General features: G+C 55.8%; 38 protein-coding genes and 3 pseudogenes (1 of these 41 only partly in view). 26 read left to right on the top strand and 15 right to left on the bottom strand.

Going from position 1 to position 43,005, the window contains the following annotated elements:
• The 3 genes in view from GGD46_RS26940 to tnpA are tightly spaced (at most 41 nt apart) and all read right to left on the bottom strand, a layout consistent with a single transcriptional unit that may run on beyond the window.
• Window positions 1-900 carry the 5' portion of an IS66-like element ISRtr5 family transposase gene (locus GGD46_RS26940; protein WP_028755357.1) on the bottom strand. It extends 708 nt beyond the left edge of the window, so the window shows 900 of its 1,608 coding nt (coding positions 1-900); its start codon is at window positions 898-900; the stop codon falls past the left edge of the window.
• A gap of 41 nt (window positions 901-941) precedes the next feature.
• Entirely contained in the window at window positions 942-1,295 is a 354-nt protein-coding gene (gene tnpB / locus GGD46_RS26945) for an IS66 family insertion sequence element accessory protein TnpB (RefSeq protein ID WP_028755356.1), read from the bottom strand.
• Window positions 1,279-1,719 carry an IS66-like element accessory protein TnpA gene (gene tnpA, locus GGD46_RS26950; protein WP_028755355.1) on the bottom strand — a complete coding sequence of 147 codons (441 nt, stop codon included), beginning with the start codon at window positions 1,717-1,719 and terminating at the stop codon, window positions 1,279-1,281. Before tnpA ends, tnpB begins: the two co-directional genes overlap by 17 nt.
• A gap of 759 nt (window positions 1,720-2,478) precedes the next feature.
• On the opposite strand from tnpA, the gene GGD46_RS26955 reads away from it, so the two are divergent.
• Entirely contained in the window at window positions 2,479-3,417 is a 939-nt protein-coding gene (locus tag GGD46_RS26955) for a LysR family transcriptional regulator (RefSeq protein ID WP_004112925.1), read from the top strand.
• Window positions 3,418-3,622: 205 nt separating this feature from the next.
• Window positions 3,623-4,672: an AraC family transcriptional regulator gene (locus GGD46_RS26960; RefSeq protein WP_004112928.1), complete on the top strand. Its 1,050-nt coding sequence runs from the start codon at window positions 3,623-3,625 to the stop codon at window positions 4,670-4,672.
• A 603-nt stretch (window positions 4,673-5,275) separates the two neighbouring features.
• On the opposite strand, the pseudogene GGD46_RS26965 reads toward GGD46_RS26960, so the two are convergent.
• A pseudogene (locus GGD46_RS26965) lies at window positions 5,276-5,495 on the bottom strand (hypothetical protein).
• A gap of 491 nt (window positions 5,496-5,986) precedes the next feature.
• Between GGD46_RS26965 and GGD46_RS26970 the strand changes: the two are divergent.
• From GGD46_RS26970 to GGD46_RS26990, 5 genes are all read left to right on the top strand, one after another.
• Window positions 5,987-6,577, top strand: a complete 591-nt coding sequence (locus GGD46_RS26970; RefSeq protein ID WP_004125869.1) for a NodA family N-acyltransferase — start codon at window positions 5,987-5,989, stop codon at window positions 6,575-6,577.
• 172 nt (window positions 6,578-6,749) lie between these two features.
• On the top strand, window positions 6,750-8,675 hold the full coding sequence (locus tag GGD46_RS26975) for an acyltransferase family protein (protein WP_004125873.1): 1,926 nt from the start codon (window positions 6,750-6,752) through the stop codon (window positions 8,673-8,675).
• 95 nt (window positions 8,676-8,770) lie between these two features.
• Window positions 8,771-9,052 (top strand): acyl carrier protein, encoded by a 282-nt coding sequence (locus GGD46_RS26980; protein WP_004125878.1) that lies wholly within the window; start codon window positions 8,771-8,773, stop codon window positions 9,050-9,052.
• Window positions 9,053-10,261: a beta-ketoacyl-[acyl-carrier-protein] synthase family protein gene (locus GGD46_RS26985; RefSeq protein ID WP_004125883.1), complete on the top strand. Its 1,209-nt coding sequence runs from the start codon at window positions 9,053-9,055 to the stop codon at window positions 10,259-10,261. It abuts the gene before it with no gap.
• 174 nt (window positions 10,262-10,435) lie between these two features.
• Window positions 10,436-11,875, top strand: coding sequence for an amino acid permease (locus tag GGD46_RS26990; protein WP_004125885.1), 1,440 nt, complete (start codon window positions 10,436-10,438; stop codon window positions 11,873-11,875).
• A 465-nt stretch (window positions 11,876-12,340) separates the two neighbouring features.
• Here GGD46_RS26990 and GGD46_RS26995 read toward each other — a convergent pair whose 3' ends face one another.
• From GGD46_RS26995 to GGD46_RS27020, 7 genes and pseudogenes are all read right to left on the bottom strand, one after another.
• Window positions 12,341-13,882 carry a SulP family inorganic anion transporter gene (locus GGD46_RS26995; protein WP_004125887.1) on the bottom strand — a complete coding sequence of 514 codons (1,542 nt, stop codon included), beginning with the start codon at window positions 13,880-13,882 and terminating at the stop codon, window positions 12,341-12,343.
• A 4-nt stretch (window positions 13,883-13,886) separates the two neighbouring features.
• Window positions 13,887-14,579, bottom strand: a complete 693-nt coding sequence (locus GGD46_RS27000; RefSeq protein WP_004125890.1) for a carbonic anhydrase — start codon at window positions 14,577-14,579, stop codon at window positions 13,887-13,889.
• Between the two features lie 549 nt (window positions 14,580-15,128).
• Complete coding sequence (locus GGD46_RS34040) at window positions 15,129-15,497, bottom strand: hypothetical protein (RefSeq protein ID WP_240535516.1); 369 nt, start codon at window positions 15,495-15,497, stop codon at window positions 15,129-15,131.
• A gap of 151 nt (window positions 15,498-15,648) precedes the next feature.
• Window positions 15,649-16,107 (bottom strand): annotated as a pseudogene (locus GGD46_RS34560) (MFS transporter); the annotation flags it as partial.
• 92 nt (window positions 16,108-16,199) lie between these two features.
• Window positions 16,200-17,168, bottom strand: a complete 969-nt coding sequence (locus GGD46_RS27010) for a class I SAM-dependent methyltransferase (protein ID WP_004125894.1) — start codon at window positions 17,166-17,168, stop codon at window positions 16,200-16,202.
• Window positions 17,165-18,517 (bottom strand): STM4012 family radical SAM protein, encoded by a 1,353-nt coding sequence (locus GGD46_RS27015; protein ID WP_004125896.1) that lies wholly within the window; start codon window positions 18,515-18,517, stop codon window positions 17,165-17,167. The genes GGD46_RS27010 and GGD46_RS27015 overlap by 4 nt, the downstream gene beginning before the upstream one ends.
• A 23-nt stretch (window positions 18,518-18,540) precedes the next feature.
• A complete protein-coding gene (locus tag GGD46_RS27020) occupies window positions 18,541-18,984 on the bottom strand; it encodes a pseudoazurin (RefSeq protein ID WP_004125898.1) in 444 nt (147 codons plus the stop codon).
• A gap of 344 nt (window positions 18,985-19,328) precedes the next feature.
• Here GGD46_RS27020 and ccoN point away from each other — a divergent pair, with 344 nt between their 5' ends.
• The 12 genes and pseudogenes from ccoN to GGD46_RS27080 all read left to right on the top strand — a co-directional run bounded on the left by ccoN (window position 19,329) and on the right by GGD46_RS27080 (window position 30,877).
• Entirely contained in the window at window positions 19,329-20,945 is a 1,617-nt protein-coding gene (gene ccoN, locus GGD46_RS27025; RefSeq protein WP_004125900.1) for a cytochrome-c oxidase, cbb3-type subunit I, read from the top strand.
• Between the two features lie 7 nt (window positions 20,946-20,952).
• Window positions 20,953-21,684, top strand: a complete 732-nt coding sequence (ccoO, locus tag GGD46_RS27030) for a cytochrome-c oxidase, cbb3-type subunit II (protein WP_004125901.1) — start codon at window positions 20,953-20,955, stop codon at window positions 21,682-21,684.
• A 9-nt stretch (window positions 21,685-21,693) separates the two neighbouring features.
• Window positions 21,694-21,846, top strand: coding sequence for a CcoQ/FixQ family Cbb3-type cytochrome c oxidase assembly chaperone (locus tag GGD46_RS27035; RefSeq protein WP_028755102.1), 153 nt, complete (start codon window positions 21,694-21,696; stop codon window positions 21,844-21,846).
• A gap of 1 nt (window position 21,847) precedes the next feature.
• On the top strand, window positions 21,848-22,711 hold the full coding sequence (gene ccoP, locus GGD46_RS27040) for a cytochrome-c oxidase, cbb3-type subunit III (RefSeq protein WP_004125903.1): 864 nt from the start codon (window positions 21,848-21,850) through the stop codon (window positions 22,709-22,711).
• Between the two features lie 376 nt (window positions 22,712-23,087).
• Window positions 23,088-24,662, top strand: coding sequence for a cytochrome c oxidase accessory protein CcoG (ccoG, locus tag GGD46_RS27045; protein WP_004125904.1), 1,575 nt, complete (start codon window positions 23,088-23,090; stop codon window positions 24,660-24,662).
• Complete coding sequence (locus GGD46_RS27050; RefSeq protein ID WP_004125905.1) at window positions 24,659-25,153, top strand: FixH family protein; 495 nt, start codon at window positions 24,659-24,661, stop codon at window positions 25,151-25,153. Before ccoG ends, GGD46_RS27050 begins: the two co-directional genes overlap by 4 nt.
• Window positions 25,150-27,435 carry a cation-translocating P-type ATPase gene (locus tag GGD46_RS27055; protein ID WP_004125906.1) on the top strand — a complete coding sequence of 762 codons (2,286 nt, stop codon included), beginning with the start codon at window positions 25,150-25,152 and terminating at the stop codon, window positions 27,433-27,435. Before GGD46_RS27050 ends, GGD46_RS27055 begins: the two co-directional genes overlap by 4 nt.
• Window positions 27,432-27,572 (top strand): annotated as a pseudogene (gene ccoS / locus GGD46_RS34045) (cbb3-type cytochrome oxidase assembly protein CcoS); the annotation flags it as partial. The gene GGD46_RS27055 and the pseudogene ccoS, both read left to right, overlap by 4 nt.
• Before the next feature lie 347 nt (window positions 27,573-27,919).
• Entirely contained in the window at window positions 27,920-28,600 is a 681-nt protein-coding gene (locus GGD46_RS27065; protein WP_004125911.1) for an OmpW/AlkL family protein, read from the top strand.
• A gap of 359 nt (window positions 28,601-28,959) precedes the next feature.
• Window positions 28,960-29,940, top strand: a complete 981-nt coding sequence (gene thiO, locus GGD46_RS27070; protein ID WP_004125914.1) for a glycine oxidase ThiO — start codon at window positions 28,960-28,962, stop codon at window positions 29,938-29,940.
• Window positions 29,931-30,128, top strand: a complete 198-nt coding sequence (gene thiS, locus GGD46_RS27075; protein ID WP_004125916.1) for a sulfur carrier protein ThiS — start codon at window positions 29,931-29,933, stop codon at window positions 30,126-30,128. The genes thiO and thiS overlap by 10 nt, the downstream gene beginning before the upstream one ends.
• A gap of 524 nt (window positions 30,129-30,652) precedes the next feature.
• On the top strand, window positions 30,653-30,877 hold the full coding sequence (locus GGD46_RS27080; RefSeq protein WP_004125917.1) for a hypothetical protein: 225 nt from the start codon (window positions 30,653-30,655) through the stop codon (window positions 30,875-30,877).
• Window positions 30,878-31,030: 153 nt separating this feature from the next.
• Here GGD46_RS27080 and hemN read toward each other — a convergent pair whose 3' ends face one another.
• Window positions 31,031-32,383 (bottom strand): oxygen-independent coproporphyrinogen III oxidase, encoded by a 1,353-nt coding sequence (gene hemN / locus GGD46_RS27085; protein WP_004125924.1) that lies wholly within the window; start codon window positions 32,381-32,383, stop codon window positions 31,031-31,033.
• 234 nt (window positions 32,384-32,617) lie between these two features.
• On the opposite strand from hemN, the gene GGD46_RS27090 reads away from it, so the two are divergent.
• From GGD46_RS27090 to GGD46_RS27100, 3 genes are all read left to right on the top strand, one after another.
• The gene (locus GGD46_RS27090; RefSeq protein ID WP_184462165.1) at window positions 32,618-34,114 is read left to right on the top strand and encodes a PAS domain-containing sensor histidine kinase; all 1,497 of its coding nucleotides are present in this window, start codon (window positions 32,618-32,620) and stop codon (window positions 34,112-34,114) included.
• Window positions 34,101-34,721, top strand: coding sequence for a response regulator FixJ (fixJ, locus tag GGD46_RS27095; protein WP_004125927.1), 621 nt, complete (start codon window positions 34,101-34,103; stop codon window positions 34,719-34,721). The genes GGD46_RS27090 and fixJ overlap by 14 nt, the downstream gene beginning before the upstream one ends.
• 418 nt (window positions 34,722-35,139) lie before the next feature.
• Entirely contained in the window at window positions 35,140-35,799 is a 660-nt protein-coding gene (locus tag GGD46_RS27100; RefSeq protein ID WP_004125929.1) for a helix-turn-helix domain-containing protein, read from the top strand.
• 284 nt (window positions 35,800-36,083) lie between these two features.
• Here the strand turns inward: GGD46_RS27100 and GGD46_RS27105 are convergent, their stop codons facing one another.
• On the bottom strand, window positions 36,084-36,392 hold the full coding sequence (locus GGD46_RS27105) for a hypothetical protein (protein ID WP_135488301.1): 309 nt from the start codon (window positions 36,390-36,392) through the stop codon (window positions 36,084-36,086).
• A gap of 905 nt (window positions 36,393-37,297) precedes the next feature.
• On the opposite strand from GGD46_RS27105, the gene GGD46_RS27110 reads away from it, so the two are divergent.
• Window positions 37,298-37,765, top strand: a complete 468-nt coding sequence (locus tag GGD46_RS27110; protein WP_004125932.1) for a helix-turn-helix transcriptional regulator — start codon at window positions 37,298-37,300, stop codon at window positions 37,763-37,765.
• Between the two features lie 265 nt (window positions 37,766-38,030).
• Here GGD46_RS27110 and repC read toward each other — a convergent pair whose 3' ends face one another.
• Window positions 38,031-39,329, bottom strand: a complete 1,299-nt coding sequence (gene repC / locus GGD46_RS27115) for a plasmid replication protein RepC (RefSeq protein WP_004125935.1) — start codon at window positions 39,327-39,329, stop codon at window positions 38,031-38,033.
• A gap of 869 nt (window positions 39,330-40,198) precedes the next feature.
• The gene (locus GGD46_RS27120) at window positions 40,199-40,660 is read right to left on the bottom strand and encodes a hypothetical protein (protein WP_004125939.1); all 462 of its coding nucleotides are present in this window, start codon (window positions 40,658-40,660) and stop codon (window positions 40,199-40,201) included.
• An 885-nt stretch (window positions 40,661-41,545) separates the two neighbouring features.
• On the opposite strand from GGD46_RS27120, the gene GGD46_RS27125 reads away from it, so the two are divergent.
• The 3 genes from GGD46_RS27125 to GGD46_RS27135 all read left to right on the top strand — a co-directional run.
• Window positions 41,546-42,091 (top strand): helix-turn-helix domain-containing protein, encoded by a 546-nt coding sequence (locus GGD46_RS27125; protein WP_004125942.1) that lies wholly within the window; start codon window positions 41,546-41,548, stop codon window positions 42,089-42,091.
• Window positions 42,092-42,357: 266 nt separating this feature from the next.
• Entirely contained in the window at window positions 42,358-42,570 is a 213-nt protein-coding gene (locus GGD46_RS27130) for a hypothetical protein (RefSeq protein WP_004125950.1), read from the top strand.
• Between the two features lie 239 nt (window positions 42,571-42,809).
• Window positions 42,810-43,005: transposase (locus tag GGD46_RS27135; RefSeq protein WP_184709709.1), on the top strand; the 196-nt coding region annotated here is incomplete at its 3' end.

The raw sequence follows: 43,005 nt of genomic DNA on the forward strand, positions 1-43,005 counted from the left end.
TAGCACAACCGGCTCGACGCTGTCCTGCCCGCTGCGATAGGCCCAGATGTAGGACTCGTCGGTTGCTTTCCTGTCCTTTTCCTTCAGCACCTGCACCGTGGTTTCGTCACCGTGAATGACGTCCTGCGATAGGAGCCGCTGTTTCAGGGCATCGTAGATGCGAACGAGGTGCTTCTCGCTGGAACCGATCACCCAATGGCCAAGAGCGCCACGGCTGACAGGAACGCCGGCGCGCTCGAAGGCCTGTGCCAGGCGATAGAGCGGTGTGCCGTCGACATATTTATGAACAAGAGCAAAAGCCAGCGTCGAGGCCGTGGCAATACTGCCCGGCAAGGGCTGTGCGGGCATCGGCGCGATGATAACGGGCGTGCTGATATCGGTGCGCTCGCAGTTGCGGCAAGCGTACTTGGCCCGGGCATTTTGCAGCACCGTGGCCTTCACTTCGATATGCAGCTGCTCGGTGACGAGTTCACCCATGCGATGCAACGGATGGCGGCAGCACGGACAGGTCTTCTGATCGTCGGCAAGGTCATATTCAACGCGTTGGCGTGGCAAGTTTGCCGGAAGAGGTTTGCGTCCGCGTTTCCTGCCTTCGGGCTTTTCTACCTCTGGCAATCCCGTGTCGGGAAGCTCTGCGACGTCCGGCTCGCCACAATCGGCCAAGCCCTCATCAGCATCGGCCTCAAGGGCGGCGTTCTCGGCTTCGTTGAAGACGCGATCCATATGCTTTTCGCTGCGCGGCGCAAAACGATGCAGTTGTGCAAGCGCCAGCTCTTCCTCGAGCTTGAAGACACGCTGCTCAAGGGCGTCTCTTTCAGCCCGCAGCGCAGCGTTCTCGGCAGCATTCGCCGCCAGAAGCGCCATCAGTTCCGCAACGGTCGGGGTGCCGGCTGGAGTCATCACAGCTTTGAATCTGAGCCGCCCCCCGCCGTCAACTGCCTTCAGCCGACAAATTCATACTGCCGGACAGGATGGCGCACCATCGCGTCGAGATCGATGCCGTCAAGCAGCCAGCGCAACTGTTCGGTATCGAGCATCACGACCGGCGCCTCGCGGCGGGGCCAGCGAAACCGGTCTTCGGACAAGGCTTTCAAGACGAGCACAAACCCTGACCGCTCGAAGAACAGGAGCTTCATCCGGGTTCGCCGGCGATTGCAAAAAACGAACACAGCACGCTCGAACGGGCTCAGACCCATCGACTGCTCGACCAGGATCGCCAGGCTGTTGATCCCCGCACGAAAGTCGATCGGATCCCGGTGAAGATAGACGCGAAGATCGTCAGCCAGCCGGAACATTGCACCGCCCCAGAACTTCGATCATCGCGCAAAGGGCACGCTCATCCACATTCTCAAGTTCAAGCCGCACACCATTCGGCAAAGACGCCATCAGCCGCATTCCTGCCGATGATGACCGCGCCGGCATGTCGGGCTGCCGCGCAGTCGGCGACGCTGCAACCACCGGAACAAAGGCCGACGTTTCCTGCCCTGCAACGACCGTCAAAGTGTCTTGGGCCTGCCGATTTCGGCGAAGCTTCACCCAATTGCGTAACTGATTGGCGTTGACGCCGCGCGCCAGGGCCAGGCGGGCGACTGATACGCCGGGCTTCATTGCAGCCTCGATCAGACGGTCTTTCTCGTTGGGATCGAAACGTCGCTTCCCGTTGGAAAGAACCTTCACAGCCCGAAGGGGCTCCGATCCAGTCAAGATATCCAATGCCATTATGTCCACAGTCTCCGTTGTGGACACAGACTCCTTCATTCGATTTTCAATGAACAGGTGCCGCGAATTGTGCGCTTACAGTTCTGGAGGCCGCCGCGGGCTTCTTCCCACATGTTCGCGGAGTGCAATTTGGCTTTGCAAAATTGTGACCGCCTGGAGGGAAGAGCAAGCCAATTGAGCTTTTCTTTAAACAACTGACAATTTAGCGACGATGAGCGATCGGGCTCTCGGCGCTTCCGGGTGTTGCTGCGCGATTTTGCTGGAACGCAAGCTGAACCCGACCGGGCAGACACGTCGCAGTCAGGAGGCACGGCGTGCCCGAATCCCTTTTGAAGCACGGTGTCGACATGTCTTCCAGTAGCTCGTTCGAAGCCGCGTTCCAGGCAAGTTCGCCCACTGAAATTAACGATGTGCCAGTTCGGTCCCGTCCTGTCCAGCATCTGACACGCAAGAAGTTGGGCGTTGAAACCATGCGGCACCATCAAAGTGCCGTCAGAAAAAACTGGACGAAGCCAAACTCAACACCCTGGAGACTGTGAAAAATGCAACGGCAGGCAGTAGGCCATAATGTCCAGAATGTGAGGTTGCCTACAATCAAAACTGGTCAATTCAATCCTAAGATATCCGTATTACGCACTCAATAGTCTTTGCGATAATGATTGATCTTGCTTTGAAAGGTCACGACGTCAGATCTGCCCGCAAACATCGGAACACTACTGTTCTTTTCAACCCTCACGATAATTCTGGGGCTAAATCGGTATGCGTTTCAAGGGTCTTGATCTTAATCTTCTCGTCGCATTTGACGCTTTGATGACGGAACGCAACGTTTCGGCAGCGGCGCGCAGCATCAATCTCAGTCAGCCTGCAATGAGTGCCGCCGTCCGCCGGCTGCGCGACTATTTCGGCGATGACCTGTTTACGATGCAGAACCGGAAACTTATCCTGACGCCACGTGCGGAAAGCCTCGCCTCCGCGGTCCGAGAGACACTACAGCACATTCAACTCAACATTATTTCTGCAGATAGCTTCGCATTAGACGAACCGGAGCGACACTTTACGATCGCGCTTTGTGATTTCATGACGACAGTATTCTTCCGGAAAATCATAAAGCGTCTGGCAAGGGAAGCTCCCGCTGTCAGTTTCGAGTTAATTCCGCTCCCAGATAATCCGGACCAGCTTCTGCGGCGGGGCAAAGCCGATTTTCTAATTCTTCCGGAATTGTTTATGTCAAGCGCACATCCCAGAGCGAAGCTGTTCGACGAAAAGTTCGTGTCCGTTGGCTGTACGACGAATACGAAACTATCTGGTCAACTTACGGTCAGAGAGTATATGGCGATGGGCCACGTCACAGCTAAGTCTGGGGTTGGTCAACAGCAGTCGCTTGAGGACTTTTATTTATCGGAACGAGGTGTCAAAAGGCGTGTCGAAGTTGCCGTTCAGAGCTTCGGGATGGTGCCCGCAGCGCTATTGGGCACCGACAGGCTCGCAATTCTGCCTCTGCGACTGGTGAAGCATCTCGCACCATCTATGCCCTTGCGAATTGTGGAAAGTCCAATACCTCTTCCGGCGTTCACCGAGGGCATCCAGTGGCCAGCCTCGCATGAAAACGATCCGGCGAGCACCTGGATGCGTGAGATAATTCTGCAGGAGGCGGGCCGCGTAGCAAGTCCTTCGATGTGTCGCGAAAGTGACATTTAGGAGACCGAAATGAAACTGAACGTCTTTGAGTGGGTGCCGCCCACAAGATTACTGGGCGGATTTGGGCCTATTACGACGACGAGGTGCGGATGGACTTCCAGGGCTTCATGGGACTATGAGCTGAATTCGTTACCGCGGCGACTAACCGCAAATAGGCTCGCCAAGAGTGTAGTATCCCAATTGCAACCACGAACAGGCGTATCGGATGTTTCAAAGCAGCAGCCCCCATTTGACATTTAAGCGTGGTGGATCGTCATTTGATGGCATGATCGAAACACTCGGTACTGCCTTTGGTGAGTATAAAGCCGCGCTGGTCAGCCCTGTCGATGACTTCCAGTGGAGTCTGGATTTTTCGACCTGTGACTATGCCACCGTGATCAAGGGTTTTCATCAACACGAGTTTGAGTTTCAAATCCAGCCTACCATCAACGCTGTGCAGCATTTGTCGATTGTGCTACCGCGTAGCGGAGGCATGGGAGTGACCTACGCCTCGCGCGAAGCCACCGCTCGACCCGGTAAGTTGCTCCTATACAACAATCTTGAGCCAGAGAGCGTTGTGATGTATGGCCGATCGAACGTCATTGACGAGCTTTTGCTCGACTGGAATGTGATTCTGCAGACGCTTGATCAAACGTTCGAGACGCCATTCAGTGGATCATTGGACCTTCTGCCGGAATTGGAAACGTCGACGTCGGCCGGTCAAATGATCGGCTCTCTCGCGGAGACCGTCATTCGTGGGTTGCGCGATCCCTCAGTTCGATCCCCAATCGCAATGGCGCACGTCACTCAAGCTTTGGCCGACCTGATAGTACGCTTTGTCCCGCACAAGCTTTCGCACCTGCTCGACAGGAAGCCCTACATGATAGCCCCCAGGCATGTCCGGCGCGCGATTGAATATATGGAAGCCAATATCAGCCAGCCGATCAGAATGCCGATGGTCGCGAAAGCCGCGGGGGTGTCGACACGCGCATTGCAACTCGGGTTCCGTGCCTTCCGGGAGACCACGCCGGCCGCGTATTTGGCCATGCTTCGTTTGCGGGCGGCGCGGGTGGAGTTACTTGATCCGGCGAACGGGCATACAACGAGGGAAATTTGCTTGAAATGGGGATTTCTTCACTTCGGACGGTTCTCGGCGATGTACAAGGCAAGTTACGGGGAAAGCCCTTCTCACACGAGAAAGCGCGTCAGGGGTATGCAGCCCCGCTCTCGCCGGCAACCACAAACTGTGGTGGGCCATTCAATCTTGCGCAGATGATCTCTCGCGCGACAGATGATTGGATGCGTGTGGCGGCTTGCCGTGCGCGCCTCAGGCAGTCTCCTTAACTGCCCCGCTCTCCCGTGTCATTGAGCGATATCGATGTCTTTTCGGATCATTGCATGCCTCCTCTATGACCATCTTCATTTTTCGCGAACAGGATTCCTCCCGGACCGATTGTCTGGTATAGACCGGGCGCCCTGTCGCTGGCGCACCACTGCCACCCGCGTCAGCGCACCCGCCCCGTCATTGCTTGCCACGTGGAATGACAGGGCGCCTGTCGATCGAGCGCAATGATTGGCAAGAATGCAGGGGGGCAATTCCCTCGGCCGACCCATCAGCAATCGGTGTCATGGTATCAACCACGCCGCAGCCGGCGAACACCAGAGTGGATCACAGCCTGCATCGCGAGCCGTATGCCGCTTTCGATCCCATTGTTCGCCCGTCCTGTGCTGCCGACCGAAGCTCATCCCGGGACAAGAGAACCAAGCCGACGACGTTCTTAATTTCTTAATCAGCGTTGCTGAAGATGATTCGTGAAGGCAGCTGTGCTCGGACGGGGCATTCCGGAGCGAATTGCTACACCGTCAATGTTGCGAGGGCTTAGTCTCGCGCGCCTTCAAGGAGGCCGTCGTAGACGTCCATGAGCGCAGTGGTGATAGCCTGCCCGAGAGCATTGCCTGCTTGCCGGACTGCGTCTTCAGTTCCATCACGCGCAGCCTTTGGCGAGATCAAAACCCTGTTCGCCGACAATCTGCTTGGCAACTTCAATAGCCCAGATACCAAAGTCACCCCGGTTGTCGATCCCAATGCTTTCTTCCATTTTTCGTCCTATCCATTTATGCAGAGCGCTTTACACCTCCATTCCCGAAATGGCCGGCACTGCTGGCCATCGCCATCCAGCACTATGATGATTCGAATAAGTGTGAGCAGTCTTTCTCACAGTGCAAGCGGACGCTCCGTTGTTGGCCCATTGAGTTCAATAAGGACTTTAGTCGCACTTATCGGATGCAATCCATTCATCGCATGGATGCGCCACATCCAAATAATCGATTTTACGAATTAAGCGTTATGATCCATTAAAAAGGAACATCGTTTGATTACTATCAAATACATTGATGGCTATCGCAAGCGGTTCGCGAATGGACAAGTATTTGGTTGCAAAGCCGAACAGTAAGGAACCCAGCGCCACGAGCGATCCTATGGGCATGAGGGCTACAGCCGGCGGCAGACGAATGCCTTTTAGGCGCCCTCAACCCGGTGCCTTTCATCGCACAGCTGCTTCAAAAAACACTCGGAAGAGGAGATCTTTGCATGTGCTCTCAAATGCGGTGGAGACTATGCTGGGAAAACGAGCTGGAACTCGCCGATCATGTCGAACTCGCCAAGTTCTTTCGAGCGACCTATGGACCAACCGGGGCCTTTAATGCAAAACCATTCGAGGGAAGTCGAAGCTGGGCCGGAGCGAGACCCGAACTTCGCCTCATCGGCTATGACGTTGACGGGATCGCCGCTCATCTGGGACTGCTACGCCGCTTCATTAAAGTTGACGGAATAGACCTGCCGGTGGCTGAGTTGGGATTGTACGGGATACGCACCGATCTTGAAAGACTCGGAATAAGCCATTCAATCCGAGCCATGCTTCCAACACTCCAGGATCTCGCCGTTCCGTTTGCATTCGGCACGGTTCGGCCGGAGTTGCAAAGACATATCCGGAGGTTCGGCCGTTACGGTCCTGTGACGGTTTTTCCGCACGTTCGCGTGCGGTCCACCTTACAAGAGCCGCGCCTCGATAAGCCGCCCACACGCATCGATGACGCACTTGTCGTCGTTCTACCGATTGGACGATCAATGTCCGATTGGCCTTCTGGTTCGATGATCGATCGCAATGGACCGGAGCTATGACGCTTCTGGGTTGCCAATGCGCCGCATACGTCGAGTGCACCTAGGCAGCAGCGCGTTCATGGTCAACATCAGAGTTGATCCAAGCGCGGGCTTGCTTGGGGAAACCTAAAAGCCACCCTGCGGCCAAACGATCGCGAATCTAATTAGTAGAGAATTACATCAGGTCCCTCCAATGCCGCGTGAAATTCGAACCGATATCCAAGCGTTGCGTGGCTTGGCTGTTTTGCTGGTCGTCCTCTATCATGCACGTATTGGGCCGTTTACAGCTGGCTATCTTGGCGTTGACGTATTTTTCGTAATTTCCGGCTTTCTGATCACCAAGCTGGTCCGGACGCAGCTTGAGCAATCGCGCTTCAGCTTTTCGGAGTTCTATTACCGACGTGCGAAGCGTCTATTGCCGGCGGCCTACATCGTCATTGCGCTTACGACGGTCGCCTCGCCGTTTTTGCTTTCGGACGTGGGGCTGCAGGAGTTCCGCAATCAGGTCATAGGGGCCCTCACATTTTCCAGTAACATCGTTCCTTGGTACCAAGTGGACTATTTCGGCCCCGCCGCCGAAACGATGCCCCTCCTGCATTTTTGGTCGCTCTCCGTCGAAGAACAGTACTACCTGCTGCTGCCTCTCTTCTTGGCTTTGGCGCCGAGGAGATGGTGGCTCATCGGAATAGCGGCGTTCCTTGTCGCTAGCCTTGCGCTATGTTTTTATCTGGTCGCCCAGAACCCATCTGCTGTGTTTTATCTTCTGCCGACCCGATCTTGGGAAATGTCCATTGGTTCACTTGGCGCATTGCTTCCAACGATGCCAGTGGTGTCTGCCGTGCTTGTGAAGTTACGTTTCCCAGCACTCGCGCTTCTCCTCCTTGCCCCGATGGGTTTCGCTCATCCAGTCGTGGATGCCGCTTTGATTTGCTTGGCAACTCTGACCTTCCTGCTTGCGCGCACCCGGGACAACATTGTCGTGCGAGGCATGGCGAGGATTGGCGACATCTCTTACTCGCTCTATTTGATCCACTGGCCCGTGCTTGTCTATATGAGAGCTGTTTGGCTGGCGGAGCCTCCGGCGCTTGCGATCTATGCGGCCGTTGCTTTCTCATTTGTTGGAAGCTGGGCGCTTTACTCGTTCGTGGAGGAGCCATTCCGACGGGGGTACGTCATGTCTCGTCTCCGGCTGGTCTCAGGATTGGCGGCCGCATCGGTCCTTCTCGCCTTCTCGCCCTCCGTTGCCATAGCCACAACCGAGAACAAGTTTGATTTTGCCACCATCCGGCGGATCAACTACGGTCTCGCGAGAGCGTGTGATTTCAAACCCGGTCCGCCTCCTCAGGACGTCCCCAAGAGCTGCCAGACCACAAACAGACCAGAATTGCTGGTCTGGGGCGATTCATTTGCCATGGCGCTGGTTCCCGGCTTAGCCAAAACAATCGGCGAAGGCGGACTAGCTCAGCTCACAATGAGCGGATGCTTCCCGGCCATCGGCGTTGCTGCGGTTTCAAAGGAGTTAGCGTCACCCTTTTCTCGTGCCTTCGGCGAGGATTGCATTGACTTCAATGACCGTGTTTTGGCCGTTTTGAAAAATCGGCCGGAGATCAGTACGGTGGCTATTTCAAGCCCTTTCGATACGCCTGTATCGAATGAATATATGGTGCTTAAGAGGAACGGTGAGACTTTCACCGATGCCAAGGTCTCGCAATATATAACCATTGAGGGGATTAAGGCCCTCGTCGAAGGTGTTCGCGCGTTAGGCAAGCGCGTGGTTGTGGTTGCTCCTCCGCCAGTCGGAAACTTCGACATTGGCGATTGCCTGGAGAGGAAGGCGAGGGGAAGCATTATGCTTGGGCGCTACAGCGACTGCAAAATAGATGTCAGTGAATACCGTCGCAGACGCGCCCGTACCCTCGAGCTGTTAAACGAAGTGGCGCTCAAGGCCGACGTAGAAGTCGTTTCCTACCACGACTTTCTCTGCGACGGCACAACATGCAAAACCGAGATTGACGGCAAATTCCTTTACCGAGATAGCGGTCACCTTTCCTATGAAGGATCTGAGATCATCGCTCGCCAGACAAATCTTGCTGAGAGGCTGATCAGGGCCGCTCGTTAGAGCGTGTTTGGCCAATGCACTCCTTCCATTTCGAGGGAAGAGGCAGGCGCCCTGGTGCCACCTATGCGTCGTAACAAAAATCGATAGGAGACAATATGCCAGATCAAATCGCAGATAACGTCATCGCCATGATCAAGAAAAACGCTGCTGCGCACGGCACCGACAAAGATCCCTCCTTGAGCGACGACGAAATAACGACTGAGACCGAACTGAGCTCGCTCGATATCGATTCGATAACACTGGCGGATATCCTCTGGGATCTAGAGCAAGCCTATGACATCGGCATCGAGTTTAACACCGCCGAAGCTTGGGCAAATCTTAAAAGTGTTGGCGATCTCATTGAAGCCGTCCGCGCTTTGATAGCAAGGGAGGCTTGAATGGACAGGCGCGTCGTTATCACTGGAATAGGCGGCCTATGCGGGCTCGGAACCAACCACGCCTCCATCTGGGACGCAATGCGCGAAGGGCGTTCAGCTATCGGCCCAATTGCCAATTCAGAACTTCACGAGTTGAAGGGCATGATCGGCGCCGAGATCAAGACGCTACCGGAGCATGGCCTAAATTCGAAGCAATCCAATTCAATGGACCGCTTCAGCTTGCTTGCCGTGATTGCCGCACGCGAAGCCGCAAGACATGCCGAACTCTCCATCGACGAAGGAAATACCTATCGCATCGGTGCGACAGTAGGTGTCGGCGTCTGCGGCTGGGAAGCGGTCGAAGCAAACTATCGTGCTCTTCTTTTAGATGGCGCTCGCCGGGCTGCCATCCTTACTGCACCCAAGGTTATGCCGAGTGCTGCCGCCGCTCACGTCAGCATGAGCCTTGGCTTGAGGGGGCCGGTTTTCGGCGTCACGTCAGCCTGTGCCTCGGCCAACCATGCCATCGCCTCGGCGGTGGATCAGATTAGACCTGGCCGCGCCGACGTCATGCTTGCTGGCGGCAGCGATGCCCCGCTTGTGTGGGGCGTGCTGAAGTCTTGGGAAGCACTGCGTATACTTGCACCCGATACCTGCCGCCCCTTCTCGGCCGACAGAAGAGGCGTGGTATTAGGCGAGGGTGCGGCCATCGCGGTATTGGAAAGCTATCAACATGCCGCACGGCGCGGTGCCCCAATTCTTGCTGAAATCGCCGGCGCTGGTCATTCCGCCGATGCGTTCGACATCGTTGCGCCTTCCGTCGAAGGGCCAGTGGCAGCGATGCGAGCCTGCCTTTTAGATGCTGAGCTGAATGCTGAGGACGTGGATTATGTAAATGCGCATGGCACTGGTACCAGAGCCAACGATCAGATCGAAACTGAAGCGATCAAACGTGTCTTCCGGCATCATGCCCACTCAATGTCCGTCTCTTCAACCAAATCCGTGCATGGGCATTGCCTCGGCGCGTCGAGCGCGCTCGAGATGATCGCCTGTGTGATGGCTCTGCGCGAGGGCGTCGTGCCGCCGACCGCCAATCACCGCGAGCCGGATCCCGCTTGCGATCTCGACTTTACTCCCAATGTGCCGCGCGAGCGGAAGGTACACGTAGCGCTGAGCAACGCCTTCGCCATGGGTGGCACGAATGCCGTCGTGGCATTCAAGCGGGTATAGAACCGGGCGTTTTCCTCGCCTTGCCTGTTAATGATTCCGTGCTGAACGTCGGATCTTAGTCGTCTTGGCGCGAGCTGTGCCAGTGGCTCTCTGACTTGGATGATGTTGTCTGCTGGCGCCCGTGAGGTTTGGCCGATCATCGGCGCGTCGATCATGAAGGACGAGAGGTAGTCAATGAATGTAGCACCACGGAACTCCGTAGATTCTCATCGAAAAGAGGATGATCATCTTGCACGTCATCTGTCCAACCGGCACCTCCAGCTTATAGCCATCGGAGGCGCAATTGGAACCGGTCTTTTCATGGGATCAGGAAAGACCATTTCGCTCGCCGGGCCCTCGATTTTGCTCGTCTATGCGATCATCGGCTTCATGCTGTTCTTCGTCATGCGTGCGCTTGGAGAAATCCTGCTATCCAATCCGGACTATCGTTCGTTTGCGGATTTCGCCGGGGATTATCTCGGCCCCTGGGCGCAATTTTTCACCGGCTGGACCTACTGGCTCTCCTGGATTGTGACCGGGGTGGCCGACGTCGTGGCCGTCTCCAGCTACGTGTCATTTTGGATCCCAGATATGGCGCTCTGGATACCGGCGCTTGGTCTTATATTCACGCTTCTCGCCCTCAACCTGCCGACCGTACGCAATTTCGGTGAAATCGAATTCTGGTTTGCGCTCATCAAGATCGTCACCATCGTGTCGCTTATCGTTACCGGTGCTTACATGCTTTCCACAGGCCTCACACTGCCCGATGGAAGCAGGGCATCGGTCTCGCATCTATGGCTGCATGGCGGCTTCTTTCCGAACGGCTTCCACGGCTTCGTTGCCGGTTTCCAAATTGCTGTGTTTGCCTTTGCGGGTATCGAACTCGTTGGAATGACCGCGGCAGAGACCAAAGACTCGACCCGCAACCTGCCGAAGGCAATCAACTCGATTCCGGTCCGTGTGGCACTCTTCTATCTCGGTGCCCTGTTCGTCATCCTCACGGTCATTCCATGGAATCAAGTCGATCCGAATTCGAGCCCCTTTGTCGCTATGTTTTCGCTTGCCGGCCTCGGTATTGCCGCCCATGTGGTGAATTTCGTCGTACTGACCTCGGCGGCATCAAGTGCCAACTCAGGCATATATTCAACATCGCGCATGGTCTACGGACTTGCGACCCTCCGGCTGGCGCCGGGCTTATTCGGCAAGTTGAACCGAAGGAAGGTCCCGGTAAATGCCTTGTTCTTCTCGTGCGTCTTTCTGCTGGCGGGGATCGGCCTGCTTTATTCCGGAGACAATGTCATCGAGGCTTTCACGATCGTCACGACGGTTTCTGCAGTGCTTATCATCTTTATTTGGTCGATCATCCTTGCATCTTACCTGCAATATCGCCGCAAGCGGCCTGACTTACACGAAAAATCGACCTTCAAAATGCCCGGCGGACGTGCCGCTGTCGCGATGGTCTTCGGCTTCTTCACCTTTATCTTGTGGGCTTTGGCGCAGAAGCCGGACACGGCTATCGCCTTGAAGGTTACGCCGCTGTGGTTCGTATTGCTCGCAATCGCCTATGTAGTAGTCAAAAAGGCACGGCGCTCGCGATTGCCCGGCGAGGGCGTAAATGGTCTTGATCAAATATGATGAAGAGTTTCCGCCGGATAAGAAGCTGCGAGACGCCAGTGCGCCATGCTGCCGATGCGTCGTCCCCTGATCGCCTTTTCCGAAGACCTGCTCGTGTAACTCAAGAAAGTGGCAGATGCGCCACCGGGTTCCTGGTTCGTATTGGCGAGTTTGTAGGAAGAACCACGAATTGTCAGAAACACCACACGGCCGGCTGCCAATCAAGCACCGGAGCTGTTCCTTCGCTATCTTGCAAAGGCTCAAAAACGAACCGCGGGCCGGCCTAACAATGCGACGTTCAGCACGCCATTTCGAAGCCAGACACGACGGTCGCTCCTTTTAAGCTGGCCAGCGGACGGACCTCAAAATCTAAGGAGAAACATGCAAGGTTCTCTAAATTATAATTTGCGAGGCGGTTGATCACGGCAGAAGGTCCGGATGGCTGAGAATGTCTTCGCCCATCCGCTGTTCAGCAGTCCCTGCCACTTATCCTGTCGGGTCGGCGGTCTCGGCGGTCAATCGCTTGAAGATTGGCACCAGCCGCGGATGGCGGCCGGCGGGTGGATGCTGAATATCGACCGTGCGACCTAATTTTTTCTGCCGCTTAAGCCAGTCGCGTAAGGTCTCTGCGCAGATATGGTCCACATAGTGCAAATCGCTGCTGGCGATCCGGACTGTGCAACCAGCTGGAAGCGATTCCAAAGTATTAAGGAGCGCGGGAACATCCCTGCAAGTCGCAACGCCACCAAGCGTCAGATGAACCGTCTCAGCATCTTCCATTCGATCGATAGCAAGCTTGCGCCGCAGATAAGGAAGGATCTCGAAAATCGAGAGCGTCAAACCTAGAGCAACACCCACGAGCAGGTCTTGCAGTACGACCATCGCAACAGTCGCAATCCAGATGCCCACGGGAAGCCAACCATGATGATCGAAGAGATCGCGCACGTGATGAAGGCTGATCAGCCGCCAACCCGTCACGAGCAGTATTGCGGCCAGGGCCGTCAGCGGCACCATGGAAAGCAATTGCGGCAGCAACACCGTAAGGCCAAGAATCCAGACGCCATGCAGGACAGCCGATGCCCGTGTACGCGCCCCGGCTTGGATATTTGCCGAGGAGCGTACGATAACACCAGTGATCGGCAGACCACCGAGCAGTCCGCAGAGCCCGTTGCCAATACCTTGTGCAAAAAGCTCCTTGTTGAAGCGTGTGCTGGCGCCGTCATGCATCCGGTCGACAGCCGCAGACGACAGCAATGATTCCGCACTGGCGATGACCGCAATCACCAGCGATGTGACGACGATTCCAGGCTGAGCCATATTCGCGAAACTTTCCACTGTCGGCAATGAAATGCTGTTTGCTAGAGATGCAGGAACCTCGACCCTGGCAATCGGTAGCCGCAATGCAGCCGTTAATGTAGTTCCGATGGCAACGCCTACCAGCGCACTCGGGACCAGCCTCAGCCGGTTGGGCCTGAATTTTTCCCAGCCGATCATCGCGAGCAAGGAAATCAGCCCTATAAGCAAGTCGACGGATTCGCTCGTCATGCCGCCTCCCCAAAGATGTCCGAATGTTCGTTCCATCGCCACGACGTTTTCAATGCCCCCCGCAGCCGGTTTGGCCCCCATCAAAACGTGTATTTGTCCGAGGATGATCAGAATGCCGATACCGGCGAGCATACCGTGAACGACAGCGGGCGAGATTGCCCGAAACCATGATCCGATCTTCAGGAACGCGGCAAGGATCTGCAAAAGCCCAGCAACGATCAGGACCGGCCCGAGCATGGCCACTCCATATTGTTCGACAAAGCCGAAGACGATGACCGCCAGACCAGCGGCAGGGCCCGATACTTGCAGGGGCGAACCCGCCAGCAAGCCCACGACAATGCCGCCGACGATGCCTGATATCAGGCCCATGGCAACAGGCACGCCAGAGGCAACTGCAATTCCAAGGCAAAGCGGGATAGCAACGAAAAAGACGACAAGCGACGAGGCGAAATCGCGCGAAAAAGCGAAGCTGTTATTGGTCATGGCACTACTCCGCTGCAACTGCGGCTAGGACTTGCGGCCGATCGCGACCGGTAACGGCGACCGGTAACGGCCCGTCCTCGCGTATCTTTGTGAAGCGGGCGGCCGACCCGTCGTAAACCTCCACCTCTCCCGTTTCGATATCGAAAAACCACCCGTGCAGCGTCATGTCATTGGTCGCAAGCCTTGCTGCAACGGAAGGATGTGTGCGCAGGTGGTCAAGCTGAACAATGACGTTCTCCATAGCGATAGCGCGGACCTTTTGACGTTCGGAAAGGTCGGCCGGATAGGCTTGGCAAACGATCGAATGCGCAGCGTAACCATGCTTTAGCCAAGCGGCGACGTTGGGCATGGACTTTAGCAATTCGGGACGGCAGAGCCCTTTCATCGCGCCACAATCGGAATGGCCACAAACGATGATGTCTCGAACCGCGAGAGCTACGACGGCATATTCTATTGCTGACGAAACGCCACCGTTTGCGGTTGAAAATGGTGGAACGATATTTCCGGCATTGCGGCATACGAACAGCTCACCTGGTCCTGACTGGGTAATGGTTTCGGGCAAGACTCGACTGTCGGCGCACGAAATCATCAAGGCGTGCGGCTGCTGTCCCTCTTGCGCAAGCTTGCGGTAAAGTGCCTGGTAGTTCGGGAACACGGCACCGCGGAAGTTCGAGATTCCTTTTAGTAGATCACCCATAGCAAGTCCTCATTGTCGGGGTGGATGGAAGCAGGGCGCGCGCGATCGTCGGAATCCGCAATCATTTCGCAACTGCGAGATGGAAGTGTGATACGCAAAGAGGATGCCAAGACGTCGATCGCCTCGTTTATTTCGCACTAATACGAGCATGCTCAGTCATTGACGACAGCTTGTCGCTGTAGTCATTCCAGACATCCAGTGAGCGCGAGCGCTTGATCGTAGGTCCCCAGATCAATGTGATGCTGCAATGCAAAATTTTAGAACTTCATAGTTCCTTGCTTGCTCGGATTGAGGCGCAATGCCGAGTCTGGGAGCCATGGTTCTACGCCCGCTCGTAAGAATAACGACGAGTAGGGGCGCGCGACTACGGACCAGCACCGCAGTATCAATGCGAGGTTCTGACCGACAAGATCGCCGCGGCCAAAGCCATCGCAGCTAGGCCTGCCGCCCCGATCGGCAGCACCGACAAGTCATAATTTGCAATAAGCCTGCCGCCGACTACGGTACCGCCGGCAACGCCCACGTGCATTGCGGTGACATTCGCACCGATTATAATGTCGCTCGGGCTTCGGCCGAGATCCGCAATATCGCTCTGGACGATCGGCGAAATCGACCAGCTCGCGCATCCCCAAATTGAAAGGCTGGCGAAAAAAAGATGCTGCTTTCTGACACGCATAGCAGCAACGTTGTGACGAGATAGATTGCAGGGCTCGCGACCAGCGCGAGCCGACGACCTGCGAGGTCAGAAAGAATACCGGCCAGCACGCCCCCCGCCATGCCCGACGACCCGAAAACGGCGTAAAGAAAGGCCTCCCAGTGTGGCCCGAAGAACCCCTTGCTCGCGGCGTAAGAGGTCAAATAACTGAAGAGGGTGAAATGACCTGCAATGAACAAAATAGAAACACGCTGCGCCATCATCTGATTGCGATCCCGGAAATGAGCTAGATACAGTTTGCCAAAAGGCGAGCGCTTGCTCGGCGACCCGACATTCGGTAGCACGACGATTACAAGCCATATAGCGACGACAGATAGGCCAATCATTGCAAGGCCTACGGCGGCGCCAACCAATCAAATGTGTAATCCACACGCCCAGAGGTACCCCCAAAAAAAGCGAGCCGCTTATTCCAAGGTACACGGAGGCTATGGCACGAGCTCGATATCTTTCCGAGACGATCTGAACTGCACAACCGACGGCGCATACCGATATCTGCGCGCAAGCCATAGCCGTGATGATCCTCGAGGCGCTTATTGGGAGCAGCCCCGATCCACCGATCACAACCGGCACATTGCTCCCTGCAAAGATTGACATGGCCGCGAGGAGCGTCGGTTTTACATCGAAGCGATAGGAAATCAGTGTAGCTATCGGCGCGAAGAACGCGTAGGTGACCGAGAACACTGAAATGAGGATACTTGCTTCGGACTCGCCTACTCCAAGGCTGCCGGCTACATTCGGCAGCACCCCGATGAAAACGTTCTCGGCCAATCCGGTGATAAACACAGCAGTAGTGAGTACGAGAATTCGATTCATACCGCCAACTGCGCTGGATTGGCCGGCGCTTGCGCGGTCTCTTTTCCACCAGCTCTGCCCGATGCTCTCATCAGTCCTCGTATGCCCTGACTTCAATCAGTTTTTTGCGGGCCGAGATGGGCTCCTGCCTCATACCGATTGGACGCCCTGGGAACAGTTTGCAACGAGATCGGCTGCGTAAAGTACTCGTACTTGCCCGTCAGCACGCCTTGCGTGAATTGAAGCGCATGCTTGCCAAAGAACCACTCTTCAACAGCATAGCCGCGGGTCAGTTCGATTGGCGAGGTAAGGTTCAGTCCGGGCATTTCGATCCGATTGACCGTCGTCGGCCGGTTGCATAACAGTCTGAGGTCCTCAACGTGGATCCCGAGCGGGATCTTTTCGAACAAATCGCCAGGCAGAGCGTCGCTGTTCGACAGGTCGACTTTGGTGAATGGCAAAGGGCCGTCGGGTCCTGCCTTTCTAGAGAGGAACTTTTCTACGGCGTGGACATGCGTCGCAATCCCGGGATGGGAATCCCATTTCGCGTAAAAATCAGAGCGTAGTACCTGCCAGTCTGCATAGAGTGAGTCGAGATCGCCCCGATCAAATGAATTCGCGTGCCGGCACTCGTACGGGACCGGATACCGGGAAGTCCCGATGATCGATGTAAAATTGTGAAATCCACCCTCGTTGGTCCGTTGTCTCAACTCGTTGATCAACGGAACCCACACATCCTTGGTCACAAAGTGCAACGACGAGTGTGCCAAAGCCAGGTCGTATCTCTCATCAGGGACGAAATCCTCGATTCTCCCTTCGATCACATCGATATTCAACGAATGTTCGTCTGCAACCGATCGCAGTTTTCTGACCGCGCTCGATGACGGTTCCAATGCAGTTACCGCATGCCCCCTGAATGCAAGAAAGAGAGCGTTCCTGCCTTCGCCGCATCCTAGGTCGACGACCATTGCGTTTCTTGGCAGTTGCTGTTCTATCTCATAGACTTCGACGCTTGGCCCGCCCATCGTCCAGACGTTGGGATCCGAATAGCCTCGTTCCCAAAACCGCTCGCTGTTTTTCATTTAGGAACGTACCTTTCTTCACGGATTTTCACGTGGTCCGAGAAGAGATGATGCGCTATCAGGTTGCTGTACTTGTAACCTTTCCGGGTCAGAGCAATGGCGCCATCGCCCCGCAAATCGATGCAGCCTTCGACTTCCAGAGCATCTATCACCTCCAAAAAATCGGCGCGGAGGTCCCGTCCGAATCGTCGTGAATAATCTGCTTCTGAAAGCTGGTTGAGCGTAAGGTTAAGTATAAAATATCTCAACCGTTCTTCGGATTCGTCTAATATAACTCCGTATTTCAGCAAATTCCGACTAGTCATCTCGAGATGTATATAATCGTCGATGGCTTTGCCGACATTCTTCAGCGCGACGGCATAGTCGAGGCTGTAGTGATATTTCCCGTTATAACTTCGCGCGCCTGCTCCGATGCCTATCATCGGAACACCGAGGAAGTCAGAGGTTTCCTGGCCGTAGGCGCTGGTGCCTTCTGGAAGGCAGGTAAAACGGGTGAAAGATTCCTGTCGATACTCATTGTCCTGCATAAAATCGACATTGCTGTCGTAGATCTCATATTTGAGGCGGTCTTCCACATATTCTTGCGGTCGAGATCGCTGCTGCTTTTGCATAGCAGTGAGCGGCCGGCTGATCGCCGGATAAAGCGAAACGGTTGTTGGCCGAAAGGACAAAATCTGCTCCAGCGAGCGCTTCCAACTTTCCGGCGTTTGACGGAAGAGGCCGTAGATCAAGTCGAGATTGAAGTTATCGAAACGCTTGCGAACTGCTTCAATGGACGAAATCGACACAGAAACCTGATATGGGCGGCCGGACGCTCTCAGTTCGACGGAATCCATCGTTTGGATTCCCATGCTGATCCGGTTCACGCCTTGGTTCTTCAAAAAATCCAGCAGTTCCCCCGACACAGTGTCGGGAGATCCTTCGACGCACACCTCGGTCGAACGGTCGATATTTGGAAAGCCATCTCGAACGGAAGAGAAAATCTGGGCCAGCCGATCGATGGGCAGGAGAGTTGGGGTTCCGCCGCCGATATAGACCGATGCGACAGATCTGTGACCGGCAAATGTTGCATAAAGGCTTATCTGCCAGCAGATCTTTTCGACATAACGTCGAATAAGATCCTCCGTGTGCCGCGTGGTCAGAAAGAGCGTGCAATAGGTGCACCTATATCGGCAAAATGGCACATGTATGTATAACGCTACCGGCGCCTGGTCGTTTGAATCCCACACATCGCTCAATCGAATGTTTTCAAGCTCTTTATATGTCCGTTTTGGGGGGTAGCTGTATACATACGCCTTGAGGTCGCCTTTGCCGATGGCTTCCCTCAAGGAATTTGCAAATGATTGCATGCTCCTTTCTCCTGCGGCCGGCACTATTCGGCAATCTGCGCGAGGTCGGCGTCAAGGCGCTTGCGCACGAGATTTGGAACGGTTGCAGTCTTGATGGCATCGAGATTGGTGGGGCTGTCGCCAACTTGAATGAGGGCCACCATGCCCAAGCTCATATGCGGCGTGCATTTCACCACATAGGCCCCGGGCATATCGAGTTTTGCGCGATATTCCTCGTTCGCTTTAGATTTGAACTCCGGTGCGCCTTTTGGGATCAAACCTTTGAACGTTTCGACATTGTGTCCCTTATCAACCGGAATAAACGTCACCGTGTCGCCTGGTGCGATCTTCGTGAAACCTGGCTCAAAAACCATTGCGCCGTCCGTGCCCCTGTTCAACATCCGGATTTGGTGGTCCGCCGCCATCAGTGGCATCGCTGATGCGGTCAGCATCGCCGTTGCGACGATCGGACAGATTTTCAAACCCATTTCTGATCTCCTTTCGCGATAGCCCGATTAATTGTCCGCCCGAAGCTTTAGGCGCGAACGGGCTGACATTCCTTGAGATCGAGCAATCTTTGATCAATTTCTACGTCAAGCCCGCGCGCCGGTGTCCATCCGCGCGCGGACGAAGTCGCTGCGGCACTCGAGGGGCGCCTCATCCGCGGGTGATCAAAGCGCAGTTGGATGCAATCAGGTGATCATCAAACAAAATCGCGGCGTTCGTTGAGAGAGATCAAGGACTGAGTGCCCGTCACGTGCGAATAGTTCCCAAAAGTGGCGAGAAAGGCGGCCGCCTTTGGCGTGGTCGTCTGTACATCGGGAAGCATGACATGAATTACACCGCTGAAACCATGCTGGTTGCGGTCGGGGCTTTTTTGGCACTGGTCGGCGCGGGGGTCGCTCATGACCAGCTTTTTGCAACCCACATGGGGATACTGTTCTTCTGTTTGCTAGCGGGCACGGTACTGCTTCTGCGGCGAATTGATTTTTCCCCCGTGACAGTGAGCGCCAAACCCAAAAACGGAGCCTATTTTGACGAGGTCATCCGCTATGGATTGATTGCCACCGTCTTTTGGGGGGTGATCGGCTTCCTGATCGGTGTCGTGATCGCCCTGCAACTTGCCTATCCGGATCTGAACGTCGCGCCGTATTTCAATTTTGGTCGCTTGCGCCCACTTCATACCTCTGCCGTCATCTTCGCCTTCGGCGGCAACGGGTTGATAATGACCTCCTTTTACGTCGTCCAGCGCACCTGCCGAGCCCGGCTCTTCGGCGGCAATCTCGGTTGGTTCGTGTTCTGGGGATATCAACTTTTCATCGTCATGGCCGCGACCGGCTATGTTCTCGGGATCACGCAGGCTCGCGAATATGCCGAGCCCGAATGGTATGTCGACATCTGGCTCACCATTGTCTGGGTCGCCTATCTTGTCACCTTTTTGGGAACGATCCTGAAGCGCAAGGAGCCGCACATCTATGTCGCGAACTGGTTCTATCTGAGTTTCATCGTCACCATCGCCGTGCTGCATGTCGTCAACAATCTCGCGATGCCGGTGTCTTTCCTTGGCTCAAAGAGCTATTCGCTATTTTCGGGCGTGCAGGGTGCCCTGACACAATGGTGGTACGGCCACAACGCCGTCGGCTTTTTCCTGACCGCCGGCTTCCTTGGCATGATGTACTATTTCGTACCGAAGCAGGCGAACCGCCCAATCTATTCCTATCGCCTGTCGATCATCCATTTCTGGGCCCTGATCTTCATGTACATCTGGGCTGGTCCGCATCATCTGCATTACACGGCATTGCCCGATTGGGCGCAGACTTTGGGCATGGTCTTCTCGGTGATGCTGTGGATGCCTTCCTGGGGCGGCATGATCAACGGTCTGATGACTCTTTCGGGCGCCTGGGACAAGATCCGTACCGACCCGATCATCCGCATGATGATCGTCGCGATCGCCTTTTATGGCATGTCGACCTTCGAAGGCCCGATGATGTCGGTCAAGACGGTCAACTCGCTCAGTCACTATACCGAATGGACCATCGGTCACGTTCATTCCGGCGCGCTCGGCTGGGTCGGCATGATCACGTTCGGCGCCATCTACTACCTGACGCCAAAGCTCTGGGGGCGCGAGCGGCTTTACAGCCTCCGTATGGTCAACTGGCATTTCTGGCTCGCCACGCTGGGCATCGTTATCTACGCCGCGGTGCTGTGGGTCGCCGGCATCCAGCAAGGCCTGATGTGGCGCGAATACAATAGTCAGGGTTTCCTCGTCTATTCCTTCGCAGAGACCGTGGCTGCGATGTTCCCCTATTATCTTCTGCGCGCCGTCGGTGGTGCTCTCTATCTGGCAGGGGGAGTGATCATGGCCTGGAACGTCGCAATGACCATCCGGGGCCGCCAGCGCGACGAAGCCGCGATCCCCAGCGCTTTCATCGCCAAGGCCGCCGAGTGAGAGAAACATGTCAATACTCGCCAAACACCAGATCATCGAGAAAAATGCTACCCTTCTGCTTGTCGGGTCGCTGTTGGTGGTCAGCATTGGCGGCATCGTCGAGATCGCGCCGCTGTTCTATCTCCAGAACACGATCGAGAAGGTGGAAGGCATGCGCCCGTACACGCCTCTCGAGCTGGCCGGGCGCAATATCTACATCCGCGAAGGCTGCTATCTCTGCCATAGCCAGATGATCCGACCGTTCCGCGACGAAGTGGAGCGTTACGGCCATTATTCGCTCGCCGCCGAGTCCATGTATGACCATCCGTTCCAGTGGGGCTCGAAGCGCACGGGACCGGATCTGGCGCGTGTCGGCGGTCGTTATTCCAATGAGTGGCACGTCCAGCATCTGTCCAACCCGCGCGAGGTGGTGCCGGAGTCGATCATGCCTACTTACGCCTTTCTCAAGGAGAGGGAGGTCACGGTTAAGGATATCGGCATGGATCTCAAGGCGAACGAGGATGTCGGCGTACCCTATAGCCAAGACATGCTGGCGAATGCGGAAGCCGACATGCGGGCGCAAGCCGATCCAAACGCAAATACGACGGATCTGCTGGCGCGATATCCGAAAGCGAAGGTCGGCGATTTCGATGGCGATGCCGCCAGGCTGACCGAGGTGGACGCGCTCGTCGCATATCTGCAAATGCTCGGAACGCTGGTTGATTTCTCGACTTACGACGATGCCACCGGCTATCGCTGAGGTGCCTCCGTGGAAACATACACTGCAATGCGTCACTTCGCCGACAGTTGGGGGCTCCTCGCACTGGCCTTGTTTTTCGTGGGGGCTATAGCCTTCACGCTCCGGCCAGGCAGCAAAAAAGGCGCCAACGAAGCCGCTGACATACCTTTAAAGGACGATTGAGATGTCGGACAAACCTATAGACGAACTCAGCGGCGTCGAAACAACGGGCCATGAGTGGGACGGCATCCGCGAACTCAACAATCCCATGCCCCGATGGTGGGTGTGGACATTCTATGCCACGATCCTCTGGGCCGTCGGCTATGCCATCGCCTATCCCTCCATACCCCTGATCAGGGATACCACCAAAGGACTGATCGGGTTCTCAAGCCGGGCTGAACTGCAGCACGAAATGAACAACGCCAAGATTGAGCAGGCTCGCCTCGATGTTCTGATCGCCGCGAAATCCGTTGAAGAAATCGATGCCGACCCAACGCTGCGTGAGTTTGCAATTGCAGGCGGCGCCTCGGCCTTCAAGGTCAATTGCGCGCCGTGTCATGGCTCCGGTGCCACCGGCGCTCCGGGGTTTCCCAATCTAAACGACGACGATTGGCTATGGGGCGGCAGTCTTCCCGCCATTCAACAGACAATCGCTCATGGCATCCGCTTCGATGCCGATCCCGAGACGCATGTCTCTGAGATGCCCGCCTTCGGTGATGTACTCGAACGCACCCAGATACGCCAGGTAGCCGCTTACATTTGGGCCTTGACCAACACAGTTTCCGATCCGGCAGCGGCCGACGCCGGCAAGCAGGTATTCCTCGACAATTGCGCCGTCTGTCATGGCGAAGACGACAGGGGAAAACAGGAGTTTGGCGCACCAAATCTCGCCGACGCGATCTGGCTTAAGGGGCGAGGGGAGCAAGCGATCATCCGCCAGGTGACCCTGCCCAAACACGGCGTTATGCCAGCTTGGTCTGCCCGGCTGGGCGAAACCACCGTGAAGGAGTTGACGGTGTTTGTTCATTCCTTGGGCGGTGGAAAATAGAAAAGAAAAATCACGAATTCACGTGCATCACAATCTTTATGGCCTGATGGCGATACGGTCAGCAGTCGATCACGATCTTGTCTCTCTACGCAATGCGGTTGCGTTCGGACAGCCAGAAAACTTGCTCGTAGAACTGAAAAAGTTAGCAGCGTTTTGATTTCACTCAACGATCGCAAGCTAGCAAGCTGCTATTCTCCGGGCCTGGAGGACGTCCCTTCGTGCTGTGGCTCGTAGTTCCTCCGGGCCACACCCCCCTCCCGGAGTGTGGCTCTCCTTTTGATTGAGCCGATAGGCTTGCTTTTTCTCTCCCGGACTTGCGTCGAGAACGCTTGGTTCGTCAAATGCAGGATGAGGATCATCAACAGGATGGTATGCGATGATCCTCACCATAGCTCCCATGACAGGTGACGATCGCATCGAACGGACAGGCGCCGACGACGTTGGTGTCCGGCGCAACCGTCAGCCGCTTTATGCCGCGCGAAAGAAAGTGTTTCCAAAGCGAGCGCAGGGTCGGTTCCGGCGATTCAAATGGATCATCATGCTGATCACGCTCGGCATCTACCATCTTTCTCCGTGGATTCGCTGGGACCGAGGTCCATATGCGCCCGACCAGGCGATTCTCATCGACCTCGCCTCTCGTCGCTTCTTCTTCTTTTTCATCGAGATATGGCCACAGGAGTTCTTCTATGTGGCCGGTCTGCTTGTCATGGCTGGCTTTGGCCTGTTTCTCGTAACGTCGGCGGTGGGGCGGGCATGGTGTGGTTATGCCTGTCCACAGACGGTATGGGTCGATGTCTTCCTTGTCGTGGAACGCGCGATCGAAGGTGATCGCAACGCGCGCATGAAACTCGATGCGAGTCCCTGGACACCGGACAAGATTGCAAAGCGGGTCGCCATACATGGCATATGGGTTCTTATCGGCGTCCTCACAGGCGGCGTATGGATCTTCTATTTCGCGGATGCGCCATCCCTTGCTGTTGCCTTATTCAAGGGCCAGGCGCCGGCCGTCGCCTATGCCACGGTCGCCCTTCTCACCTCGACCACTTACATTCTTGGCGGGCTGATGAGGGAACAGGTCTGCACCTACATGTGTCCGTGGCCCCGCATCCAGGGCGCGATGCTGGACGAAAATTCCCTCGTCGTGACCTACAACGACTGGCGCGGTGAGCCGCGCTCCCGTCACGCCAAAAAAGCCCAAGCGGCGGGCCTGGCTACCGGCGATTGCGTGGACTGCAACGCTTGCGTTGCCGTCTGTCCGATGGGGATAGATATCCGCGACGGTCAGCAAATGGAATGCATCACCTGCGCCTTGTGCATCGACGCCTGCGACGGTGTGATGAATAAGCTCGATAAGCCACGCGGCGTGATCTCCTATGCGACGCTAAGCGAGTATGCCGCGAACATGAACCTGGCGACGAATGGTGGCGCGAGCCCTGTGCAACCGCATCTCGTGCGAAACGCCGATGGCGACTTCATCGAGAATATCCAGCACTTCAACTGGCGCGTGATCTTCAGGCCGCGCGTTCTTTTCTATGCGGCTGTTTGGGCAGCGATCGGGGTGGCGATGCTCGTGCATTTGGCGCTCCGGGAGCGGCTGGAACTGAACGTGGTTCACGACCGCAATCCGCAATATGTCCTGGAGTCCGATGGATCGATCCGCAACGGCTATACGCTTCGCGTGCTCAATATGGTGCCGATGCCGAGGAGAATCGATATCCGACTGGACGGCGCGGAGGGAGCGACGATGAAGATCCCCGAACTCTCGAAGGAGGAAGGCCGGCACTTCACTGTCGATGTGGATCCGGACGCGGCCACCTCGCTCAAAGTGTTCGTCACGCAAAAGGCCAAGCCGGAAACAATCAAGGAATTCCTGTTCGTCATAGAGGACGAAAATCATGCGGATCGGGCTACGCACCGGGCCGCCTTCAACGTGCCGGGAGCGCCGAAATGAGAAGCCAAGTTATCACCGGAGGTCCCTTCACCGGCCGCCATATGCTGATCGTCATTGTTGCGTTCTTCGCCGTGGTGATCGGAGTGAACGTGACGATGGCAGTTCTCGCTTCCACGAGCTGGAGCGGGCTTGTGGTGGAAAATACCTATGTGGCAAGCCAGGAATTCAACGGCAAGGCCGCCGCCATGCGTGCTATGGCGAGCAGCGGCATTTCGGGCGATCTGTTACTGCGCCGCGATGTCATTCAGTACGATATTCATAACCGTGACGGGTCGCCGGCGGTGGTTGACGACGTGACGCTGACGTTCAGAAGGCCCGTGGGCGACCGGGAGGACTTCGCGCTTGCACTGACGAAGACAAGCGAAGGCCATTTCGAAGCGAAACATCGCATTGAGGGAGGCGACTGGATCGTGGAAACCGTCTCGCGCAGAGACGGTGTCACGGTAATGCATGAGGCTAGGCGCATCGACACGGCGGAGTTTGGACAATGACCTGCTGCACGATGGACGCGGAAAGCGTCATGACAACGAGCAATAGCTGCGCCAGTGCCGAGGAGATCGTCCTCGCCAGCCATCCGCTGGGGGAGGGCCTTCGTCAATTGGACCTCAGCGTTCCCGATATGCACTGTGGCGCTTGCATTTCGACCATTGAACGGTCCTTATGCAGGTTACCCTATGTAACGCGCGCCCGGGTCAACCTGACTGCGCGGCGGGTCAGTTGCACCTATGTCGAGCACCTTGATAATGCTGTCGTCGATCCGTCGGGTATTCTGTCCGCGATCACCGAAGCCGGGTACCGGGCGCATATTTTCACTCCCGCCGCGCCCCAGACGAATAGTCTGCGCAATCAATTGCTCTTGGCCGTTGGTGTCTGCGGCTTTGCCGCAGCCAATATCATGCTGCTCTCGGTATCGGTCTGGTCCGGTGCAGATGCAGCAACGCGAGACCTGTTTCATTGGATTTCCGCGATGATTACAGCGCCGGCCCTAATTTATGGCGGCCGTTTCTTTTTTCGATCGGCTTGGAATGCCTTGAAGAATGGGCGCACCAACATGGATGTGCCGATTTCGCTCGCTGTCACGCTCTCCTATGCCGTATCGTTGTGGGAGACGATCCATCACGGAGAGCATGCATGGTTTGACGCCTCCGTGTCGCTGCTGTTCTTCCTGCTCATTGGCCGCACGCTCGACCACATCATGCGGCAAAAGGCGCGAGCCGCGGTCAACAGCCTGGCGAGACTTGCGCCACGCGGCGCGCTGGTGATAGCTGCCGATGGGAGCAAGCGCTACACCGCGATTGAAGATATCAGCATCGGTGATCATGTTTTCATCGCTGCCGGCGAACGCATCCCCGTCGACGGCGCCGTGACCGCAGGTACGAGCGAGCTGGATCTCTCTATTGTCACGGGCGAAAGTATACCAGTTGCTGTCGCGAACAGCGCGGAGGTGAGATCTGGTGCGATGAACCTCATGGCGTCATTGACCATTCGCGCGACGAAGACGGCGCAAAACTCGCTGCTTGCGGAAACCATCAACCTTATGGAGGCAGCAGAAGGAGGCAGGGCGCGCTATCGCAGGGTCGCGGATCGTGCAGCCGGCCTTTACGCTCCGGCGGTTCATTTACTTGCGCTGCTTTCCTTTCTTGCCTGGGGCTCCCTTGGTGGAGATTGGAAGCATGCCATGCTTGTCGCCGTCGCGGTGCTGATCATCACTTGTCCTTGCGCGCTTGGTCTAGCAGTGCCGGTCGTCCAGGTTGTTGCCGCAGGCAACCTGTTTCGCCGCGGCATCATGATCAAGGACGGCTCCGCTTTGGAGCGTCTCGCGGAAATCGATGCCGTCGCGTTTGACAAGACCGGCACGTTGACGATGGGCCAGCCGCGGCTCGTCGAGATGGTGGATGTGGGGTCGGAGGAAAGGGCGATCGCGGCCGGAATTGCTGCGCATTCCCGCCATCCGCTCTCTCAGGCGTTGCTGCGGAGTGCCGGCGGCAAGGGGCAACGGTTCGACAGCGTCGTCGAGATACCGGGCGCGGGCCTGGAAGTCGAAACCGCCAGGGGGCTATATCGTCTCGGCCATATGGAGTTCGCTTGTTCGATCCCGCCCCGAGAAGAAAAAGAAGCGGATGACTCGCTCTCCGAGGTCGTTCTGTCGAGGAACGGTATCGCACTTGCCCGATTCTATTTCGAAGACACGCTTCGCCCCGGAGTAGCCGTAGCCATTCGTCAGCTCGGTCTTGCAGGGCTGCAGACGATGATCCTGTCTGGCGATCGGCAAGCCGTCGTCGAGTCGACAGCGCGGCTATTGCATGTGGATCGCTGGATTGCGGAATTGGATCCGAAACAGAAAGTGGAAGAGTGCACACGCTTGGCCGAGGCGGGCAACAAGGTCATGATGGTTGGTGACGGCATCAACGATGCGCCGGCACTTACGGCGGCGCATGTGTCGATGGCTCCCGCGACTGCGTCCGACATTGGCCGACAGGCGGCAGACCTGGTTTTCCTGAATGACCGTCTCGACGCGGTTCCGGAGGCGATCTGCGTCGCGCGGCGCGCGGCAGCTTTGATCCGTCAGAACTTCGCCCTTGCCATCGGTTACAATGTGCTCGCTGTTCCCATCGCTATCGCGGGCTATGCGACGCCGCTTATCGCCGCCGTCGCCATGTCGTCGTCTTCGCTGATCGTCGTGACGAATGCATTGCGACTCAACCACTGGAATCGGCGGGAGCAACTTAGGCATGATGGCAAACATGCAGCCTCAGCAGGAGGGTCCATATGAATATGCTGATCTATTTGATCCCGCTGGCATTGTTCATGGGTACGCTCGGGCTGGGAGGCTTTCTGTGGTCGCTAAAGAGCGGACAGTATGATGATTTGGAAGGGGCTTCGTGGCGCATCTTAGTGAGTGAGGATAATGCGCCCGAGGGGGCGCAACAATCGACAAGCGCCAGTGCAGATGACCCGACGAAACTGCTAAATTCCCAACTGCCTGGAATCCACAGACGGTCTTACACGAAGAGGTTTTTCCGAAATGATGATTCGAAACCGCGTTGAATTGCGCGAGGCTTTCTGCCCGGATAATCCAACACGTCTCATGCCAAACGTCATTCAAGTGACTGAAACGTTGCGAAATTGCCACACAAGGCCAGGGTTTGTCTGCGACAGGCAGTCCAATTTTCTTTAGTTGAGCCGCCTCAAATCCTGACGTGCCAGCCGATGTTACTGCTCCTCGATTCACGAATTTCAGATCGAAGGAGACAAGAATGACTTCCAAGGACATCATACGGGTCATCATCGCTACTGCAATATTGGGTATCGTGAGCACCGCGCACGCTGCCGATCTGACGACACCACCAAGTAGGGCTCCCATTCCCGCGGCAGCCAACAGAAACCCATGGCAGATGCGGCTGCGCGCGCTTGGTGTGATCACTACTGACTCTGGGCGCGTCGACGGCTTGCCGGGTTCGGATCTTTCCTTTTCGGACACGGTCGTGCCGGAATTCGACATCTCGTATTTCTTCACCGAGAATATCGCCGCTGAACTCATCCTGGGCACAACCTACGCTAAGGTGCATGGCGGCGGCTCGATTTCAGCGCTCGGCGAGATCGGCAAGACTTGGCTGCTGCCGCCAACGCTCACCCTACAATACCATTTCACCGACCTTGGCGCTTTTCGGCCATATGTCGGCGCCGGCCTCAACTATACGCTGTTTTACAACCAGTCGGGAAAAAGTGCTCGCAGCCTTGATGTCAAGAACTCCTTCGGTGTCGCGCTCCAGGCCGGCTTCGACTATATGATCGACGATCACTGGGGTGTGAACGTCGACGCCAAAAAGATCTTCCTAAGGCCTGATTTCGACGCCAACGTCGGCGGGGCCAACGTCAGCGGCAAGGCCAGGCTCGATCCATGGCTGCTTGGCGCGGGCGTAACCTATCGTTTCTAGGCCCTCATAAAATCGCTTGGTGTTTAGCGACTTGCGTCATCCAAGGCTCGACCAGCGTTTGGATGGCGTTGGCGTTAGTGATGCTGGGTACGTGCATGCCGACTTGGTCATCAACTTTATGAGAAGATCAAGGTCAACTCGAAGTGGAGTAACTTGAGAAATGGACAAATTCGCAAGCAAGTCACAGCACCGCCGAGCACCCAAAGAGTTCACTTGAGCCTCGTATCCAGGTGCGGCCCGAATTCTGCTCGTACGAATATCGCACGACATCGACGCCGAGGCGCAAAAGGAGGGGCTGGATTACGTAGTCGCAAATGCCCGTAAGGGGGCGATCTCTATATGCCTATGGGAGCATGACATTGCGGGTTCTCGTTAAGGGCGCCGGAATTGCCGGCCTAACAGTAGCACGTCAACTGTGCGCGCGCGGCGCTCACGTAACAGTCTCCGACCCGCATCTTGGATTCGGGCGCTCTGCATCCTGGCTCGCCGGCGGCATGCTGGCGCCCTGGTGCGAGCGGGTAAACGCCGACGAGAGAGTAATGACGTTGGGGAAAATGGCCGTGGAATGGTGGGATGCCGTCCTGCCCGGCCAAGTCATTCATAAAGGGACACTGGTCGCCGCACCTCAGCGGGATTCGGGCGAACTCGGCCGCTTTGCGGCCCGTACGTCTGGGTATGAATGGTTGGACGAAGATGGCATAGCCGAGCTGGATCCCGCCCTTGCACAGCGTTTTCGCAGGGGTCTGTTCTTCCAACATGAAGCTCATCTGAACCCCCGTCAGGCGCTACGGACGTTGAAAGAGCTGCTGTCGGCAGCAGGCGTCGTCTTTACTAGCGATGATGTGAGCGAAGACGATTTCCCAGATATCGTTGATTGCACCGGTGCTGCCCGCATCGGGCAAAGTCGCGATCTGCGCGGCGTGCGCGGCGAAATGCTCTATCTGCATACAGAGGAGGTCATGCTCGCCAGGCCTATCCGCCTGCTGCATCCTCGCTTTCCCGTCTATGTCGTCCCTCGCGGCGAAGGCCTGTTTATGGTCGGGGCGACGATGATCGAGACGGAATTCGACGGGGCGATCACCGCACGCTCGACGATGGAACTGCTGAACGCAGCCTATACACTGCATCCGGCCTTTGCGGACGCCACCGTGGTCGAAACTGGCGCCGGCATCCGCCCGGCCTTTCCCGACAATTTTCCGCGCGTGATGCGGGACGGCAGAGTCATCCACGTGAACGGCCTTTATCGCCACGGTTTTCTGCTGGCGCCCACAATGGCGGCCGAAGCGGCCGATCTCGTCTTTTCCGATCGGACGAAGCAAAGGAGTTTCCAATGCACCTGATCATCAATGGCGAAACGCAGTCCATCGCCGCTAAGACGCTTTCGCAGCTTTTGGCCGCACTCGACCATGAAGGCGACTGGCTGGCAACAGCCGCCAACGGCGAACTGGTTCATCGCGAAGATCGCGACGAACATATTTTCGCCGACTATGACAGGATCGAGATACTGACACCCATGCAAGGAGGCTGATCGTGCTCGATCTCTATGGAAGCCAGATTGGGTCACCCTGCTGCTCGGCACCGCCCGCTATCCCTCGCCAGCCGTCCTAGCCCATGCGGTCACGCGCGCCGCAGAGTCTTGATCGCATCGGGGATCGAAGGCGCGAATCGGCAGCATAGCGCTTGTGGTGATCGTCGGCTGACTGTGGAACGCGTCGCCGGTCTTCGAGAACGGGGCGGATAGTGCTGCAGTGGTGAGGGATACTCTATTGCATGCGAATCCTAAGCTGAACCAGGCGATGGATCGGAGTAAAGAGGCCTAGAGGTGCCCTAAACAACATCGCGCATTGGGAGCCGAAGCGCCGAGACACTGCACCCATGCCTGAAACGAAAAAATTTTGAACCAGCAAACAAAATGGACGCTGCGGCAAAATTCGGGATGCGTGGCTAACGACACGTCACGGTTAATCTTTTAGAAAATAAGCATAATCGCAGTGCAGTTAAGAGAGAAATGCAGGACAGGTCTACAACAAGTCAACCTTCAGGGGACGTCTCATGGAACCTCATCTACCCACAACAATACAGATCAGCGCCCCTCAACATGCCGCGAATAATCCATATCGCGTCATCGAGGGCGAGGAGGTGCTTTCCGTGGCATTCCGTGAATTCGTGCTGACGGCCGTCGCTGCCGGTTGGAAGGAGCCGGAGGTCGCTTTGACCTTGGCCGACATCGCAGATGACTACGTTATGGCTCTCGCTCGAAGAGCTGCGGCCAATTAGTATTGAGTTCCATCTGCGTTCATCTGTGGTATCCCGCAAGATGGCTGTTAACAACTCTTCATCCAGCCGGCCGGCAAGTCGCTTAAGACGAGATGGTTTGCCGGCGGTATAACATGCCGAAGGGCTCCCGTTGCATTGTTGCAAAGAGAAACCTCAGGCCGTCTTGCTATAATGGCGCCCCGATTCCCTCACATAGGCATCGAAAGCTGCTGCAACGGCGCGGATCAGGAAGCGCCCGTCTTCTCGCAAACGAATGATGCCGCCCGCGTTTTCGATTATTCCGTCGCTCTCGAGCATCGAGAGCCTGGGGTTGCCGTTAAGAAGCGCGTGTGGGTCAAAACCGTATGTGACGGCCAACGCCGGGACGTCGACCTGCAAGTCGCACATCAGGCGTTCGATGATACTTGCCCGCAGGCGATCTTCGGCCGACAAGCGCCAGCCTTTCGTTGTGGCCAAGCGGCCGGATGCGATCCGCTTTCCGTAACGATTGGGAAGTACCTCGTTTTGAACATAGCCGCCTGGCATGCGGCCAATAGCTGACGAACCCAAGCCGATAAGTGCCTCACAAGCATCGGTCGTATAGCCCTGAAAGTTGCGATGCAATTGCCCGTCTGTCTGCGCGGTTGCTAAACTGTCGTGCGGCCTGGCGAAATGATCGATCCCGATGCGGCGGTAGCCTGCCGCAACAAGGTGTTCCGAAATTGCCTTTGCCTGGGAAATACGGCTTTGCGCATTGGCGAGAGCGGCTTCGTCGATTAGCCGTTGATGCTTCTTGAAGGAAGGTACATGCGCATAACCGAAGACTGCGAAACGGTCCGGCCGCATCTCGATCGCTGCCTTGGCCGTTTCGATGCAGGATTGAACCGTCTGGTTTGGCAGGCCATACATAAGATCGAAATTGATGCTGGCGATGCGCGCCCGGCGCAGCTTAAAAACCGCCTCCATTGTCTGTTCTTTACTTTGGGTGCGGTTGATCGCCCTTTGGACCGTCGGATCAAAGGTCTGTACCCCGATACTAGCACGGTGCACCCCTACTTCCCCGAGAACCGTCGCCATCTCCTGATCTAGCGTCCTCGGATCGATCTCCAACGCGATTTGGGCCGAACCGGTGAACTCGAACTGCTTGTGCAGAAGCTCAATAAGCTCAAACATTTTCTTCGGCCCGATGGTCGTTGGCGTTCCTCCACCAAAATGCAGATGGTCGATCCTAACCGGCGCCCCGGTCCTTGCGGACACGAGGCGTACTTCCTCGCGCAGCATTCGCAGGTAGTCGACGATCGGTCGGCTATTGCGCGCATTCGTGGTGTGACATCCGCAATACCAGCATATCGACGGACAAAACGGGATGTGCACGTAAAGCGATGCCGCTTTCTCCAGCGAGACAGCGCTAAGCCAATTCTCATAAGTGCTATCGTCAACGTTGGGGGAGAAACACGGCGATGTCGGATAGCTAGTGTAGCGGGGTAGGCGCTCATCGCCGTATTTTTCAATAAGTGCCGATTGCATGCGAAATCCTTCTACGGAGTACTGGCTAGAATGCGGCCATTCTAGGCACACGCTTTGCATGGCTCTTTGATCTTCAACAAAGAGCGCGACGGATTTCTTTGAATTATTTTCAAAATCGCGGCGCCGAGGCAAAGGAGGCGCAGCATACTCGATGAAAAGAGTTCAGCTTAGTTTTGATCTGCCAGCGAGATGCTCGGCATGATGACAGTACCTTTTTCCCTGGTGGATCACAAAATGCATTCACAAGGCGCTGGCGGGCTCGCTTGGATGCTTGTCCGGTGGCGGGGCAGACCGATCGTCGCCTATAGTGTCGCCGCCGCTGCTCCATTCGGCGTCCTCGCACTGAGATTGGCCCTGTCGCAGTTCACCAGCGACGATCTTACCCTATTGCCGTTCATTCCCGCTATTCTCGTGGTCGCAATCATCGGCGGCGGAAAGCCGATTTCTCTAGCGGCGGGCATGTCGCTTGGCGCTGATGTCCTTGTTCAGCGGCTGAGCGATGCGGCTTACGCGACGGTCTTTGAACTGGTTTCCTTTGGCGTTGCGGTGCTTCTGATTGCTTGTCTGGGAGAGGTGTTGCAGGCGACGAGACATGCCATCATCGAGAGTGAGATTGCCCCCACTGCGCATCTGACATCGATATTGGACAAAGTGCCCGATGCGATGGTGATCACGACCCGCGACGGTAAAATTGTGTCCTTCAACGCCGCCGTCTTGCGGCAGTTCGGGTATGCAGAACAAGAGCTCGTTGGCGCGAACCTGCGACTGCTGATGCCTGATCCTTTTCGCGCCGTCCACGGCAGCCATATGCAACGGCAACTTGGAAGGGGCGAAAAGCGCGTTCTCGCAGATCAAGCAGTTGTCGGACGCAGGAAGAACGGATCGACGTTTCCCCTCAAGTTAACCGCGAGCCAGCTGGAATCGGGTGGTGGCTTATTTTTCATCGGCTTCCTAAGAGACCTTACGGAGCGGGAAGAGGCTGCTGCTCACCAGCAGCGGATCCAGGCGGAATTGGCAAGATTGGCCCGCCTGAGCGAAATGGGCGAAATGGCATCCGCCCTTGCGCATGAGCTGAACGAACCGCTGTCGGCGATCGCAAATTACGCTTTCGGGTGTACGAAGCTCTTGAGCGACATGGACAACAATGTCCCAACGGTCATGAGAAACGCTTTGCAGGAGATTGAACGTCAGTCCCTTAGAGCGGCAAAAATTATCAAACATCTCAGAGAGTTCGTCACGACAGGTGAAACGGAAAAGGGCCTCGAAAATATCCGCACGCTGGTGGAGGAAGCAGGCGTCCTTGCGCTTGTAGGTTCCCGAGAAAAAGGCGTCAGGACTGTCTTCGAATACGTGCCCGGCGCCGAGATGGTGATGGTCGATCGTGTTCAGGTCGAACAGGTCATCATTAATTTGATGCGAAACGCCATAGAAGCTATGCGCCACGTCGAGCATCGTGAGCTTACGATCCGCACGATGCCCACGCAGGAGGATGAAGTCGCCGTTATCGTGGAAGACACCGGCAAAGGCATTCCGGAAGAAATTGCCGCGGAGCTCTTCGAGCCATTCGTCACGACAAAGCCAAGTGGAATGGGTGTCGGCCTTGCGATCTCGAAACGTATTGTCGAGGCCCATGGAGGTGAAATGACGGTCTCAAGAAACGCGGCTGGCGGAGCTACTTTCCAGTTCACGCTTCCCGCCTATACGGAAGGACAAACGTGTGAAACCGACTGACTATACGATCCATATTGTCGATGATGAAGAGCCGGCGCGCAAATCGTTTGCCTTCATGCTGACCATGAACGGCTATGCCGTCAAGGTGCATCAATCGGGAGCCTTGTTTCTTTCCTTTGCGCCGGGCATCCACAACGGAATTCTTGTTACGGATCTCAGAATGCCAGAGATGTCAGGTATAGATCTCATCCGTCAGCTTAGCGTGAAAAAGATCTCAATTCCGTCAATCGTGATCAGCGGACATGGCGATGTGCCGGTGGCAGTTGAGGCGATGAAAGCCGGTGCGGTCGACTTCATAGAGAAACCCTGCGAAGACGCCGTTATCATTGAGGCGATCGAACGAGCGTCGGACCATTTACATGTTAATGGCGCTAACGTCGACGAGAGCCTTGCCATTCAAGCGCGCATCGAAACCTTGAGCGAGAGGGAGCGCCAAGTGCTTCTTGCCGTCGTGGTCGGCCTTCCGAACAAGTCGATTGCACATGATCTGAATATTAGCCGCCGCACGGTGGAGGTTCATCGCGCCCGCGTCATGTCGAAAATGAGAGCAAAAAGCATCCCGCATCTGGTTCGTATGGCTGTTGCGGTGGAGATGGGGCCCTTCTAGCTTCGTAGTGTTGATCTCGCCGCATTCGGGGTCCTGCCGTAACCTTGCGAACGGGAAGGGTCGTCATGGCATCTGTTTTCCCAAAAACTCTAAATTGATCGTCATTGCTCGATGACGGGATTATATAATCGAAGGCAACTTTGGAGGCGCTTTCGCGGACTTAGCGGGCCCATCCTGCGCGTCGAGACGTCTTTGCCGAAAGACTCGCCCGCATTATTTTCTGACCGGGCGGCGCCACGATTTCTTATGACGACGACAAGCTGCTGCCTCTAGTGATGAACACCCTTCGAAAGGGATCGGAATAAATCGCCGGCAATTCGCACGAGATGCCGGTTAAGTGTTTACCCTTAGTGATAAAACCGAATTTATCGCTCCCATAAGAACCGGCAATCTTGCCCCGGAACATGGGGAATACCAGATGCAGTCGAAATTCATGCCCGCAGCACAGCCTTGGACCTCGCCGACGAAAATTGTGGGGCCGCAAATTGGGGGAGCGCACATCGCCGTCACATATGAGCGCGGCCAAGAGATATACGCCCAGGGCGGGAGCGCCGATAAGTGCTATCGGGTTTCTACCGGAGCTGTTCGGGTATGTCGCATCCTTTCCAACGGGGGGAGGCAGGTCGTCTCCTTCCATGTCGCGGGGGAAATGTTCGGCTTCGAAGCTGGCTCTCAGCATCGTTACTTTGCCGAAGCGCTCGCCCTGACAAGAATAGTGGCGTTTGAACAGGGCCTTGCTCAGCAGCGGCATTTGCCGGAACTCCTTGCACTTGCTCTTGAAGCTATGGAACGTGCTCAGGAACACCTTCTGCTTATCGGACGGCAGTCTGCGATTGAACGGGTGGCCACATTTTTGTTGGATCTCTGCGAGCGCCTGGGAGGCACTCGGCAGTTTAGATTGGCCATGTCGCGGCAGGACATTGCGGACTATCTCGCCTTGACGATCGAGACGGTATCGCGTGCCATGAGCGAGTTGAAGGAACAAAGCATAATCAGCCTGCGACATGCGCGAATGGTCGACATTCGGAAGCCTGATGCACTTCGTTCGCTCTGTGGCCATGTTGCCGGACTATCTTAGCTCGGCGCGACCTGTGCAATGCAGGACGTTGCGGCCTTCGGGCGGAAAATCGCGATTTGCGCCCGCGTGTCATTTCATCTGGGACATTGTCTTGCGGGCCCACGTCAACTTGTTTCAGGTCCTTGTCTGGAACTGATGGCGTGGCCCGTAAACGACGGTCACCTTCCGTCAGGCGCGCTTCAGAGCCTGTCAGCAGGAGTTTTGTGGATCGATGCCGATCCCGTTGGTAACGACATCGGACATTCGGGCATTGGCCTGAACGGCACGACCGTCCCGCATCATCATCAGGAAACCCTCCGCCACCATGCCTGGAGCGAGGGGCCAGGTGCTGCCCCCAACAGGAAGGAGATCAGATCGTAGCGGCTGTCGTCCACCGCGAGATCCAAACCGAGAATGGCTTCTCCGTATTGCCTAATGGCCTCAAGACGCCGGCGCCGGCGGCGTCTGGAAAAGAAAAGAGGTCGCCCTTCGGCTGGATTGATCCGGTGGCTGAGATTATTGGCCGCCACCATGGCCTGTCGTCCCTGCCTGCGAACAGCGCCGTCCGCGAGCGTAGCGGAAGCCGGAACATGTCCCGGCAAGATCGATCGCACCTGCTATTTCGAAGGCCGATGCGGTGTGCGAGCAGGGTCAGCGCGGTGTCGTTACGAACGATGCCGCAGCCCTCAACGGCAGCCTCAGCGGCCTTCGCCGCACGTCCGCTGAGCGTCTCGGCATCGTCAAGCCAGTGGCGCGGGGATGCCGATCCGGCGCGCGATTCAGTCGGGTTCAAGGCCGAGCCCCGATTCAATCCGGGCATTCTTGACGCGTCAATCGGGCACCGCATGGCCGAGACCTACCAGAGAAGACGAGCGCTTCCCTGATTGCCGCCCAGCCCCCAGAAAGCCGCAGTAAGCCTTTCGCTTTGACGCTCTGCGAGCTTTACGATGCGCTCGACGACCGGTTCCGTCATTTAAAGACAGGCACTATCCCGTCCGCTTCGCGCGAGCAAGCCGGCCATCACAAATCGCTTGGTTTTACGCAACAACCGGAGAGGGATAGCCGATAAGGCTCTCTGGGAAAATCATCACCAGGGTACGGTCCTACTTTTCCTGCTAACCAAATGGGATATAAGCGGACACGAAGATGCGCCGACCCTTGGCTCGGCCGTTCACATCGGAACCAATGACGATTGCCGCTGACTTCATAAAGGAGCTTGAAGGATGTATTCGCGAATTCTCGCTGAATTTCAAGGGGATCGTGGTGGTTTGAAAATGGTCCCAGCGAGCAATCGTTTGTCGCTGATTAAATTAGATCGCCGATCTCGCAGCCGTGATTTGACTTCATCGTGCATCGGATTACTGAAGCAAATTGGCTAAGCTCTCTAAAGTTGTTATAACCTGACAATGTTCCCCTCGGAACGGACAGAAGACGACCTCAAAGGGGCAAAGGCAAGCAGTTCAAGTCCGTCCACGGCGATCCACGCTGACCGGCGATTGTTGAAAAGTAGGGACAGGCGGTGACGCAAGATCTAGAAAGTTACAAAAGTGCGAGAGGCCTCGTAGATACCACCGATCCGGAAGTCGACAAGCCGATCTACCGCAAGCCCGGTTTTGACGGGAAAGTTGCGACGCTAGGAGATATGGAAGAACTGATCAGCGCATTTTTAAAAAAAACGCGCGAGGCCGAGGGCCTCGCTCGCGCGGATCTTGCGCCAATGCTCGGTCTGTCGACACCCGTGTACGGACGTTACGAGCGGGCGTTTTCAAGGATGACGGTCACCCGAATGATCCATCTCTGTGAAATTCTCGGCTTTATGCCCATAGATATGCTCTTTGAAGCGGCGCCCCATCTTTGGGGGCGCACGCCTGAGGAAGCCGAGGATCGTCTCACTCTGGACCGAATTATCAGAACCCTTCCGAGCGAGGCAAAGCGCGATCTCGTTCGGCTGCTGAAGCGTATGGTGCCTCAAGATAACGGGAGCTAATGAGACATCAATCGCAGGTAAGCTTGGCTGTCTGGTAGGCACTCCGGCAACGGAAAGCGTCGGTCTTCACCGCGATCTCGCCGCAAAGTGGTTTTCATGATCATCTTTTTAAAGGAACCAGCGCCACAACTATAGAATCCTGGACCTCACACTCACTCGTTTTCCGGTCGGTCACCGCATGCGCCGACATCGTCGCTCACTTTGATCGTGGCGCATGAACAGTGTCGACTAGAACGCTGCACCGCTTAAGAGCGTGACCCACCAGTTAAGTTTGCCCGGCCATTCGAGTGCTTTGCTCAAGGTCGCGGCGAGCCGCCAGACCGAAGACCGAGCGGGTAAGATACAATCTGCCCGCGGCTGCGCGCTCGGCCATTGCGCGCAGATATCCGCCGGGCGAACTGACCTCCTGCCGATTTGCTTTTTCCAGAATAACTGCCACCGCCACCGCTGCTTGCTGTTCGCCCATTGCCTCCACGGCGCCACGGCGGGCATCCTCTGAGATCCCGACGAAGCGGCACAGCATCGGAGTCAGCCGAACAAACTCCTGGAAGCTCTTGGGAGTGCATCCAAGCTCCGCGAGGGCCGGGGCCGCCCGCAAGACATCCTTAAGCGCGATTAGAGCCTGCCGCTGAGGTTCTCGCTCGCTGACTGAGCCTCGCCAAAGGGTCGCGGTTTCTTCAAAAGCCGAGCTGCTGGCGGCGCTGGCTTTTGGAAAACTGTATTGTCCGACATGAGCCGAACCCTCTCGAACATTACTACTACGTTTTGATTGATAAGGAGGTGTAGTCTGTTTCTGCATGTCGTTTTCGACAGGCACGCATGTCGTTTTCCCTGCGCCGAGTTGGTCTTGAGGTCGCGGGTCAAGCCGCATCAGTCGGTCCATAGACCATTCAAGAAGGACAGTCGCACGACGCAGCATCCGGTTGGATGCTTTGGCAGCAATTCCGATATAATTGCTGATGCGCTCGACCCGGTCGGCAATGCGTTGGCGCATTGTTGCACTTACATCAGCGACAGCAGCGAGGGCACAACGGATATTGCGCAAGGCGCCTCGGTACCGTCGCAAGGCAGCTTCGGTCGCCCTCTTCTCCGCTCGGATGTCTTTTACGAGGCGAGTAAGCTCGCCATATCGCAGGACCAATATTCGAAGATCGACCCCGCATCCATCCGTTATGACGCCATCGCTGTTTCTGACGGGATATCGCTTATAGTTTCCACTGTCCTGCATCGTGATCAAACCCAGATCGAAAAGCTTGGAAAGCATTCGACTGACCCGGCCGGCCGAACGCCCGACCTCAAATGCCAATTGTCGGTTCGATTTGAACACGATTGGCCGCCCCGACGTATCGAAAGTATCGGCGGGGGCGGTGTTGATCAATATTAGCAACAGATGGCTTTCCGTTCCATTTATCAGGCCTGTGCAGGTCAGATTTTGAGCAAGCACAGCCAATTGGGCACGCGTCACCATTCCGATTTCTGCCGATTTTGCCCAGCGCCGGAATTCAGCCCTTTGGGGCGTTATCTTACGGCCGACCGGCCGTTGGCAGGTGGTCATATCTTCCATGTCCTCGTCTCCGTTCGGGACCAGGCAAAGCTCCGCCGTTCACCAAAGTGATGTTTTTTGTTGACAAGGAAGGAAGGGTCTGCGACAAAGGTTTTGGCTAATTTATTCTCTTACAGACCCGCTTCCGGATTGCTTCGGGAGCGGTTTTTCTTTTTCTGGCCGGTTTTTTCTCTCCATTTCAGACCCGACGCACGCGTCGGGATGTTTGCGGTCGATACGCGAAAAGCATATCCCAACAAATCAATTTGGCGCAAGATATGTACGAGTTTGAGCTGCTACTTGAGGTCGCAGCGGGATAGTGACTAAACTAACGCATTGATTTTATTAATTGTTTTGAAAGTCTAAATGCCATTTCGATACCGTTTCGACCGATCAAATTTGGTTCGCCTTACGGACAAAATTCTCAAATTGGCCGATGCTCGGACATGGAGCCAATGACGCTTGACCGAAAACGCAATGCTCCTCCCGTACTTGACGTTGAGGATCAGCGTGCGAAACGTGGATGGCTGGATGAATAGCGACAGCCCGCTTTCCCAGCTGGTCATCATCGACCCGGGGGCTATCACAAGAGGCGGGAGGATTGTGCCGTGCGTGGTCGACGTAAACTCCATCCCCTCATTTTGGGTTTTGAGATCTGATCTCCTGGAGCAATGATTACCCGAGGTGCGTTGGATCGCCATCTCAGACCTGCAAACGGTGCGCGCGTTTTCCGGAGTTCCCTGAGATCTGCCAGCCTATTTAGCGGCAGCGCCACCGCAGCAAATTCATTAAGGGGTTGCCGCCTGGCAAATGAGTGAGTGAGTTGAAACCGAATACCTAAGCTTTTGCCGCCATGCCCGCGCGATCTTTCGCGAGCGTGGCGGTCGGATTTATTGTATCAAACCGCGATTTTCGCTCTCTTCGAGCACGGGAGAGCGACGATCAATGCGGACTTGCAAGCTTGCCAGTGCCCCGGCAACTATAAGACCCTTTGGCGTCATATCGCCGGCCGTGGCAAAGACTGGATCGAGCACCGGCCGGCAACATCGGAAGCGTGCCGCCGCATCCGCAATCGTGATCAATGGGGCACGATAAGGTTGTCCGCAGTCGCCTCCCACAAGGACAATTTTCCCCGCCAGAGGCTTTGGACAGCCATCAAAGATTGTAAAGGCGGTTAGCCCATCACGCAACGCTTCTTCATCTACGAACAGCGAGTGCATATCGTCAAAGCGGATCATCTCGATTAGCCTGCTACCAATCAAGTCATAGATCGGAGCAATGCTTCCATCCTGAAGCTCAACCGCCCCAAAACGGGCGGTATCCGACTCTAACACGTACACGATATTTTTCATTTGCTTTAGCCTCCTATTTGAAGCGATCTCGTGCCCACAGAGATGAGGGAGAAGGGAGAGCTGTGATACCAACCATAGATAGCGGCGGCGCGACGCAATATGCTGTTCTCATAGGGCGTTGTAAATTGCCGTACGCGCCGATTTGGCACGTGTTTCGCAATCTGGACAGCTTTCCGGGTCGGCTGAAATTCTAAAGATTTGTACTGAAATCAGTTGAATCGAGCTGGTATTTCATAGGATACCTTTAGTGAGAACGCTTGAAGGTGAGCCAAATATATTTTGCGTTTTTTCGGCAAAAAAATGGAAAGCATTATGTCAGTCGACTCATTTTTTGAGCTGAGTATGCAATTTTCAGTAAGCGTAACGCGTGGAGAGCGCTGGATAACCCGATCGCCCGTCCCGACTTGTGACCTCAAAAAAACACGATCTGGAGGAGCCGATCTATGAACGGGTTTCGGCGATCCCCTCTGAGGCTGATGGCCTATCTCGCGTTCCCGCATGTCGATCATCAGACCTAAGCGACAGAGAGCCGCTTCGGGGTCGCAGTGAACAAAAACCACAGGAAAACCACCCTACAGATTCTAGACATCGCATTGATGCGTTTCTCACGATATCGGATCGGTCGGGAACGCCATGCCAGTGCGGTGCGTAACCTGGCGATAGCCAATTTGGTGCGATTGTGTTTTTTCTTGCACCAAGAGAAACCAGTGCCGATTTCAATTATGTATTGAAAAACAATAATAATATGCGAAATTAGTGCACGTTTGACGAATTCGCTTGATAGAAAGATGCGCCAAAAATGATCAAAAATGCAACGTTACAGGTTTTAACCTTAACGTTTTTCCGTATAAAAGAGATCTTGCGCGTTAACCCTCAGTCTCAGCAATGGCAGGTCCATCTTTGAAGCAATGGATTAAAGAACTCGGTTTACAGCAGGTCGTTGACCCACGCATAGACAAACCTGTCTATCGGAAGCCTTTTGATGGGCGAATTGTGCTTAGCGCCGAACTGGAAGAACAGATCTGCACCAGTCTTCGCGGCGCCCGCGACAGACGAAAACTGCCTCGATCGAAACTTGCGCCCCTGCTTGGGCTGAGCGAACAGGTTTACGGCCGCTACGAAAATAAGATCTCCCGCCTGACGGTATGCCGGCTAATTCATCTCTGTGAGGTTCTGGACGCCACTCCGGAGGAAATTATCGCGCCAGCAGCACCCCATCTCTGGGGTGGGACTGAAGCAAAAGCGGTTCTGCTATTGGCCTCAATCGAAAAGTTGCGGACCTTGGACGAAGAGACTCTGCGAGATGTTTTCAGCTTGTTAGGTCGCATAGGCGAGACCTGCGGCCAAAATGATGGCCAGACAGTAGGCGATCCTGAATGCCGCAATGGTGTCGAAATCGCAATTGGTAAGCAAATTGACGGCAGCAAATGACCGAAATGCGTTGCGCTAATTGAAGTAAATCCATCGTGACATTTCCCGGCCACTCCTCGAACATGTATTCTGCTGCTTTGTCCGCACTACCTATGGTAAGATATTGACCGACCCGACGCGTTTCGAGCGTCACTGGTAGCGTCCACCAGTGTAGCGTCATCTTCGTTTCTTCCGAACCGCGATGAACTGGGTTCCGACGGAACACAGGGAAGCGCTTCAGTGCGAGTGCCACTTCCCAGGGATGCCGATCTCAGGGAGAAACCAAAATGATATTCACTCAAGCCGACCTTGATATCGCAAATCGCCATATTGCCGAAAGTGAAGAACAGGTTTCACGGCAGGAGCGAAAGGTGACTGTCCTTCGTATGCAACACTTGGATACGGAATTGGCGGAAAACATTCTGACGGTTTTTTACGAAACGCTGCTGATCCATAACGCCAGTCGCGACATGATTGCTGCTCAGCTGAGACAGAAATGATCGCAATGCCTCTCCAGTGTGGTGAAGCATCCAACGGGCATCGGCATAGTTTTCGACGACGTCGGTCTATCAATTGGCGGTTTTCGCATGGCTGGTAACGGAGTGTGGAATGCCGCACCAGAAGTGTGGCTAAGCCGTACCGGGATCGTGTCCCATGGAGTGGTGTAGCTGGATTTCATAGCCATCGGTGATTTCCGGTAGGGTCGGGTTGCTTAGAGCCAACCTGAGGGACACCACCGATGACCGACGACATGATGAACCTGCGCTCACTCGTTGAGAAGAGCGCTGATGCCGATTTGCTGCGGGAGATGATCGGCTTTGCTGCCGAGAAGCTGATGGGGCTGGAGGTCGGCACGAAGACCGGCGCGGCCTATGGCGAGAAGAATGGCTTCCGGCTGGCCCAGCGTAACGGCTATCGCGACCGGGATTGGGAGA

Source organism: Martinezella lusitana, from assembly GCF_014207095.1.
Classification (GTDB): domain Bacteria; phylum Pseudomonadota; class Alphaproteobacteria; order Rhizobiales; family Rhizobiaceae; genus Rhizobium; species Rhizobium lusitanum_B.

Coding starts and splice junctions, on each gene's coding strand:
- tnpB (WP_028755356.1), bottom strand. CDS start 1,295: ATGTTCCGGCTGGCTGACGATCTTCGCGTCTATCTTCACCGGGATCCG.
- tnpA (WP_028755355.1), bottom strand. CDS start 1,719: ATGGCATTGGATATCTTGACTGGATCGGAGCCCCTTCGGGCTGTGAAG.
- GGD46_RS26955 (WP_004112925.1), top strand. CDS start 2,479: ATGCGTTTCAAGGGTCTTGATCTTAATCTTCTCGTCGCATTTGACGCT.
- GGD46_RS26960 (WP_004112928.1), top strand. CDS start 3,623: ATGTTTCAAAGCAGCAGCCCCCATTTGACATTTAAGCGTGGTGGATCG.
- GGD46_RS26970 (WP_004125869.1), top strand. CDS start 5,987: ATGTGCTCTCAAATGCGGTGGAGACTATGCTGGGAAAACGAGCTGGAA.
- GGD46_RS26975 (WP_004125873.1), top strand. CDS start 6,750: ATGCCGCGTGAAATTCGAACCGATATCCAAGCGTTGCGTGGCTTGGCT.
- GGD46_RS26980 (WP_004125878.1), top strand. CDS start 8,771: ATGCCAGATCAAATCGCAGATAACGTCATCGCCATGATCAAGAAAAAC.
- GGD46_RS26985 (WP_004125883.1), top strand. CDS start 9,053: ATGGACAGGCGCGTCGTTATCACTGGAATAGGCGGCCTATGCGGGCTC.
- GGD46_RS26990 (WP_004125885.1), top strand. CDS start 10,436: ATGAATGTAGCACCACGGAACTCCGTAGATTCTCATCGAAAAGAGGAT.
- GGD46_RS26995 (WP_004125887.1), bottom strand. CDS start 13,882: ATGACCAATAACAGCTTCGCTTTTTCGCGCGATTTCGCCTCGTCGCTT.
- GGD46_RS27000 (WP_004125890.1), bottom strand. CDS start 14,579: ATGGGTGATCTACTAAAAGGAATCTCGAACTTCCGCGGTGCCGTGTTC.
- GGD46_RS34040 (WP_240535516.1), bottom strand. CDS start 15,497: ATGATGGCGCAGCGTGTTTCTATTTTGTTCATTGCAGGTCATTTCACC.
- GGD46_RS27010 (WP_004125894.1), bottom strand. CDS start 17,168: ATGAAAAACAGCGAGCGGTTTTGGGAACGAGGCTATTCGGATCCCAAC.
- GGD46_RS27015 (WP_004125896.1), bottom strand. CDS start 18,517: ATGCAATCATTTGCAAATTCCTTGAGGGAAGCCATCGGCAAAGGCGAC.
- GGD46_RS27020 (WP_004125898.1), bottom strand. CDS start 18,984: ATGGGTTTGAAAATCTGTCCGATCGTCGCAACGGCGATGCTGACCGCA.
- ccoN (WP_004125900.1), top strand. CDS start 19,329: ATGAATTACACCGCTGAAACCATGCTGGTTGCGGTCGGGGCTTTTTTG.
- ccoO (WP_004125901.1), top strand. CDS start 20,953: ATGTCAATACTCGCCAAACACCAGATCATCGAGAAAAATGCTACCCTT.
- ccoP (WP_004125903.1), top strand. CDS start 21,848: ATGTCGGACAAACCTATAGACGAACTCAGCGGCGTCGAAACAACGGGC.
- ccoG (WP_004125904.1), top strand. CDS start 23,088: ATGATCCTCACCATAGCTCCCATGACAGGTGACGATCGCATCGAACGG.
- GGD46_RS27050 (WP_004125905.1), top strand. CDS start 24,659: ATGAGAAGCCAAGTTATCACCGGAGGTCCCTTCACCGGCCGCCATATG.
- GGD46_RS27055 (WP_004125906.1), top strand. CDS start 25,150: ATGACCTGCTGCACGATGGACGCGGAAAGCGTCATGACAACGAGCAAT.
- GGD46_RS27065 (WP_004125911.1), top strand. CDS start 27,920: ATGACTTCCAAGGACATCATACGGGTCATCATCGCTACTGCAATATTG.
- thiS (WP_004125916.1), top strand. CDS start 29,931: ATGCACCTGATCATCAATGGCGAAACGCAGTCCATCGCCGCTAAGACG.
- GGD46_RS27080 (WP_004125917.1), top strand. CDS start 30,653: ATGGAACCTCATCTACCCACAACAATACAGATCAGCGCCCCTCAACAT.
- hemN (WP_004125924.1), bottom strand. CDS start 32,383: ATGCAATCGGCACTTATTGAAAAATACGGCGATGAGCGCCTACCCCGC.
- GGD46_RS27090 (WP_184462165.1), top strand. CDS start 32,618: ATGCATTCACAAGGCGCTGGCGGGCTCGCTTGGATGCTTGTCCGGTGG.
- GGD46_RS27100 (WP_004125929.1), top strand. CDS start 35,140: ATGCAGTCGAAATTCATGCCCGCAGCACAGCCTTGGACCTCGCCGACG.
- repC (WP_004125935.1), bottom strand. CDS start 39,329: ATGGAAGATATGACCACCTGCCAACGGCCGGTCGGCCGTAAGATAACG.
- GGD46_RS27120 (WP_004125939.1), bottom strand. CDS start 40,660: ATGAAAAATATCGTGTACGTGTTAGAGTCGGATACCGCCCGTTTTGGG.
- GGD46_RS27125 (WP_004125942.1), top strand. CDS start 41,546: ATGGCAGGTCCATCTTTGAAGCAATGGATTAAAGAACTCGGTTTACAG.
- GGD46_RS27130 (WP_004125950.1), top strand. CDS start 42,358: ATGATATTCACTCAAGCCGACCTTGATATCGCAAATCGCCATATTGCC.